At 61.7% G+C, this 57671-nt stretch carries 49 protein-coding genes and 3 pseudogenes (2 of these 52 cut by a window edge); 24 read left to right on the top strand and 28 right to left on the bottom strand.

The window, feature by feature from the left end; translation table 11 throughout:
- The 6 genes from murC to lpxC form a co-directional block, all read left to right on the top strand.
- Positions 1 to 174, top strand: partial view of a UDP-N-acetylmuramate--L-alanine ligase gene (murC, locus tag BM321_RS02365; protein ID WP_092204138.1) — the 3' portion only. 1287 nt of this gene lie to the left of the window's left edge; 174 of the gene's 1461 nt are visible here — the last part of the coding sequence; its start codon lies beyond the left edge, outside the window; the stop codon is at positions 172 to 174.
- Complete coding sequence (locus BM321_RS02360; protein ID WP_092204137.1) at positions 171 to 1136, top strand: D-alanine--D-alanine ligase; 966 nt, start codon at positions 171 to 173, stop codon at positions 1134 to 1136. The genes murC and BM321_RS02360 overlap by 4 nt, the downstream gene beginning before the upstream one ends.
- A gap of 3 nt (positions 1137 to 1139) precedes the next feature.
- Positions 1140 to 2006 (top strand): cell division protein FtsQ/DivIB, encoded by an 867-nt coding sequence (locus BM321_RS02355; RefSeq protein WP_092204136.1) that lies wholly within the window; start codon positions 1140 to 1142, stop codon positions 2004 to 2006.
- 15 nt (positions 2007 to 2021) lie between these two features.
- A complete protein-coding gene (ftsA, locus tag BM321_RS02350) occupies positions 2022 to 3281 on the top strand; it encodes a cell division protein FtsA (protein ID WP_003205342.1) in 1260 nt (419 codons plus the stop codon).
- Between the two features lie 98 nt (positions 3282 to 3379).
- Entirely contained in the window at positions 3380 to 4573 is a 1194-nt protein-coding gene (gene ftsZ / locus BM321_RS02345; protein WP_072348503.1) for a cell division protein FtsZ, read from the top strand.
- Positions 4574 to 4685: 112 nt separating this feature from the next.
- A complete protein-coding gene (lpxC, locus tag BM321_RS02340) occupies positions 4686 to 5597 on the top strand; it encodes a UDP-3-O-acyl-N-acetylglucosamine deacetylase (RefSeq protein ID WP_092331864.1) in 912 nt (303 codons plus the stop codon).
- Between the two features lie 263 nt (positions 5598 to 5860).
- On the opposite strand, the gene BM321_RS02335 is transcribed toward lpxC, so the two are convergent.
- The 5 genes from BM321_RS02335 to BM321_RS02315 form a co-directional block, all read right to left on the bottom strand.
- A complete protein-coding gene (locus tag BM321_RS02335) occupies positions 5861 to 7357 on the bottom strand; it encodes a sensor domain-containing diguanylate cyclase (RefSeq protein ID WP_092441395.1) in 1497 nt (498 codons plus the stop codon).
- 256 nt (positions 7358 to 7613) lie between these two features.
- Positions 7614 to 8981, bottom strand: a complete 1368-nt coding sequence (locus BM321_RS02330) for a heavy metal sensor histidine kinase (protein ID WP_092441394.1) — start codon at positions 8979 to 8981, stop codon at positions 7614 to 7616.
- The gene (locus BM321_RS02325; protein ID WP_092441393.1) at positions 8968 to 9651 is read right to left on the bottom strand and encodes a heavy metal response regulator transcription factor; all 684 of its coding nucleotides are present in this window, start codon (positions 9649 to 9651) and stop codon (positions 8968 to 8970) included. The genes BM321_RS02330 and BM321_RS02325 overlap by 14 nt, the downstream gene beginning before the upstream one ends.
- 9 nt (positions 9652 to 9660) lie before the next feature.
- The gene (locus BM321_RS02320) at positions 9661 to 12777 is read right to left on the bottom strand and encodes a multidrug efflux RND transporter permease subunit (protein WP_092441392.1); all 3117 of its coding nucleotides are present in this window, start codon (positions 12775 to 12777) and stop codon (positions 9661 to 9663) included.
- Complete coding sequence (locus tag BM321_RS02315) at positions 12774 to 13931, bottom strand: efflux RND transporter periplasmic adaptor subunit (RefSeq protein WP_092441391.1); 1158 nt, start codon at positions 13929 to 13931, stop codon at positions 12774 to 12776. Before BM321_RS02315 ends, BM321_RS02320 begins: the two co-directional genes overlap by 4 nt.
- Before the next feature lie 235 nt (positions 13932 to 14166).
- On the opposite strand from BM321_RS02315, the gene BM321_RS02310 reads away from it, so the two are divergent.
- Entirely contained in the window at positions 14167 to 14424 is a 258-nt protein-coding gene (locus tag BM321_RS02310) for a hypothetical protein (protein WP_092331878.1), read from the top strand.
- Positions 14425 to 14451: 27 nt separating this feature from the next.
- Here the strand turns inward: BM321_RS02310 and BM321_RS02305 are convergent, their stop codons facing one another.
- A complete protein-coding gene (locus BM321_RS02305) occupies positions 14452 to 15420 on the bottom strand; it encodes a LysR family transcriptional regulator (RefSeq protein ID WP_092331881.1) in 969 nt (322 codons plus the stop codon).
- 323 nt (positions 15421 to 15743) lie between these two features.
- Between BM321_RS02305 and BM321_RS02300 the strand changes: the two genes are divergently transcribed.
- The 4 genes from BM321_RS02300 to BM321_RS02285 are packed head-to-tail and all read left to right on the top strand — an operon-like array spanning position 15744 to position 20495.
- On the top strand, positions 15744 to 17219 hold the full coding sequence (locus BM321_RS02300; RefSeq protein ID WP_092441390.1) for an efflux transporter outer membrane subunit: 1476 nt from the start codon (positions 15744 to 15746) through the stop codon (positions 17217 to 17219).
- Between the two features lie 7 nt (positions 17220 to 17226).
- A complete protein-coding gene (locus BM321_RS02295; protein ID WP_092441517.1) occupies positions 17227 to 19431 on the top strand; it encodes an FUSC family protein in 2205 nt (734 codons plus the stop codon).
- Positions 19421 to 19621 carry a DUF1656 domain-containing protein gene (locus BM321_RS02290; RefSeq protein ID WP_003205331.1) on the top strand — a complete coding sequence of 67 codons (201 nt, stop codon included), beginning with the start codon at positions 19421 to 19423 and terminating at the stop codon, positions 19619 to 19621. Before BM321_RS02295 ends, BM321_RS02290 begins: the two co-directional genes overlap by 11 nt.
- A gap of 10 nt (positions 19622 to 19631) precedes the next feature.
- The gene (locus BM321_RS02285; RefSeq protein WP_092441389.1) at positions 19632 to 20495 is read left to right on the top strand and encodes an efflux RND transporter periplasmic adaptor subunit; all 864 of its coding nucleotides are present in this window, start codon (positions 19632 to 19634) and stop codon (positions 20493 to 20495) included.
- Between the two features lie 326 nt (positions 20496 to 20821).
- Here the strand turns inward: BM321_RS02285 and BM321_RS02280 are convergent, their stop codons facing one another.
- The 14 genes from BM321_RS02280 to BM321_RS02210 form a co-directional block, all read right to left on the bottom strand.
- Positions 20822 to 21646, bottom strand: a complete 825-nt coding sequence (locus BM321_RS02280; RefSeq protein WP_092331887.1) for an SDR family oxidoreductase — start codon at positions 21644 to 21646, stop codon at positions 20822 to 20824.
- A gap of 36 nt (positions 21647 to 21682) precedes the next feature.
- Positions 21683 to 22147 (bottom strand): multidrug transporter, encoded by a 465-nt coding sequence (locus BM321_RS02275; protein ID WP_092204125.1) that lies wholly within the window; start codon positions 22145 to 22147, stop codon positions 21683 to 21685.
- Between the two features lie 161 nt (positions 22148 to 22308).
- Positions 22309 to 23760, bottom strand: a complete 1452-nt coding sequence (locus BM321_RS02270) for a mannose-1-phosphate guanylyltransferase/mannose-6-phosphate isomerase (protein ID WP_092441388.1) — start codon at positions 23758 to 23760, stop codon at positions 22309 to 22311.
- Between the two features lie 216 nt (positions 23761 to 23976).
- Entirely contained in the window at positions 23977 to 24642 is a 666-nt protein-coding gene (locus BM321_RS02265; RefSeq protein WP_092331894.1) for an alginate O-acetyltransferase AlgF, read from the bottom strand.
- A gap of 14 nt (positions 24643 to 24656) precedes the next feature.
- The gene (locus BM321_RS02260; RefSeq protein ID WP_092441387.1) at positions 24657 to 25832 is read right to left on the bottom strand and encodes an alginate O-acetyltransferase; all 1176 of its coding nucleotides are present in this window, start codon (positions 25830 to 25832) and stop codon (positions 24657 to 24659) included.
- 11 nt (positions 25833 to 25843) lie between these two features.
- Positions 25844 to 27409, bottom strand: coding sequence for an MBOAT family O-acyltransferase (locus tag BM321_RS02255; RefSeq protein ID WP_092204121.1), 1566 nt, complete (start codon positions 27407 to 27409; stop codon positions 25844 to 25846).
- 222 nt (positions 27410 to 27631) lie between these two features.
- Positions 27632 to 28768, bottom strand: a complete 1137-nt coding sequence (locus BM321_RS02250; protein ID WP_092441386.1) for a mannuronate-specific alginate lyase — start codon at positions 28766 to 28768, stop codon at positions 27632 to 27634.
- A gap of 11 nt (positions 28769 to 28779) precedes the next feature.
- Entirely contained in the window at positions 28780 to 30228 is a 1449-nt protein-coding gene (locus tag BM321_RS02245; RefSeq protein ID WP_092331899.1) for an alginate O-acetyltransferase, read from the bottom strand.
- 11 nt (positions 30229 to 30239) lie between these two features.
- The gene (gene algG, locus BM321_RS02240; protein WP_092441385.1) at positions 30240 to 31829 is read right to left on the bottom strand and encodes a mannuronan 5-epimerase AlgG; all 1590 of its coding nucleotides are present in this window, start codon (positions 31827 to 31829) and stop codon (positions 30240 to 30242) included.
- A gap of 26 nt (positions 31830 to 31855) precedes the next feature.
- Positions 31856 to 33346 (bottom strand): alginate export family protein, encoded by a 1491-nt coding sequence (locus tag BM321_RS02235; RefSeq protein WP_092331991.1) that lies wholly within the window; start codon positions 33344 to 33346, stop codon positions 31856 to 31858.
- Between the two features lie 5 nt (positions 33347 to 33351).
- Complete coding sequence (gene algK, locus BM321_RS02230) at positions 33352 to 34863, bottom strand: alginate biosynthesis TPR repeat lipoprotein AlgK (RefSeq protein ID WP_092441384.1); 1512 nt, start codon at positions 34861 to 34863, stop codon at positions 33352 to 33354.
- A 9-nt stretch (positions 34864 to 34872) separates the two neighbouring features.
- Positions 34873 to 36042 (bottom strand): alginate biosynthesis protein Alg44, encoded by a 1170-nt coding sequence (locus tag BM321_RS02225; RefSeq protein WP_092441383.1) that lies wholly within the window; start codon positions 36040 to 36042, stop codon positions 34873 to 34875.
- Between the two features lie 35 nt (positions 36043 to 36077).
- Positions 36078 to 37559, bottom strand: a complete 1482-nt coding sequence (gene alg8 / locus BM321_RS02215; protein ID WP_371856603.1) for a mannuronan synthase — start codon at positions 37557 to 37559, stop codon at positions 36078 to 36080.
- Positions 37560 to 37659: 100 nt separating this feature from the next.
- Positions 37660 to 38976 carry a nucleotide sugar dehydrogenase gene (locus tag BM321_RS02210; RefSeq protein ID WP_092441382.1) on the bottom strand — a complete coding sequence of 439 codons (1317 nt, stop codon included), beginning with the start codon at positions 38974 to 38976 and terminating at the stop codon, positions 37660 to 37662.
- Positions 38977 to 39450: 474 nt separating this feature from the next.
- Between BM321_RS02210 and BM321_RS29360 the strand changes: the two genes are divergently transcribed.
- Entirely contained in the window at positions 39451 to 39684 is a 234-nt protein-coding gene (locus BM321_RS29360; RefSeq protein WP_139230439.1) for a hypothetical protein, read from the top strand.
- Positions 39685 to 39787: 103 nt separating this feature from the next.
- On the opposite strand, the gene yaaA is transcribed toward BM321_RS29360, so the two are convergent.
- A complete protein-coding gene (gene yaaA / locus BM321_RS02205; RefSeq protein ID WP_092441381.1) occupies positions 39788 to 40567 on the bottom strand; it encodes a peroxide stress protein YaaA in 780 nt (259 codons plus the stop codon).
- 304 nt (positions 40568 to 40871) lie between these two features.
- Here yaaA and BM321_RS02200 point away from each other — a divergent pair, with 304 nt between their 5' ends.
- The 5 genes from BM321_RS02200 to moaE all read left to right on the top strand — a co-directional run bounded on the left by BM321_RS02200 (position 40872) and on the right by moaE (position 45152).
- Positions 40872 to 41996, top strand: a complete 1125-nt coding sequence (locus tag BM321_RS02200) for a polysaccharide deacetylase family protein (RefSeq protein ID WP_092441380.1) — start codon at positions 40872 to 40874, stop codon at positions 41994 to 41996.
- A 336-nt stretch (positions 41997 to 42332) separates the two neighbouring features.
- Entirely contained in the window at positions 42333 to 43727 is a 1395-nt protein-coding gene (locus BM321_RS02195; RefSeq protein ID WP_092204112.1) for a PhoH family protein, read from the top strand.
- Positions 43728 to 43983: 256 nt separating this feature from the next.
- Positions 43984 to 44457, top strand: a complete 474-nt coding sequence (moaC, locus tag BM321_RS02190; RefSeq protein ID WP_092441379.1) for a cyclic pyranopterin monophosphate synthase MoaC — start codon at positions 43984 to 43986, stop codon at positions 44455 to 44457.
- Complete coding sequence (locus BM321_RS02185; RefSeq protein WP_072408929.1) at positions 44454 to 44696, top strand: MoaD/ThiS family protein; 243 nt, start codon at positions 44454 to 44456, stop codon at positions 44694 to 44696. The genes moaC and BM321_RS02185 overlap by 4 nt, the downstream gene beginning before the upstream one ends.
- A 3-nt stretch (positions 44697 to 44699) precedes the next feature.
- The gene (gene moaE / locus BM321_RS02180; RefSeq protein WP_092331920.1) at positions 44700 to 45152 is read left to right on the top strand and encodes a molybdopterin synthase catalytic subunit MoaE; all 453 of its coding nucleotides are present in this window, start codon (positions 44700 to 44702) and stop codon (positions 45150 to 45152) included.
- Between the two features lie 138 nt (positions 45153 to 45290).
- On the opposite strand, the pseudogene BM321_RS02175 reads toward moaE, so the two are convergent.
- The 5 genes and pseudogenes from BM321_RS02175 to BM321_RS02155 form a co-directional block, all read right to left on the bottom strand.
- Positions 45291 to 45657: pseudogene (locus BM321_RS02175) on the bottom strand (PAS domain-containing protein).
- 9 nt (positions 45658 to 45666) lie between these two features.
- A pseudogene (locus BM321_RS02170) lies at positions 45667 to 46578 on the bottom strand (NAD(P)/FAD-dependent oxidoreductase); the annotation flags it as partial.
- A 147-nt stretch (positions 46579 to 46725) separates the two neighbouring features.
- A pseudogene (locus tag BM321_RS02165) lies at positions 46726 to 47160 on the bottom strand (ornithine cyclodeaminase family protein); the annotation flags it as partial.
- Positions 47161 to 47275: 115 nt separating this feature from the next.
- On the bottom strand, positions 47276 to 48739 hold the full coding sequence (rhlB, locus tag BM321_RS02160) for an ATP-dependent RNA helicase RhlB (protein WP_092331925.1): 1464 nt from the start codon (positions 48737 to 48739) through the stop codon (positions 47276 to 47278).
- A gap of 98 nt (positions 48740 to 48837) precedes the next feature.
- Complete coding sequence (locus BM321_RS02155) at positions 48838 to 49494, bottom strand: alpha/beta hydrolase (protein ID WP_092331928.1); 657 nt, start codon at positions 49492 to 49494, stop codon at positions 48838 to 48840.
- A gap of 473 nt (positions 49495 to 49967) precedes the next feature.
- Between BM321_RS02155 and BM321_RS02150 the strand changes: the two genes are divergently transcribed.
- From BM321_RS02150 to BM321_RS02135, 4 genes are all read left to right on the top strand, one after another.
- Positions 49968 to 50999: an amino acid ABC transporter substrate-binding protein gene (locus tag BM321_RS02150; RefSeq protein WP_092441378.1), complete on the top strand. Its 1032-nt coding sequence runs from the start codon at positions 49968 to 49970 to the stop codon at positions 50997 to 50999.
- 65 nt (positions 51000 to 51064) lie between these two features.
- A complete protein-coding gene (locus BM321_RS02145; RefSeq protein ID WP_092331933.1) occupies positions 51065 to 52246 on the top strand; it encodes an amino acid ABC transporter permease in 1182 nt (393 codons plus the stop codon).
- 10 nt (positions 52247 to 52256) lie between these two features.
- Positions 52257 to 53354 carry an amino acid ABC transporter permease gene (locus tag BM321_RS02140; protein WP_092441377.1) on the top strand — a complete coding sequence of 366 codons (1098 nt, stop codon included), beginning with the start codon at positions 52257 to 52259 and terminating at the stop codon, positions 53352 to 53354.
- Positions 53355 to 53365: 11 nt separating this feature from the next.
- A complete protein-coding gene (locus BM321_RS02135) occupies positions 53366 to 54130 on the top strand; it encodes an amino acid ABC transporter ATP-binding protein (protein ID WP_003178331.1) in 765 nt (254 codons plus the stop codon).
- A 60-nt stretch (positions 54131 to 54190) separates the two neighbouring features.
- On the opposite strand, the gene BM321_RS02130 is transcribed toward BM321_RS02135, so the two are convergent.
- Both BM321_RS02130 and BM321_RS02125 read right to left on the bottom strand, forming a co-directional pair.
- Entirely contained in the window at positions 54191 to 54673 is a 483-nt protein-coding gene (locus BM321_RS02130) for a type II toxin-antitoxin system MqsA family antitoxin (protein WP_092441376.1), read from the bottom strand.
- A complete protein-coding gene (locus tag BM321_RS02125; RefSeq protein ID WP_053213349.1) occupies positions 54670 to 54981 on the bottom strand; it encodes a type II toxin-antitoxin system MqsR family toxin in 312 nt (103 codons plus the stop codon). The genes BM321_RS02130 and BM321_RS02125 overlap by 4 nt, the downstream gene beginning before the upstream one ends.
- A 162-nt stretch (positions 54982 to 55143) precedes the next feature.
- Here BM321_RS02125 and BM321_RS02120 point away from each other — a divergent pair, with 162 nt between their 5' ends.
- The 3 genes from BM321_RS02120 to BM321_RS02110 all read left to right on the top strand — a co-directional run.
- A complete protein-coding gene (locus BM321_RS02120) occupies positions 55144 to 55803 on the top strand; it encodes a FadR/GntR family transcriptional regulator (protein WP_092441375.1) in 660 nt (219 codons plus the stop codon).
- Complete coding sequence (locus tag BM321_RS02115) at positions 55793 to 57121, top strand: CynX/NimT family MFS transporter (RefSeq protein WP_092441374.1); 1329 nt, start codon at positions 55793 to 55795, stop codon at positions 57119 to 57121. Before BM321_RS02120 ends, BM321_RS02115 begins: the two co-directional genes overlap by 11 nt.
- A gap of 87 nt (positions 57122 to 57208) precedes the next feature.
- Positions 57209 to 57671: the 5' portion of a nuclear transport factor 2 family protein gene (locus BM321_RS02110; RefSeq protein WP_092204097.1), read on the top strand. It continues 8 nt past the right edge of the window; the window shows 463 of its 471 coding nt (coding positions 1–463); it begins with the start codon at positions 57209 to 57211; its stop codon lies beyond the right edge, outside the window.

Here is a 57671-nt window from a genome sequence, read left to right as displayed (position 1 = left end):
ATCTACATCGAGCGTGGCGTAGACCTCGCGCCGCTGGTCAAGCCGTTGCTGCGCGCCGGCGACATCCTGCTGTGCCAGGGTGCCGGTGACATCGGTGGCCTGGCCCCGAAACTGTTGAAAAGTCCGTTATTCGCCGGAGCAATCGTGGCCTCCAGCGAGGGGAAACTGAAATGACTGCTGCCTACGCCAACCTGGTCTCGACCCTTGATCCGAAAGCCTTCGGCCGCGTGGCCGTGCTGTTCGGTGGCAAGAGCGCCGAGCGCGAGGTGTCCCTCAAGTCCGGCAACGCCGTGCTGCAAGCCTTGCAAAGCGCCGGCGTCGACGCCTTCGGCATCGACGTGGGCGATGATTTCCTGCAGCGCCTGCTGAACGAAAAGATCGATCGCGCGTTCATCATCCTCCATGGTCGCGGCGGCGAAGACGGCAGCATGCAAGGCCTGCTCGAATGCCTGGGGATCCCCTACACCGGCAGCGGCATCCTGGCATCCGCCCTGGCGATGGACAAACTGCGCACCAAGCAGGTCTGGCACAGCCTCGGCATTCCGACGCCGCGTCACGCCGTGCTGGCGTCCGAGGCCGATTGTATTTCGGCGGCCACGGAACTGGGTTTCCCTTTGATCGTCAAACCGGCCCATGAAGGTTCAAGTATTGGCATGGCGAAAGTGAATTCGCTGCCTGAGTTGACCGCGGCATGGAAAGACGCCAGTTCCTACGATTCGCAAGTGTTGGTCGAACAATGGATCACCGGTCCCGAGTTCACCATCGCCACCCTGCGTGACCAGGTGTTGCCCCCGATTGCGCTGGGCACGCCCCACACGTTCTACGACTACGACGCCAAGTACATCGCCAACGATACCCAGTACCGCATTCCCTGCGGGCTGGACGCTGCCAAGGAAAAAGAACTGATGGACCTCACGGCCAAGGCCTGTGAGGCGCTGGGTATCGCCGGTTGGGGCCGGGCGGACGTGATGCAGGATGCCGATGGGCAGTTCTGGTTCCTGGAAGTCAACACCGCGCCAGGCATGACCGATCACAGCCTGGTACCGATGGCGGCCCGCGCCGCCGGTCTGGATTTCCAGCAACTGGTGCTGTCGATCCTGGCGGCCAGTGTCGGCACTCAAGAGCCAAGAGGTTAAGCCATGCAAGGCGCATCGCTTCGTCATCAGCCATCCGCACCCGGTCGCAAGCCGGTGCCGCGGGGTGCCAGCCGAATGGTGGCCAAGGAGCCGATGTCGGCGCGCTTGCCGAAAGCCAATTTTGGTTTTCTCAAGAGCCTGTTCTGGCCGGTGCTGCTGGTGGCGTTGGGGTTCGGTACCTATGAAGGCGCGCAACGGTTGCTGCCGTATGCCGACCGGCCGATCGCCCGGATCAACGTCCAGGGCGACCTGAGCTACATCAGCCAGCAGGCGGTGCAGCAGCGGATCGCCCCGTTCGTCGCGTCGAGTTTCTTCACCATCGACCTGGCGGGCATGCGCACGGAGCTGGAGCAGATGCCCTGGATCGCTCACGCCGAAGTCCGGCGGGTGTGGCCCGACCAGGTGTCGATTCGCCTGGAAGAGCAACTGCCGGTGGCCCGTTGGGGCGACGAGTCGCTGTTGAACAACCAGGGCCAGGCGTTTACGCCGCGAGAACTGGCCAACTATGAACATTTGCCACAACTGTTCGGTCCACAGCGGGCCCAGCAGCAAGTGATGCAGCAATACCAGGTGCTGAGCCAGATGTTGCGGCCGTTGGGCTTCTCCATCGCGCGCCTGGAATTGCGTGAGCGCGGCAGTTGGTTCCTGACCACTGGCGCGGGCAGCTCGGGGCCGGGCATCGAGCTGTTGCTCGGGCGCGGCAACCTGGTGGAAAAGATGCGCCGCTTCATCGCCATCTATGACAAGACGCTTAAAGAAAAGATTACGAACATTGCGCGCATCGATCTGCGCTACGCCAACGGCCTGGCCGTTGGCTGGCGGGAACCTGTAGCGCCGACGACGGCCGAACCCGCCGTCGCGAAGAATTAAGAAGAGGCAGGACCCATGGCAAACGTGCAAAGCGGGAAAATGATCGTCGGTCTCGATATCGGCACTTCCAAGGTGGTGGCGCTGGTAGGCGAAGTCGCGGACGACGGCACGCTGGTCATCGTCGGGATCGGTACACATCCGTCCCGCGGCTTGAAAAAAGGCGTGGTGGTGAACATCGAGTCCACCGTGCAATCGATCCAGCGCGCCATCGAAGAGGCGCAGCTGATGGCCGGTTGCCGGATCCACTCGGCGTTCGTCGGCGTGGCGGGCAATCACATCCGCAGCCTGAACTCCCACGGCATCGTGGCGATTCGTGATCGCGAAGTCAGCTCCGCGGACCTCGAGCGCGTACTCGACGCGGCCCAGGCCGTGGCGATCCCGGCCGACCAGCGTGTGCTGCACACCCTGCCGCAGGATTACGTGATCGATAACCAGGAAGGCGTGCGTGAGCCCCTGGGCATGTCCGGCGTGCGCCTGGAAGCCAAGGTCCACGTGGTGACCTGTGCGGTGAACGCCGCGCAGAACATCGAGAAATGCGTGCGTCGCTGCGGCTTGGAAATCGACGACATCATCCTCGAGCAACTGGCCTCGGCCTACTCGGTGCTGACCGACGACGAGAAAGAGCTGGGCGTGTGCCTGGTGGACATCGGCGGCGGCACCACCGACATCGCGATCTTCACCGAAGGCGCGATCCGCCACACGGCTGTGATCCCGATTGCCGGCGACCAGGTGACCAACGACATCGCCATGGCGTTGCGCACCCCGACCCAGTACGCCGAGGAAATCAAGATCCGTTACGCCTGCGCCCTGGCGAAGCTGGCCGGTGCCGGTGAAACCATCAAGGTGCCGAGCGTCGGCGACCGTCCACCGCGCGAACTGTCGCGCCAGGCCCTGGCCGAAGTGGTCGAGCCGCGCTACGACGAGCTGTTCACGCTGATCCAGGCCGAACTGCGTCGCAGCGGCTACGAAGACCTGATCCCGGCCGGCATCGTGCTGACCGGCGGTACGTCGAAGATGGAAGGCGCGGTCGAGCTGGCCGAAGAGATTTTCCACATGCCGGTGCGCCTGGGCGTGCCCCATGGCGTCAAGGGCCTGGATGATGTGGTCCGCAACCCGATCTATTCCACCGGCGTGGGCCTGTTGATGTACGGCCTGCAGAAACAGTCCGACGGAATCTCGTTTTCAGGGATCGGCAGCCGCGACAGCTACAGCAGCGACGAGCCGAAGGCTCCGCTGTTCGAGCGGCTCCAGGCTTGGGTCAAAGGCAACTTTTAAACAGTTTCAAAGCTTCACGCGGCAGGTTTCAGGCTTGGCGCTGGAAGACGCAGCAAACGCAGTAGGCGAAAAAACTAGAGAATGAAAGGAGAGGGAAAATGTTCGAACTCGTAGACAACATCCCCGCTAGCCCGGTTATCAAAGTAATCGGTGTCGGCGGTGGCGGCGGCAACGCTGTCAACCACATGGTCAAGAGCAACATTGAAGGCGTTGAGTTCATCTGCGCCAACACTGATGCCCAGGCGCTGAAATCCATCGGCGCGCGGACCATCTTGCAACTGGGCACTGGCGTGACCAAAGGCCTGGGTGCGGGCGCCAACCCTGAAGTCGGTCGTCAGGCCGCCCTCGAAGACCGTGAGCGCATCGCAGAAGTCCTGCAAGGCACCAACATGGTGTTCATCACCACCGGCATGGGCGGCGGCACCGGTACGGGTGCGGCGCCAATCATCGCCGAAGTGGCCAAGGAAATGGGGATCCTCACCGTTGCGGTGGTGACCCGTCCGTTCCCTTTCGAAGGCCGCAAGCGTATGCAGATCGCCGACGAAGGTATCCGTCTGCTGTCTGAAAGCGTCGACTCGTTGATCACCATTCCCAACGAGAAGCTGCTGACCATCCTGGGTAAAGACGCAAGCCTGCTGTCGGCTTTCGCCAAGGCTGACGACGTACTGGCCGGTGCCGTTCGCGGTATCTCCGACATCATCAAGCGTCCAGGCATGATCAACGTCGACTTTGCCGACGTACGGACGGTCATGAGCGAAATGGGCATGGCAATGATGGGCACCGGCTGCGCCAGCGGTCCGAACCGTGCTCGCGAGGCCACCGAAGCGGCCATCCGCAACCCGTTGCTCGAAGACGTGAACCTGCAAGGTGCACGCGGCATCCTGGTGAACATCACCGCCGGTCCTGACCTGTCCCTGGGTGAGTACTCCGACGTGGGTAGCATCATCGAAGCCTTCGCTTCCGAGCACGCGATGGTCAAGGTCGGTACCGTTATCGATCCGGACATGCGCGACGAGCTGCACGTGACCGTGGTTGCCACCGGTCTGGGCGCGAAAATCGAGAAGCCTGTGAAGGTCATCGACAACACCGTTCACACCTCCATGGCTTCGCAACCGCAACAACAAGTGGCTGCGCGTCAGGAAGCGCCTGCGGTGAACTACCGTGACCTGGACCGTCCGACCGTCATGCGCAACCAGGCCCAGGCCGGTACCGCGACTGCCGCGAAGATGAATCCGCAAGACGATCTGGATTACCTGGACATCCCGGCTTTCCTGCGTCGTCAGGCCGATTGATGAAATGTATCAGGGGGATACGGGTGATTGGTGTTCAGCAAAGGTCTGGTCTGCTATCATCGCCAGCCTTTGTTGATACCAGTTCGCAATTTGCGCTGAAGCGGCCCATGCCATGATTAAACAACGCACCCTGAAGAATATTATCCGTGCCACAGGTGTCGGCTTGCACTCCGGCGAGAAGGTCTACCTGACCCTCAAGCCCGCGCCTATCGATACCGGCATTGTGTTTTGTCGTGCCGACCTCGACCCTGTGGTGCAGATTCCTGCTCGCGCGGAAAACGTTGGTGAAACCACTATGTCGACCACACTGGTCAACGGTGACACCAAAGTGGATACGGTGGAGCATTTGCTCTCGGCCATGGCTGGCCTGGGCATCGATAACGCCTACGTCGAGCTCTCCGCGTCCGAAGTCCCGATCATGGATGGCAGTGCCGGACCCTTCGTATTCCTGATTCAATCGGCTGGCCTGGAAGAGCAGGACGCAGCCAAGAAGTTCATCCGCATCCTGCGGGAAGTGACAGTGGAAGACGGCGACAAGCGCGCCACTTTCGTCCCTTTCGAAGGTTTCAAGGTGAGCTTCGAGATCGATTTCGATCATCCGGTTTTCCGTGACCGCACCCAGAGTGCAAGCGTGGATTTTTCCAGCACTTCGTTCGTAAAAGAAGTCAGCCGCGCCCGTACCTTTGGTTTCATGAGTGATATCGAGTACCTGCGCAAGCACAACCTCGCACTCGGCGGCAGTGTTGAAAACGCGATCGTGGTCGATTCCGATGGTGTGTTGAACGAAGACGGCCTTCGTTATGAAGACGAATTCGTCAAGCACAAGATCCTCGATGCAATCGGCGACCTCTACCTGCTGGGCAATAGCCTGATTGGTGAGTTCAAGGGCTTCAAGTCCGGCCACGCACTGAACAACCAGCTGCTGCGCAAGTTGATTGCCCAGAAAGATGCTTGGGAAGTCGTGACGTTCGAAGACGCCAGCACCGCACCAATCTCTTACATGCGCCCTGTCGCGGCGGTGTAAGCAAAAAACCTCTCTAGTTTTTTAAGGGCTGCCTTCGGGTGGCCTTTTTTTATGGCCGGGTTTTCGTCGGGAGCCGGGAGCGATGAGGGAAACCTGTGGCGAGGGAGCTTGCTCCCGCTGGGGCGCGCAGCGGCCCTGAAATCTGGCGCTGCGGTGTATCAAACTCATTAGCCAGGGCCGTTTGGGGCTGCTTCGCAGCCCAGCGGGAGCAAGCTCCCTCGCCACAGAGAGCGCCGTGTCCATAGCCTTTGGGGGCTGCGGTGTTACATCGCGCAGACCACACGATTGCGTCCGCTGGCCTTGGCCTGGTACAGCGCCTTGTCCGCGGCAAACAAGAGTTGTTCGAGTTCGTTGTACGGTCCCTGGGTCCAAGTGGCGATGCCGATACTGACCGTCATGGGCGCTCCCCCCTCGGACACCGGCGGCAGTTGTTCGACCGCATCGCGAATATTCTGGGCCATGGTGAAGGCGCCAGCGGTGGTGGTTTCCGGCAGCACCACCGAGAACTCCTCACCGCCATAGCGCGCCGCCAGGTCGGCGGGGCGTCGGACATGCTGGCCGATCAATTGCGCCAAGGTGCGCAGGGCCTCGTCACCCTGTTGATGACCATGGCGATCGTTGAACGCCTTGAAATGATCGGCATCGATCATCAGCACAGACAACGGTTGGCCCGAACGTTGGGCGCGCAGCCATTCCTGTTGCAACGTATCGTCCAGTGTTCGTCGGTTGGCCAGGCCCGTGAGGGCGTCGACGGACGCCAGTTGGGCCAATTCCCGTTCAGCTCTGTAACGGCGGCGCAATTCGCGGCGCAGCAGCCAGGTGAGCCAGAGCAAACCGATGCACAGCGCGCCGGTGGCGCCGCTGACCAACAATGCCGTGCGTTGCCATGAGGCGAAGACCTCTTGGGTGGAGAGCGCTACCACGACGATCAATGGCAGGTTGCCCACTTGGGAAAAAGTGTACAGGCGCGGCTTCTGGTCCTGACCGGACACGCTGGTGAAGCTGCCGTTGCCTTCGCGCAGGATGCGCACGAAGTTCGGCCGCTTACTGAAGTCCTTGCCCGTCAGGTCTTCTGCCAAGGGCGGCTCTTGCGCCAATAGAATGCCGTCTCGGCTGACCAGGTTGACTGTGCCGCCATGACCGATGTTCAGGCTCTTGAACAATTGGTTGAAGTAATTCAAACGCATCGCGGCCTCGGCCACGCCCATGAACTCACCCCGGTCGTCGCTCAGTCGATAGCTGAAGCTGATGCGCCAATCTTGCGCGTGACTCCTGGAACGGAACGGGCGACTGATCATCATGCCCAGGCTCGGGTCCTGGACATGGGACTGGAAATATTCCCGGTCGGCGTAATTGCCTTTGCGCGGTTCGACCGAGGCGGAGTCGGCGATGACATCGCCATGCTTGTCGAGCAGCAGGATGTCGCCTTTGTAGGGGGCGGCGGTGGCACGGTCGAACAACGCCAGATGGCGAATCGCGGGCGAAACGTCTTTCAGGTCGTCGCGTTTGGCGGCGGCGACCAGACCTTGCAGCGACAGATCGTAGAGTTCCACGTTACGCAGCACATCGGCGTCGATCAATTGCACGATATTGGTCGCCGCACGTGTCGCCGCCCGTTGTGCGGCGGCATGTTCGCGGATCAACAGAAACGTCACGATGCTCAGGATGGCAGTGACAACCAGCGAGCTGGCCAGTACGAGTACCCGTTCCGAACGTCTCGAAAGCGGGGTGTTGCCGGGTGTCGCACTGCGCGCGCTCATGGTTCCGATGTCTGCATTGTCATGTGGCTGGGATCCGTCCCAAAGGATTGCAAACCGGCAATAAACCAGATGCTGGCCTTTTGCTGATTGTGCTTGGATCAATGAGAGCGGGCAATCAGTGTTTGCGCAATTACCCGGTAATTAATGAAAGCTGGGGGCGCGTTCGGACGGTATTCCGATTTTGCTACAGTTGGCTTTCGCCCAGCATTCATTGGCCTGGAAAGACGTGATGACGCGTACGAACCTATGGGGGGGGTCAGGCTGGCAAGCGGATCCCGAACGTGTTGGCACCCTGGTCGCTGCGCACGAACACATCGCCACCGTGCATCAGCGCAATGGCCTTGACGATGGCCAGCCCCAGCCCATGGTTGGCGCCACTGTTGCTGCGCGAGGCATCGACGCGATAGAAACGTTCGAACAGGCGTGGCAGATGCTCGCCGGCGATCGGTTCGCCGGGGTTGGTGACGGCGAGGGTGATCTGGTCGCCAAGGGCTTCGATGCGCACGTCGATCACTTGCCCGGGCGCGGTGTGCTGCACGGCGTTGCTCAGCAGGTTGATCAGCGCCCGCCGCAGGTGAGCGATCTCGATGTTGGCCTGGGCGTCGCCGCTGACCCGGACCCGGACTTGGGCATCTTCCAGAATGAAGTCCAGGTAATCGAGGGTGGTCGCCACTTCGCCGGCCAGGGATGCGCTGGTCAACTTGGTGGCCTTGCTGCCCTGGTCGGCGCTGGCCAGGAACAGCATGTCGTTGATGATCGAGCGCAGCCGCTCCAATTCCTCGAGATTCGATTGCAACACTTCGAAGTAATGCTCAGCCGAGCGCCCACGGGTCAGCGCCACCTGGGTCTGGCCGATCAGGTTGGTCAGGGGCGAGCGTAATTCATGGGCGACATCGGCGTTGAACGACTCCAGCCGCGAGTAAGCCTGTTCGACCCGGTCCAGGGTGGCGTTGAAGGAACTGACGAACTGGCTCAGCTCCGGCGGCAAGGGCGACAGTTGCAAGCGCCCGGACAGGCGGGGTGGGGCCAGGCGCCGGGCTTCCTCGGACAGCTTGATCAGCGGTTTGAGACCGATGCGTGCGACCCAGTAGCCCAGCAACGAAGCCAGGAGTACGCCGACAATCGCCAGGCTCACCAGTGCCACCAACAGGCGATGCTGGGTCTGGTAGAAGGTCTCGGTATCGATGCCGATCATGAAGCGCAGCGGCGGGCGTTGGTCCTTGGCCGGGAATTGGCTCACCAGCACTTTCATCGGGTAGTGCCGATGGGGCAGCGTCAGGTCGCGTTTACCCAGCGGGCCTTGGGCAAAGGCGCGGATCTGCGCATCGGGATCGCCGTATTCAAAGCGCGGCTCGTCGCTGACGACCCAGAAATGGATGCGCTTGTCTTCTTCGCCAAGCAATCGCAGCTTGTTGTTGATCTTCACCCAGTGTTCAGGCGTGCCGTAGCGGCCGACGGTGGACTCCAGGACACTGTAGCGGGCATCGAGCTCGGCTTCGGGCAACAGGCCCAGGCCCTTGCCGACCTGTTGGTACAAAGCGCCCCCGATCAACAGGAACACCAGCGCCGCCACCAGCGTGAACATGGCGCTCAAGCGCAGGGCGATGCTGTCAGGGACGCTCATCGCCGCGACTCTCCAGCACATAACCCATGCCGCGAATGGTGTGCAGCAACTTCTGTTCGAATGGCCCGTCGAGCTTGGCTCGCAAGCGTTTGATCGCCACTTCCACCACGTTGGCGTCACTGTCGAAGTTGATGTCCCAGACCATTTCGGCAATGGCGGTTTTCGAAAGAATTTCGCCCTGGCGGCGAGCCAGGACGCTGAGCAGGGAAAACTCCTTGGCGGTCAGGTCCAGGCGTTGGCCGGCACGGGTGGCCTTGCGGCTGATCAGGTCGATCCACAGGTCGGCGATGCTCACCTGCACCGGTTCATGGCCACCGCTGCGGCGGGTCAGGGCTTGCAGGCGGGCCACCAGTTCGAGGAAGGAGAAGGGCTTGCCCAGGTAGTCATCGGCCCCGTCGCGCAAGCCCTTGATGCGGTCCTCGACCCGTTCCCGGGCGGTGAGCATGATCACCGGTGTCTGCTTGCGGGCGCGCAGGGCCCGCAGTACGCCGAAGCCGTCCAGGCCCGGCAGCATCACGTCGAGCACGATCACCGCATAGTCGGTTTCCAGGGCCAGGTGCAGCCCTTCGATGCCGTCCGGCGCCACGTCCACGGTGTAGCCCTGTTCGGTCAGGCCGCGGTGCAGGTAGTCCGCGGTTTTTTCTTCGTCTTCGATGATCAGAACGCGCATGGCCCCGCCTCAGTGGTCTGTGCTCGCCAGCGCCGCCGTCGGCGCCGACCCTGGCTGTTGGGTGGGCCGATGGAACACTCGCTCGAGCCACAAGTATATGACCGGTGTCGTGAACAGCGTCAGCGCCTGGCTCACCAACAGGCCGCCCACCACCGCGATGCCCAGGGGCTGGCGCAGTTCCGCGCCGGGGCCATAGCCGAGCATCAGCGGCAGGGCACCGAGCAGGGCCGCCAGGGTGGTCATCATGATCGGGCGGAAGCGGGTCAGGCACGCCTGGAAAATCGCCTCCTGGGGCGCCAGCCCTTTGTTGCGCTGGGCGTCGAGGGCGAAGTCGATCATCAGGATGCCGTTCTTCTTGACGATCCCGATCAGCAGCACCAGCCCGATCAGCGCCATGATCGAAAAGTCCTGGCCCAGCAGCCAGAGCATGATCAGCGCGCCGAGGCCGGCCGAGGGCAGGGTGGAGATGATCGTCAACGGGTGCACGAAACTCTCGTAGAGCACGCCGAGAATGATGTACACGGCCACCAGCGCGGCGAGGATCAGCCACGGCTGGCTCGCCAGCGAGCTTTGGAAGGCCTGGGCCGCGCCTTGGAAACTACCGATGATGGCGGCCGGCATGCCGATTTCGTTCTTCGCCTGGTCGAGCAGGCGCACCGCGTCTCCCAGGGCCACGCCAGGCGCCAGGTTGAACGACAGGTTGGCGGCCGGGAACATGCCGTCGTGGGCAATCGACAGCGGGCCGTTGCTCGGCGCATCGAAGCGGGCCAGGGCCGAGAGCGGCACCATTTCCCCACTCAGGGGCGAACGCAGGTAGAAATACGCCAGGCTTTCGGCCTTGCCCCGCTGCGCGGTATCGAGCTCCAGGATCACGTTGTACTGGTTGGTCTCGGTCTGGAATTCATTGATCTGCCGCTGGCCGAAGGCGTCGTACAGGGCCTGGTCGACATCGGTGGCGGTGAGGCCGAAGCGCGCCGCCGCGCTGCGGTCGATGTTGATGTGGGTGATGCTGCCGCCCAGTTGCAGGTCGTTGGAAATGTCACGGAACGCCGGGTTGCCGCGCAGCTTTTCGGTGAGTTTTTGCGCCCAGGCGTTGAGGCTCGGCCCGTCGTTGCTCTTGAGCACGTATTGATACTGGGCGCGGCTGGGGCCGGAGCTGAGGTTGATGTCCTGCCCGGCCCTGAGGTACAGCACCACGCCGGGGATTTTCAGCAGTTGCGGGCGGATCCGGTCGATGAAGCCGCTGGCCGACACGTCACGCTCGCCCCGGGGTTTGAGGGCGATCCAGAAACGGCCGTTGGCGATGGTCTGGTTGTTGCCCGAGACGCCGACGGAGTGGGAGAAGGTCTGCACCGCCGGGTCGGCGGCGACGATGTCGGCCAGGGCCTTGTGCTTGGCCACCATGTCCGGGAAGGACACATCGGCGGCGGCTTCGCTGGTGCCCAGCACCAGGCCGGTGTCCTGCACCGGGAAGAAGCCCTTGGGAATGAACACATAGCCCACCACCGCCAGTGCCAGGGTCAGGCCGAACACGCCGATCATCAGCTTCTGATGGGCCAGGGCCTTGCGCAGGCCCCGCTCATATCCGCCCAGCAGACGTTCGCCAAACCCCGCCTTGCCATGGGCGTGATGCACCGGGGCGCGCATGAACAACGCAGCCAGGGTCGGCGCCAACGTGAGGGACACCACCACCGAGATCAGGATGGTCGAGGTGGCGGTCAGGGCAAACTCCTTGAACAGGCGCCCGACCACGCCGCCCATGAACAGCAGCGGAATGAACGCGGCGATCAGCGAGAAGCTGATGGAGACCACGGTAAAGCCAATTTCGCCGGCCCCCTTCATCGCCGCCTCGCGCATGCCGTCGCCGGCCTCCAGGTGCCGGTGGATGTTCTCCACCACCACAATCGCATCGTCCACCACGAACCCTACCGAGATGACGATCGCCACCAGGGTCAGGTTGTTCAGGCTGAAACCCATCACGTACATCAGGGCGAAACTGGCGGTCAGCGAAACCCCCAGCACCGCCGAGACGATCAGGGTCGCCGAGAGCTGGCGCAGGAACAACGCCATCACCGCCACCACCAGCAGCACCGCGATCAGCAAGGTGATTTCCACTTCGTGCAGCGAGGCGCGGATGGTCTGGGTGCGGTCGATCAGCACCTTGACCTGCACCGCGGCGGGCAACATGGCTTGCAGGGTGGGCAGGGCCGCCTGGATGCGGTCGACGGTCTCGACGATATTGGCCCCCGGTTGCCGGAAGATCACCAGGTTGACCCCGGGCTCGTTGTCGGCCCAGGCCTGGACGTAGGCGTTTTCCGAGCCGTTGACCACCTTGGCGATGTCCTTGAGGTGGACCGGTGCCCCGTCCCGGTAGGACACGATCAGCTCACCGTACTCCGCGGGCTTGAACAACTGGTCGTTGGTGGACAGGGTGGAAATGCTCGACTCGCCGTACAAGGCGCCCTTGGCCAGGTTGAGGCTGGCCTGTTGGAGCGCCAGGCGAATGTCCGCCAGGGTCAGGCCGATGGCGGCGAGCCGGTCGGCCGAGGCCTGGACCCGGATCGCCGGACGCTGCTGGCCGGTGATGTAGATTTGCCCTACGCCATCGATCTGGCTGATCTGACGGGAGAGCAGGGTTTCGACGTAGTCGCTCAGTTCGGTGCCGGGCATCAGCGTGGAACTGATGCTGAGGATCAGCACCGGGCTGTCGGCGGGGTTGACCTTGCGCCAGGTCGGCAGGTTCGGCATGTCGTTGGGCAGTTTGCCGGCGGCGGTGTTGATCGCCGCCTGCACTTCCTGGGCGGCGGTGTCGATGCTTTTATCGAGGCTGAATTGCAGGATCAGGTTGGTCGAGCCCAGGGCGCTGCTGGAGGTCATCTGGGTAATGCCGGGAATGGCACTGAATTGCACTTCCAGCGGCGTCGCCACCGACGACGCCATGGTTTCGGGGCTGGCCCCGGGCAACTGGGCGTTGACCTGGATGGTCGGGAATTCCGCCTCCGGCAAGGGCGCGACGGGCAGGCGAGGAAACGCGATCACCCCCAGCAGCACCAGGGCGAACGTCAGCAGTACCGTGGCGATAGGGTGGTCGATGCACCACGCCGAAACCGAGCCGCGACCCTTCATGGTTGCGGCTCCGCGGTCTTGGCCAGGGCGGGCGGATCGCTGAGCACCTGGATGTGGCTGCCCGGCTTGAGCCTTGATTGGCCGTCGCTCACCAGTTGGTCGCCGGCGTTCACCCCCTTGATGATGTGCAGGTCGCTGTCCTGGTAAACCATCTCCACCGGCACGCTCTCGACCTTGTCGCCCTTTATGCGGTACACGAAGTGTTGCTCCAGGCCGCGTTGGACCACGGTAGGCGGTACCACCAGGGCGTCCTTGTCGATGGCGGTCTGGATTTTCAGTGTCACCAGTTGCCCCGGCCACAGCCGTTGCGCGGCGTTGTTGAATTCAGCCTTGGCCCGCAGGGTGCCGGTGTTGGCGTTGATCTGGTTGTCGATGAGGCTCAGTCGCCCCTCGCCGAGCAGCTCCCCGGTGGCGCCATCGGCGCCGATATAGGCCTTGACCAAGGCTTGCTCGGGGGCGGCGATCAACCGTTGCAAGGTGGGCAGCATTTGCTGGGGCAGGGAGAACTCCACGGCGATGGGGTCGATCTGGGTCACCGTGAACAGGCCTTCGGCGTCGCTGGTACGCAGGAAGTTGCCTTCGTCCACGTTGCGAATGCCGACGCGACCGCTCACCGGGGAGCGGATCTGGGTGTAGGACAGTTGCACCTGTGCCGAGTCGATAGCCGCCTGGTTGCCCTGGGCGGTCGCCTTGAGCTGGTTGACCAGCGCCTGTTGCTGGTCGTAGGTCTGCTTCGAGACGCCGTCATCGACGCTCAGCAATTTGTAGCGCTTGAGATTGACCTGGGCCACCGCCAGTTGTGCCTGGCTTTCGCCGAGCTGGGCCCGGGCCTGGTCGAGGCTGGCGCGGATCGAGCGGTCGTCGATGGTCGCCAGCAGGTCACCCTTCTTGACCAGTTGCCCCTCCTTGACCAGCAGCCGGGTGAGGATGCCGTCGATCTGCGGGCGGATCACCACGCTGTGCAGCGACAGCACCGTGCCGATGCCGCTGGCAAAGCGCGGTACATCCTTTTGCATCACGCTGATGGCCCGTACCGGAACGGCGGCGGGAGCGCCGGGTTTGGCGGTCACGGGCTTGAGCACAAACCAGAGGGCGAGGGCCGCCAGGGCGACCAACAGCACGACAATCAGGACAGTTTTCTTCTGGATGCGCATGGATATGAAGGGCCGGTTCGAGACGCAGGAGTTGGAGCTTTCTTATATAGCGTTGCGAGCCGGTCAGGAAGGTGACGACTAACTGACGGGCTTGTCAGCTTTGCCCCGGCTTGCTGTCGGATGAATGCATATACCGGATGAAACTGCCAGCGCGCGGTGATATCGGGCAGGTATACTGCCGCCTTTCGCGGCTCGCCCTTCGGGCCCGACTTGCATGCATGACCCGGAGCCTTACATGACTTCCCCGACACCTTCGCCCGCGGACGATCTCCCCGGCGGCGAACAGGCCGATTTGCCCGTCAGCGATGCTTCCAGCAGCGAGGACATCAAAGCGGCGATCCCGGCTTTCAAATTCCCGTTCAAACCCGGTGAACTGGCGGCGGCCAAGGGCGCCGGGCAACAGCCGTGGTACAAGAACGGCGCGAAGAATGGCCATACCAAGACCCCGGGCGCGGCGCCTCCCGGCACGCGGCGTTCCATGGGCAAGCGCTGAATTGCGCCTTCAGGCACGGGGACGACTTCAGCTCGTGACCCGTGCGCCTGTCAGGCTGCCACTCAATTCGTAAGCCGTCAGTTCAGCCTGGTGCGCCGCGAGGATTTCCGGCAGCGAGCCGCGCAGGTACTCGACCCAGGTCTTGATCTTCGCATCCAGGTATTGGCGCGACGGGTAGATGGCATAGAGGTTCAGTTCCTGGGAGCGGTAGTTGGGCATGACCCGCACCAGCGTGCCGTTGCGCAAGCCTTCGATGGCCGCGTACACCGGCAATACCCCTACGCCCATGCCGCTGGTGATCGCGGTTTTCATCGCATCGGCGGAGTTCACCAGGAACGGTGAACTGTTGATGGTGACCATCTCTTGGCCTTCCGGGCCGTCGAACACCCATTTTTCCAGCGGGATGACCGGGCTGACCAGGCGCAGGCAGGCGTGGTTGAGCAGGTCGCTGGGTTTTTGCGGGCAGCCGCTGGCTTTCACGTAGGCGGGCGAGGCGCAAACAATGCTGTAGGTGATCCCCAGGCGCTGGGAGACGAAGCCCGAATCCGGCAGTTCGCTGGCGAGCACGATGGAGACGTCGTAGCCCTCGTCGAGGATGTCCGGCACCCGGTTGGCCAGGGTCAGGTCGAAGGTCACGTCCGGATGCGTCTTGCGGTAGCGGGCGATGGCGTCGATCACGAAATGCTGGCCGATGCCGGTCATGGTGTGGACCTTCAACTGTCCGGCCGGTCGCGCGTGGGCGTCGCTGGCTTCGGCTTCCGCTTCTTCGACGTAAGCCAGGATCTGTTCGCAACGCAGCAAGTAGCGTTTACCCGCCTCGGTCAGGGCAATACGCCGCGTGGTGCGGTTGAGCAGGCGGGTTTGCAGATGGGCTTCCAGGTTGGAAACCGCACGCGAGACGTTGGCCGTAGTGGTATCCAGTTGCACGGCGGCGGCGGTGAAGCTGCCGGCTTCGGCCACACAGCTGAACGCGCGCATGTTTTGCAAGGTGTCCATGGAGGGCTCTCTTGGGAGGTGGCAAATTGTGACATGAAGTTACAGAGCTGCGGGACCCGACTAATGGATTATCGCGTTAACGGTAACAAAGATTCGCAAAAAGGTCGGCTTATCGCCGTTCGGCGGGGTGCCTAGAATTGCCGGCACTGTGGCGCTGGTCTGGCCCTGCTGTCTGGCGCAGTACCTGTGGGAGCGGGCTTGCTCGCGAAAGCGGTGAGTCAGTTGGCGGTGATGTTGCTAGGGGAACCGCCTTCGCGGGCAAGCCCGCTCCCACAGGGTGCTCCTACAGGTTCTCGACTCTCTCTCCTAGGAATCTTGCGCAAGTGCCGCGTTGCATCAGCAGAGAGCTGAAGACTCTCAGTGTTTGGGTTCTGACATTAACCATCAGCGGTTGCATCGGCACGGGGGGTATTGCGCCGCAAGGCCAGGTGTTGCCGGCCAATCAACTGGCCACCGATGCCGCGATCCGCGAGGCCGCCCGCGACGCCCACTGGCCCACCCGCCAGTGGTGGCAAGCCTATGGCGATCGGCAACTGGACCACTGGATCGACCTGGCCGTGCAAGGCAGCCCGAGCCTGGCCATGGCCGCGGCGCGAGTACGCCAGGCCAAGGCCATGGCCGGCATTGCCGAGGCCGCCGAGTCGTTGCAGATCAATGGCGAATCGACCCTCAAGCGGCATAACTGGCCCACCGATCAGTTCTACGGCCCGGGCGAGTTGGCCGACACCACGACCTGGGACAACAATGCTTCCCTGGGCTTGAGTTATGCCCTGGACCTGTGGGGCCGTGAGCGCAATGCCAGCGAACGGGCGGTTGACCTGGCCCACCTCAGCGTCGCCGAGGCACGGCAGGCGCAACTGGAATTGCAGAACAACATCGTGCGCGCCTACATCCAGTTTTCGTTGCACTACGCCCAGCGCGATATCGTCGCCGCGACCCTGCGCCAACAAGAGCAGATTCTCGACCTGGCGCAGAAGCGCCTGGACGGTGGCATCGGCACCCATTTCGAAGTCAGCCAGGCCCAGGCGCCGCTGCCCGAGACCCATCGCCAACTCGACGCCCTGGACGAGGCCATCGCCTTGAGCCGCAATCAATTGGCGGCATTGGCGGGCCAGGGGCCGGGAGCGGGTGCGCAGTTGCAACGTCCGACCCTGGCCCTCGGCGCGCCCTTGAAGCTGCCGTCGGCCTTGCCCGCCGAACTGCTTGGCCAGCGTCCGGATGTGGTGGCCGGGCGTTGGCAAGTGGCGGCCCAGGCCCGGGGCATCGATGTGGCCCGGGCTGGCTTCTATCCCAACGTCGACCTGGTGGGGAGCCTCGGCTACATGGCCACCGGTGGCGGGGCGCTGGAGTTTTTGACCGGCAAGAAACTCACCTACAACGTCGGGCCGGCGATCACGTTGCCGATCTTCGACGGCGGGCGCCTGCGTTCGCAGTTGGGCGAGGCGGCCGCCGGGTATGACATCGCCGTGGCGCACTACAACCAGACACTGGTAAACGCGCTCAAGAGCATTTCCGATCAGTTGATCCGTCGCGAATCCATGGACAAGCAACGGGCCTTCGCCGCCGAGTCGGTGGCCGCGGCCCAGCGCACCTACGACATCGCCAAGGTGGCGTTCCAACGTGGCCTGACGGACTACCTCAACGTGCTCAACGCCCAAAGCCTGTTGTTCAAGCAGCAACAGGTGCAACAGCGGGTGGAGGCCGCCCGGTTGAGTGCCCATGCCGATCTGGTGACGGCGTTGGGCGGTGGGCTGGAGGCCGGCAGCGACAGCCCTGACCTGAACCACGATGCTGAGTAGGCCTGTCGTGATGTCCTTACTTGCCCCCGCACGCCGGCTGTATCGCCTCGAATGGCGCCGTGGTTTCTTCGACTGGGCCCGCAGCGACGGGGTGACCTGGGTCTATATCTTCAAGGTCCTGTTTGCCGCGTTCCTGACCTTGTGGCTGGCGATGCGCTTGGAATTGCCACAACCGCGCACGGCCATGATCACCGTGTTCATCGTCATGCAGCCCCAGAGCGGGCAGGTGTTCGCCAAGAGTCTCTATCGCTTGCTCGGCACCTTGGCCGGCTCGGCGGTGATGGTGGCGCTGATCGCGATGTTTGCCCAGAACACCGAGCCGTTTCTCGCTTGCCTGGCGATCTGGGTCGGCCTCTGTTCGGCGGGGGCGGCGCGTTATCGCAACTTCCGCGCCTATGGTTTCGTGCTGGCCGGCTACACCGCGGCGATGATCGGCCTGCCAGCTTTGGCCCACCCCGAAGGGGCGTTCATGGCGGCGGTCTGGCGGGTACTGGAGATCTCCCTGGGGATCCTCTGCGCCACCCTGGTCAGCGCCGCGATCTTGCCGCAAACCGCCAGTGCCGCCATGCGCAATGCCTTGTACCAGCGCTTCGGGGTGTTTGCCCTGTTCGTCACCGATGGCCTGCGTGGGCGCAGCCAGCGGGAAGCCTTCGAAGCGCGCAACGTGGGTTTCATTGCCGAAGCGGTGGGCCTGGAAAGCCTGCGTAGCGTGACCGTGTTCGAAGACCCGCACATGCGTCGGCGCAACGGCCGGCTCAGTCGCTTGAACAGCGAATTCATGGGCATCACGACCCGTTTCAATGCCTTGCATCAGTTGCTCGAGCGCCTGCGCGGCAGCGCGGCGGATCATGTGGTCAACGCCATCAAGCCTGGCCTGCAAACCCTGGCCGAACTGTTGGACGGGTTCAGTGGCCGCGCCCTGACCGACGCCGATGCGGCCCGCCTGGCGGCCGCGCTGGCCGAGTACAAGGCCGATTTGCCGGCCCAGGTGCGCCGGTTGCGGGCGTTATTCCAGGAAACGGCGCCCAGTGACGGGCAGCAGCTGGATTTCCATACCGCCTACGAGTTGCTTTATCGCTTCGTCGAAGACCTGCATGGCTACGCCCTGACCCACGCCTCCCTGGCCGAACATCGCCACGAACGCGAGCGCTGGGACGAACCGTTCGTGCCCCAGACCAACTGGCTGGCCGCCACGGCAGCGGGGGTTCGCGCCGCGTTCATCCTGCTGGTGCTGGGCAGCTACTGGGTCGCCACGGCCTGGCCGAGCGGCGCGACCATGACGATGATCGCCGCCGCCACCGTAGGCTTGTCGGCCGCGACGCCGAACCCCAAGCGCATGGCCTTCCAGATGGCTTGCGGTACGTTGTTCGGGGCGCTGATCGGCTTCGTCGAGATGTTCTTCATCTTCCCGTTGATCGACGGTTTCCCGCTGCTGTGCGTGATGCTCGCGCCGGTGATCATGCTGGGTTCATTCCTCAGTTCGCGACCCCGCTACGCCGGGGTCGGGCTGGGGCTGCTGATCTTTTTCTGCACCGGCTCGGTGCCGGACAACCTGACGCTCTACAACCCCTACGCATTCATCAACGACTACATCGCGATGATCCTCGGCATGCTGGTGTGCGCCGCGGCCGGGGCGATCATCTTGCCGCCCAATAGCCGCTGGCTATGGCGCCGGCTGGAGCAGGACCTGCGCGAGCAGGTGGTGTTTGCCATCAGTGGCCGGCTCAAGGGGCTGGCCTCGGGGTTCGAAAGCCGTACCCGTGACTTGCTGCATCAGGCCTACGGGCTGGCGGCCGGGCAGCCGCAGGTGCAGCGGGACTTGCTGCGCTGGATGTTCGTGGTGCTGGAAGTCGGTCACGCGATTATTGAGTTGCGCAAGGAGCAGGCCATCTTGCCGGTGCACCCGGCGTATGCCGAAAGCCAGCCATGGCGCCAGGCGATTCGGGTGATGGGGCGGGCGCTGGTGCGGCTGTTCCGCCAGCCGGGCCAGAGCAACCTGGAGCGTGCGTTGGTGGCGGTGGACCAAGCCATCGGCCGCGTGCAGGCCACCGACGAACCCTTCGCCCCGCATTTCGACACCTCGGCCCTGCGCCGGGTGAAGAGCTACCTGCATTTCATCCGCACTTCGCTGCTGGACCCGCAATCGCCATTGGCCGGCTATGCCATGGCGCATGCCACATCGCTTCCCCAGGAACCTGAACATGCCCCGTGAGATCGCCTTCCATGGCGTGTACATGCCCACCATGACCCTGATGTTTTTCATCGCCGCCGGCCTGGCCTGGGCCTTGGACCGCTTCCTGTCGGGGTTGGACCTGTACCGTTTCTTCTGGCACCCGGCGTTGTTGCGCCTGAGTCTGTTTACTTGTCTGTTCGGCGCGCTGGCGCTGACGGTCTACCGTTGAGATCGATGCGATGAAAAAGTTTTTCAGCCTGCTGGCGACGCTGTTGGTACTGGCCCTGGCGTTGTGGATCGGCCGTACGCTGTGGGTCCATTACATGAACACGCCCTGGACCCGCGATGGCCGGGTGCGGGCCGACATCATCAATGTGGCCGCCGATGTCAGCGGCGAGGTGGTCGAGGTGCCGGTGCGCGACAACCAGTTGGTGAAAAAGGGCGACTTGTTGATGCGCATCGACCCCGAGCATTACCGCATCGCCGTGAAGCAGGCGCGCTCCCTGGTGGCCTCGCGCAAGGCCACCTGGGAGATGCGCAAGGTCAACGCCCATCGACGTGCCGATTTGGACAGCCTGGTGATCTCCCGGGAAAACCGCGACGACGCCAGCAACATCGCCGACTCGGCCCTGGCCGACTACCAGCAGGCCCAGGCCCAATTGGAAGCCGCGGAGCTGAACCTGTCGCGCACCGACGTTCGCGCGGCGGTGGATGGCTACGTCACCAACCTCAACGTGCACCGCGGCGACTATGCGCGCATCGGCGAGGCGAAAATGGCCGTGGTGGACATGCATTCGTTCTGGGTCTATGGCTTCTTCGAAGAGACCAAGTTGCCCAAGGTGCGGGTCGGCGATTCGGCGCAGTTGCAGTTGATGAGCGGTGAGACGCTCAAGGGCCATGTGGAAAGTATTTCCCGAGGCATCTACGACCGCGACAACCCCGAAAGCCGCGAACTGATCGCCGATGTGAACCCCACCTTCAACTGGGTTCGCCTGGCCCAGCGAGTGCCGGTGCGCATCCATCTGGACGAAGTGCCGGACGGCGTGCTGCTGGCGGCGGGAATGACTTGCACGGTGGTGATCGAGCCTCATGCCAAGGGCTGAGGCATTGCATCATCTTTGGAGTGATGGCGAGATTTGATGCGCACCACAAATCCCTGTGGGAGCGAGCTTGCTCGCGATAGCGGTGGTTCAGTTGCATCTAAGGTGACAGACACTCCGCCATCGCGAGCAAGCTTGCTCCCACATTTTTCCGGGGGTGATGGTGAGATTTGGTGTACACCGCAAATCCCCTGTGGGAGCGAGCTTGCTCGCGATAGCGGTGGTTCAGCTGCATCGAAGGTGACAGACACTCCACCATCGCGAGCAAGCTCGCTCCCACAGGAGTTGGCGTTCAGCCTTGCCACAACGGCAAAAAAAGCCAGCGTGGATTACAGCGATTTCCCCAACCCGAACCGCTTCATCAACCCCTTTTCCAGCAACCCTTTGGGCAACAACCCCGCCATCAACGGCAGCGCCCGGCTGCCGTTGCCCAGACGCAGCAAGCGGGGTGGCTTGGGTTGTTGAACCGCCTTGAGCAGCGCCGCGGCGAATTCGTGGGCGGGTGTCGGGTTGTCCTGGGAAGCCTTGGCCCGGGCGCGGATGCCATCGCGCAGTGGCCACCAGGGCGATTGTTCGCTGATCAATTGTTCGGCTTCATGGCCGGCATTCTTGGCGAAGCTGGAGGCAATCGCGCCAGGCTGGACCTCCATCACGCGGATACCGAACGGTGCCAGTTCCATGCGCAAGGCATCGCTCAAGGCATGCACCGCCGCCTTCGAAGCGCAATAGGCGCCAGCGAACGGCGTGACCAGCACCCCGGAAACGCTGCCGATGTTCACCACCAGCCCCCTGGCCCGGCGCAGCACCGGGAACAGCGCCCGGGTGACCCCGACGATGGCGAACACGTTGGTTTCGAACTGGCGCTGCATGGCCGGCACGCCGCCGTCCAGCAGCGGGCCCATGGCGCCGTAGCCGGCATTGTTGACCAGCACATCCAGGCCGCCACATTGCTGGTTGATCCGCTCACCCAGTTGTTCCAGGGCCTGGCCATCGTTGACGTCCAGTGGCACGGCGGTGAACCCGGCCGCGGCGAGTGTCGCCACGTCTTCAGCCCTGCGCGCCGTGGTCCAGACCTGATAACCCGCGGCCTTGAAGGCGTCGGCGAGGGCGCGGCCAATGCCGCTGGAACATCCGGTAATCAACGCAACAGGCATGGCGCGGTCCTCGTGCAAAAAGTTGGGGAAGGGCAATCAGTTGGAAAAGCTACCGTGCAATCGCTCGGCGCGAAACTCCAGGGTCTGCGGGCGATAACCCGGGCGCAGGGGCGGCAGCGGCAGGCAGTCTTGCCAGTCGGCGCCGGCTTGCAATTCGCCGGGGCCACGGTAGCGCGGAGCGTCGTAGGGGCTGTCGGCCAGGTTGATGGTGTCCCCGGGCGCATAGGCGGCGACCCGCCAGCGCAGCTCGATCAGCGGCACGTCGTTGTTGTTTTTCAGGGTCAGCGACAGCGGCCGGTCAGCGGGGCATTGTTCGGGGGCATAGCGGATGCGCAGTTCCAGGCGCTCCAGTTGCCGGGTCTCGCGGTTTTCCTGCCAGAGCACCCACGCGGCGACCAGTCCCAGCCCGATGAAGGCCGCCAGGGAGACCGGCAAGGCCTTGGCCGGGTAGCGCAACAGCAGGATGAGCCAGGTGATGACCAGCAAGACGCCGATAAGCATGGTGGAAGCCTCCGTTACCGTAGGCACATCCTACCGAAGGGCGCGGGCAATGTTGAAGCAATGATGTCAGGCCATCACTCGACTCAAAAAAAAGCCCCCACCCAACCCACTGCGGATAGGGGACGCAGTGGGCTGGACGGGGGCTTCTCTTTTGCCAAGGGTTACTGGGCGATGGTTTTCACCGAGACGCCGCGTTCGATCGGAGTGGAACGACCGTAGATGTCTTCGAAACGCTCGATGTCATCTTCGCCCAGGTAGCTGCCGGACTGCACTTCGATGATTTCCAGCGGGATCTTGCCCGGGTTGCGCAGGCGGTGGACCGACGCGATCGGGATGTAGGTCGACTGGTTTTCGCAGAGCAGGAACACGTTCTCGTCGCAGGTCACTTCGGCGGTGCCGCTGACCACGATCCAGTGTTCGGCGCGGTGGTGGTGCATCTGCAGCGACAGGCACGCGCCCGGCTTGACCGAGATGTGCTTGACCTGGAAGCGACCGCCCATGTCCACCGAGTCATAGGAACCCCACGGACGATAGACCTCGCAGTGGTTCTGGGTCTCGGTGCGGCCCTGTGCGTTGAGGGTGTTGACCATCTGCTTGACGCCTTGGACCTTGTCCTTGTGGGCGATCATCATGGCGTCCTTGGTTTCGACCACCACGATGTTTTCCAGGCCGATCACCGACACCAGCTTGCCGTTGCCGTGGATCATGCAGTTGCGGCTGTCCTGGACCACCACGTCGCCCTTGGTGACGTTGCCGTTGGCATCTTTTTCGTTGACTTCCCACAGCGATGCCCAGCAGCCGACGTCGCTCCAACCGGCCGACAGCGGTACCACGCAGGCGCGCTGGGTTTTTTCCATCACGGCGTAGTCGATGGAGTTGTCCGGGCAGCAGGCGAACGTGGCTTCGTCGAAGGTGATGGTGTCGGCCGTCTGTTCACTGCGCTCCAGGGTCAGCAGGCAGGTGTCGTAGATGTCCGGGTCGTGCTTTTTCAGTTCTTCGAGGAAACGACTGGCGCGGAACAGGAACATGCCGCTGTTCCAGAAATAACCACCGGCATCGACGAACTCGGTGGCGCGCTTGACGTCGGGTTTTTCGACGAAGTGCGAAACGCGGCTCACGCCCTCAGGCAGCAGCGCGTCGTTGGTCGACTTGATGTAACCGTAGCCGGTTTCCGGCTTGGTGGCCGGCACGCCGAACAGCACCATCTCGCCACGTTCGGCGGCCACGGTGGCCAGGGCCAGGGCGCGTTGCAGGGCTTTCTGGTCTTCGATCACGTGGTCGGCCGGCAGCACCAGCATCAGCTCGTCGCGGCCTTCGTTGACCAGCATCATGGCCGTCAGGGCCACGGCCGGTGCGGTGTTGCGCCCGAACGGTTCCATCAGGATGCGCTGGGCTTCGAGTTTGCGGTTGGCCAACTGCTCGTTGACGATGAACCGGTGGTCTTTGTTGCAGACCACGATCGGCGTGTCCATGCCTTCGAACACCAGGCGCTCGAGGGTCTGCTGGAACAGGGTGTGTTCGCCGGTCAGGGCCAGGAACTGTTTAGGGAATTGCTTACGCGAAAGCGGCCAAAGACGTGAGCCGCTACCACCTGACAAGATCACCGGAATCATGTTTGTTACTCCTACAAATCGAAATGGTTATAGAGCTACTGCGTTCTGTCGTTTCACTCTCTTGTTATTGTTCCGTACCCGAATGACACCTGTGTCCAGTGTGGGAGCGAGCTTGCTCGCGATGGCGGCGTATCAGTCGACATTCATGTTGAATGTCAGATAGCTATCGCGAGCAAGCTCGCTCCCACAGGGCACAGCGTCAGTCAGGAAAACTCATCAGCGGGTCGACACCGGGCGTTTCACCCACACTGGCGACAGGCTGCTGCCCGAACCGGTGACGTACAGCACGGCGGCTTCGCCGCGCTCCAGGGCCACAGGCTTGAGGTCGCCGACTTTCTTGTCGCCTTCGAACAGCGCCAGGGTCACTTTCACCGGGTTGATTTCACGTTCGCCACGGCCTTTGGCCGCCACGTTCGGTACCACTTCGGTCTTGCCATCGGCGGTCTTGAGGGTCAGCGCCTTGTCGGTGAGGTTCTGTACGCGGACCAGGGATTTCTGCTTGTTCTTGAACGGCGGTTCTTCGATCAGCTGAGGCTGGCCGCTGGCGTTGTTGACCAGGGTGTAATAGTGGTCGGGGGCCAGTTTTACCGGGACGGTCTGGCTGCCGACCTTGGCGCTGTAGTCGCCACCGGGCATGAAGCTGAAATCACTGCTGGCCAGGGGCGCCACGTCGTTGAGGTTGGTGCTGCCGACAGTGGCGCTGACTTCGGCGTTGCTGGCGTTGTAGATGCGTACGAAGCTCGAGCCTTTTGGTGCGACCGGGCCGTACAGGGCCGAGTCACCGGCAAAGGCGGACAATGAGAGGGCGCTCATGCTGGCGACGAGGGCTACGGCCTTGAAGGAGCGAGCAGCGAGACGGCGAGGAGTAGTGTTGAAAGTCATGGTGGACCTCTCTTTCAGTTTTGCGCCCGTTCGGGCGTCTCGGATGGGGTGTTGGCGGCTACGTTCTGTTGGCGAGCGCCGGCTTGCTTGAGCTCTGCGACCCACTGTGGGTCGGCGTCGCCGATTTCGTTGTTTACAGGCAGATAACGTTCAGGGAACTCCCAGATCAGCACCTGTGGCGGGCTGTTCTTGAAGGCATCGCTCTTGAGGTAGCTGAGCATTGGCAGAATCGGGCCGTGGCCGTCTTCGGCGTAGTTCACGACGTCGCTGTGCAGGGCTTGCTTGAGCGCACCGACGAAGTTCCAGTTGGGGTTGGCGCTGTAGCTGGTGCCGATCAGGGCCACGGGCACCTGGGCATCGGCGAACAGCGCGTCGTCGCCGGCCGGCTGGTCGTCGACTTCGCGGGTGTTGCGCTTGACCAGCGGCTCCTGGGCTGGCATCAGGTTTTCGAACAGCGGGTCCAGCGGCAGGAACTGGCGCAGGTCACCCTTGTGGGTGATTTTTTCTGCAGGCTCGGTGACGAAGCGCTGCGGCTCGCCGTTGAGCGGCGCGCGTTCGGCAATGGCTTTGGCCAGGTTCTCGGCAGCGACCTGGGCGCCTTCCGGCGTCCAGTGGGTGTCGGTGCGCAGGAACACTTGCTGGCCGCTTTGCTTGGCCTGTTGCAGCGGGCCGAGCAGGTCAGGCGCGAGGATATTGTCGGCCGCGACACGAGCATGGAAATCCTGGTAGAGGTTGGTGTGAATGCTCGATGGCTTCACTTCGCCCAGGTGCTCGGGGTACAGCCGCGCCTTGGCCGGCACGATCGCCATGACCAGGGTGATGCCTTGTTCCTTGAGCTTCTGGCGCACGCCTTCGACCAGCGCGTAGTTGCCTTGCAGGTTCAGCTCTTCATTGACGATCGGGTTGAACTCTTCGTCGCTGAACAGCCACTGGTCGCGGCCCAGGACCACGCCTTTGCGGCCTTCGTTGAACAGCTTGTAGTCCAGTGCGGCCCAGATGTTGGTGCCCAGGCGCTTGATCGGGAACTGGTCGTCGTAGTGCGTTTCCACGGCCTTGGCCCAGCGACCGTTGAGCACGGTCGCGTCGGGGTTGGTGCTGAAGCCGAAGAAACTGCGCATCGACCACAGGCCCAGTGCTGTCAGGATCAGCAGGAACAGTGCGATGTAAAAGATGCGTAATGAGCGGGTCATGTTCAGATCCCTCAGAACTGGAAGTAAAGGAACGGCGAGAAGCTTTGCGCCGAGAGTTTGAGAATCGAAGCGATGAACAGCAGCAGCACGAGGGCGCGCATCACGTAGCGCGACCAGTCCACGGTCCAGTAGGCCGGTTGCACCTGGGCTTCGACACCCACGGTGTAGCCGGGTTCGTGGATCGACGCCGGGTTGTCGCCCGGTACCGCCTTGATCAGCCCCGGTTGCGCGGTGGCCGGGCCGTTGGCCTCGGTGTTGACTTCAGGCTTGGTCTTGACCGGTGGACGGTTGGTGTAGAAGTCCCGCAGGCCGAAGAAGGCGAGGGTGACGTAAGCCACCACCAGCGTGGCGATCTGCAGGCCGGTGAGGTTGGCGCGGGTCAGTTCCGACAGCGACCAGTCGCCGAAGCTGAACATGGCGCCGTACATGCGACCGGCCACGTGCAGGTTCTCGGCCCGGAAGATCACCCAGCCCATCACCACCAGCAGGAAGGTCAGCGCCCAGCGGATCGGGTTGATGCTGCGTGGCGTGGTGTTGATGCCCACCGCTTTCTCGATGGCCAGCCACATGCCGTGCCATGCACCCCAGATCACGTAGGTGATGTTCGCGCCGTGCCACAGACCACCGAGCAGCATGGTCAGGAACAGGTTGCGATAGGTCATCAGCGTGCCTTTGCGGTTACCGCCCAGGGTGATGTAGAGGTAGTCACGCAGCCAGGTCGACAGGCTGATGTGCCAGCGGCGCCAGAACTCGGTGATCGACTGGCTGATGTAGGGCTGCTTGAAGTTTTCCATGAAACGGAAACCCATCATCAGGCCCAGGCCGATGGCCATGTCGCTGTAGCCGGAGAAGTCGAAGTACAGCTGCGCGGTGTAGGCCAGGGCGCCGAGCCAGGCATCGCCCGTGGTCGGGTTCTGCAAGGCGAAGCAATGGTCGGCCACCACCGCCAGGGTGTCGGCGATGAACACTTTCTTGATGAAGCCCTGCATGAAGCGGGTGCAGCCTTCGGAGAACTTGTCCAGCGTGTGGGTGCGGTTGTTGAACTGGTCGGCCAGGTCGCGGAAACGCAACACGGGCCCGGCGATCAGGTGCGGGAAAATCGCCACGAACGCTGCGAAGTCGATCAGGTTGCGGGTCGCCGGCGTGTCACCGCGATAGACGTCGATGATGTAGCTGATGGACTCGAAGATGTAGAACGAGATCCCGATCGGCAACAGCACGTGGGTCAGGATGAACGGGTTGAGACCGAAGCCGGTGATGATGGCGTTGAGGCTGTCCACGCCGAAGTTGGCGTACTTGAAATAGCCCAAGATGGCCAAGTCCACGCCCACGCCGAGCAACAGCCAGCGCTGGGCCGGTTTGGTGCGCACACCGGCGGCGCCGACTTTCAGGCCGATCCAGTAGTTCCACAGGGTCACGCCGGCGAACAGGGCGAGAAAGTCCACCCGCCACCAGGCATAGAACACGTAGCTGGCGATCAGCAGCAGCAGGTTGCGATAGCGTTGCCCGCTCAAGTAGTACAAGCCGAGAAAGATCGGCAGGAACAGGAACAGGAACACGTTGGATGAAAATACCATCCCGATCTCTCCATGTTGAATCAACAGTCAAGGGCCAGAGCCCCCCCAAACCCCCCCATGAAAACCGGGGGGTTGATTACATTCGAAACAAACCACATTCCCTGTGGGAGCGAGCTTGCTCGCGATGACGGTGTTTCAGTCGACATCCATGGTGAATGTCAGACCGCTATCGCGAGCAAGCTCGCTCCCACAGGTTTTCCCCGCCAGGCGGGGAGGGTGGACTCAGCTTCCTTTCTCACCCTTATCCCGCGAAGGGTCGTACACCTTGGTCAAGTCCCCGCCGAGGCGGAAGGTCTTGAACGGTTGCATTTCATGCTTGCGCTCCAGCACATCCTCGGAGCAGGTGTAGAGGCTGCAGAACGGTTCGAGCCAGGCGAATTTCGAATCGACCTTCAGATCTTTCATGTCCTGCTCTTCGCCGTTCTTCTCTTCGAAAATGTCCGGGTCTTTCACCCCTGCCAGCACCCGGTCACCCAGTCGCTTGAGGGCGCCGTTGTTTTCCTGGCGCAGGTCCACACCGTTGACCTGGGCGAAGCTGGCGATCATCGCCAACGGCGGCAGGGCATAGTTGTGGTAGGACAAGGCCCGTTGCTTGCGCTTGAGTTCGTTGGGCAGGAAACCGTCGGCATCGACCTGGTTGACGCCGACCTTGTATTCCTTGACAGCCCAGTCGAACAGGTCACGGCGGTTGGTTGCCACGGAGGTGGCCATCACCGACCAGGCGGCCCAGTAGGAATGGTTGTTGGTCTTGTCCAGCGGCAGGTTGTCCCAGTCGCTGACCACCTGATCGGCCATCCGGCTGAACCAGCCTTCGATCAGTTGCGCCTGCTCCTGGTGGTTGGCCAGTGGGCGCGACTCGGAGAACTTCAGGCGCACATAGGCCGAAGCCATGCTACCCAGCGCCCATTTGCGCATGGACTTGCCGGTGTGGTTGAAGTCCTTGGACATCAGCGCATCGGCCTGGGCCCAGGCGGTCAGCCAGTTCAGCGTGCATTCCAGCTGCTCGGGGCGGCCGTCACGCATGAACTGCATGACTTGCTTGCTGACGCCACGCTCGATCTTGGTGATGTCGGCGGTGCTGTCGCGGAAGGCTTTTTCCGACTGCACGTTCAACGTCGCGCGGGCCTTGTCCGAGCCCTCGTATTTGCTGCGAAATTGCAGGGAGCCGGTGTAGGGCGTCGGCGTGGCGTCGCAACCCTGGGCGGCATCGCCGACCTTGACCTTCTCGATCGGTGCGAAGTAACCCTGTGGCGGGCGTAGCGGGGCCGCGGCCTGGGTCGCCCCGGCGAACATCGCCAGGGTCAGCAGGGACGGTGCCAGCAGTGTTTTCAACGTTCGGGTGCGCGTGGTACTGGTCATGAGACGAGACCTCATTGTCCGATTTGAGCCGTTTGTTCGGCTTGCGGAGATGCGTTGCGTTTACAGATTTTCGCCTCGACTTGCTGTGGCGCCGCGCCGGCTTCGGGACCCTGGACTTCGACAGCCAGCAGGTTCTGCGAAGCCCAGTCCGCGTCGGTGCGCAATTGGAAGGCGAAACGTCCGTCGGTGTCGGAGGTATCCGGTTTTTCGATCTTGATATCCTCGTGGCGCCCATTCATGTACCAGAGGGTGGCTTGCAAGGTTTTCACCGAGGTATCGGCGAAGCGGATGTCGACCTGGTGGCTGCTGTTACGCAGATCCATGTTCTTGCTATTGACCATCAATTCGTTCTTGCCCGGCTTGAGCGCGGTCTTGCTGCTCATGAGTGCCGGCTTGCCTTCGCAACCGTTGTTGTCCAGCAGGGCAAACATCTGGCGGTAGATGGTTTCCTGGTCCAGGCGATACAGCGGCGAGAATTCCCAGATCAGGATTTTCGGCGGGCTTTTCTGGAATTCTTCGCTGCCCAGGTACTGGATCATCGCGCCTTCGAAACCACCGCCGGGGAACGCCACGTTGAGGATGTCGGCGCCGATGGCTTCTTCCAGGAAACCGGCAAAGTTGTAGTTCTTGCCGCTGTGACTGGTGCCCACGAGGGTGATCTGCGGGTTGCCGGAATCACTGAACAGGTCGCCGTCGCCGGCCTCGCCCTTGGGCTCGGTGGTGAACTGGTCCATGTACTGGATCGCATAGCTGGTGCCGCACAGTTGCCCGGCCATGTTGTGCAGGGTGCCGGTCTTGCCCATGCGGCCGGATTTCTTGGTCTCGAACTCACGCTTGGGAATGTCGGCGAAGGCCGGGATCTGCTTGATCTTCTCGGCGACGATCTTGGCCGTGCGCTGGGCGCCATACGGTGTCCAGTGCTGGTCGCCACGGAAATAGAAATCGTGGGCTGGCAGCGTCTCGGGCAGGTTTTCGTTGGTCAGCGGCGATAGGTCCGGCACCACATAACCCATCTGGGCGAAGCGGCCGAGCATGGATTTGTAGTTGGTCAGGGCTTTCTCGTAGTCGAAGGCGGCCTTTTCCTGTGGGTTGAGCTTGTTGCGGTTCACCAGGCCCCGGGTCGGCTGGTAGACGATCACCAGCTCGATGCCTTTTTTCTTGAACGCATCGTGCAACTGCTGCATGCGCTGGTAGCCGGCCGGCGTGGTGTTGAATTCGGTGCGCAGGTCTTCCTGGGTACGGAACAGCCAGTCGCCCTGGGCCTGCACCAGCGTGGTGAAGTTCTGCTGGTAGCGCGTGGTGTAGTTCTTCGGATCGTGAGCCGCGGGGCACAGGTTGCAGCACGGTTCGGCCGTAAAGGTCGGCGCCTTGATGTCGTCGGCGCGCGCGCCGCTTGCAGCGGCCAGGATGCCGGCAGTCAGGGCGGACAGGCCCAGGAGTTTGATCATCTGTGGGTTCATAAAGGTCATCCTCAGTCCCGCAATTCGGTCTGGCGTTCGACAGGGTCGATCAGCACGGCTTTCTGCTGGCGCACCAACAGGTCGAGAATTTCATCCTGGCGTTCGCCCAGAACTCCCGTGAAAGTGATGTCGCTGGATTTGGTCGGCGCGAGCATGGACACGCGGTACAGCTCGACGCTCAGCGGCGAGTCGATGGTCAGCGGGCCGCTGCCGTTGCCAGCCAGTTCGCCACCCACCACGATCAACGAGACCTCGGCGTCGAACGGGTCGAGCTTGATGTCCCGGTCGGTGTTGGACAGGTCCTTGATGTGGCCGTAGATACCGGTCAGGCCGTTGGCCATGGCGACGTTTTCGTAGAGGCGGATGTTCACGCTGTTACGAATACGGATGCCGTGGCGGCGGTTGCTGATCACCTTGTTGTCCCACAGCAGGTTGTCACCACTCTCATAGAGCGTGATGCCGTCGGTGTGGTTCTTGTAGATCTCGTTGTAGGCGATGATGTTGTTCACGCTGTTACGGTCGATCACCAGGCCCGAGAGTTTGTTGTCGTAGCTGCGGTTGTTGAAAATGAAGCTGTCGTTGACCTCACGGGAAATAATGATCCCGTGCTTCTTCTTGGTCCCGTAGACGGTGTTGTCGGCAATGATCAGCCGATGGGAACGGTCGTGGGGGTCGATGCCGTAGACGATGTTGTCTTTGTAGGTGTTGCTCTTGACCACGAAGTCGCGGGTCTCATAGCAGTAGAAGCCGTACCACATGTCCGAGAACTCGGAACCGATGATCCAGCCAGTCGGTTCCGGGCGCTTGAGGACCTTGGCCATGTTCGGCGTGTACTGGGAAATACTCACCCCGTACGACTTACTGTTGGCGTAGCCGAAACTGGCCATCTTGGTGTTGACGATGTAGGTCTCGGTGCCACCCCAGGCCAGCAGGAATGGACGGAACTCCTTGGGCGAGCGGAACGTGGCAGGGCCGTTGTCCTTTTCGCGCCAGCCGGTGACCTTGGTGTCGCGGATGAACATCTGGCCATCGTTGACCAGGAATGAGCCGCCCTCTTGGGACAGGCGCAGTTCCTGGGTCTGTTTGTCGATCTCCAGGATGCCTTTCTGGCCGACCACGATCGGAATCCTGGCCAGGTAGACACCTGGCGAGGTTTCGATGATGTACTTGGGCTGTTTCTTGGCCAGGTCCTTGAGGTTCATGTAGCCATCGTCAACGAAGATGGCCTGTGGGATACCGTGCTGACGCACGACCCACTCGGCCATCTTGTTGTCGCCGCCAATGAAGTCCTTCAAGGCGTTTTCCTGCATCATCCGGCGCACGCTGACCTTGCCGGGCTTGGTGCGCACGATCTTGGCCGCGGCCGCTTCGGCAGTGAAGCCCTTGAGGTCGGGCAGAGTCGGCTTGGCCAGTTCCAGCGGTGCGGTCGGCGCGCTGCTGACCGTGTAGGTCTTGGCCCGTTGCAGTTCCTTGACCACGTTGCCCGGCTTGACCGCCGGTTCAACGTTGGCGAACGCCGGCGAGCCAGCCAGCAGCATGGCTGCGACCAACAGGCTGATCGAACCTTTCATCGCCTGGCTGTTCCTGAGGTAGCGGTTCATATCGGGCACTCCCATGGCCATTCGCATCAGAAGCGCCAGATCACGTCGACAAAGGCGCGATGCATGTACGAATCGACCTCTTTGCCGTAGGCGTCGCCTGGCTTGAACACACCGCCACGAAAGCGCACCAGCGCCGACGGCTCATCGATGGACTGGCTCAGCGCGGCCGGCAGCAGGCCTTGCTTGAAGTACTTGGTGACCACCAGGTCGACTTCCTGGCCCAGGTCCTTGTCACCGTCACGCAGCGGCAGGGTCGAGGTGGACAGGATCGCGCCGGTCACGTCGTCGGTGTTGTTTTCCACGGCGTTGATGCCGTTGCTGCCCACGGGCTTGTTGCCGTCCACGCGCCAGAACTTGTGGTACACCAGGCTGGCATCGTATTCGTCACGCAGCTGCCAGGAACCGAACAGGCTGGCGCTCTGGGTGTTGGCCATTTCGCCCCGGAACGCTTCGCCGAAACGGTGGACCCGCGAGCGGGTGCCGGTGAAGTTCGAGCGGTTGCTTTGCAGGCCGTTCTGTTGGTACTCATCGCTGGCGCGGGCATAGGCCGCACCGACTTGCCATTGCGGGTCGAGACGCAAGCGGATACCCAGGTCAGTGGCCCAGCCGTCCACATCATCGCTGTGCTTGGCTTCTGTCGGGCGCGTGCCGTCGGCGTTGAGCGGGTTGACGGTGTCGCGCTCGCCGCTCATGCCGGTGATGCTGGCCCAGTAGTTGACGGTGTTGGTGTTGCGCCAGTTGTAGGCATCGCTGTTGGCTTCCAGGCCCAGCCAGGAGATGTCGCCGTTCTGGGTCTTGTCCAGGGTGTCGGTGGGCTCGCCCGGGGTCGGGTAGTCGAGGCTGCCGTTGTCATGGGAGTGGTGGGCGCGGATACCGGCCCACTGGCCTGGCATCCACTGGTAGCCCACGTCGCCATAGACGTGCAGGCGGTCCTTGTCCTTGGGGGACAGTTCCTTGAGGTCGGTGCGGTATTCGCTGAAGCGTTCGGCCACGCCGAGGTTGGCCCGCAGCAAGGTGGTGTCGAAGGTCCAGTTCAGGGCTTCGATGTTGGTGTCGCGCCATTGGCCGTCGTCGTTGCGCAGGCGTTGGCGACCGAACTTCAACTGCTCGCCCGGGTAGGGGGTCAGGCCGCGGTAGCCGATCCAGAACTCGCGCATGGCCAGGTAGCTTTTCTTGGCTTCGCGATCGCCGCTGTCGGTTTGCTGGGTGCTGCCATCGGACTGCTGCAGGGTGTCGGTCTCGATGATGTCGGAGGACGTCACGGCCTGGGCCATGGCGTAGGCGCTCCAGGCACCGCTTTCGCTTTCACCGTAGACCCAGGGACGCAGGTCCAGGCCGACACCGTTGACGTCGCCACCGCTCTGGGTGCCGAGGTCACGGTCGTCTTCGGACTGGCCGGTGATTTTCACTTCCAGGCCGAAATTCTTGCTCTCGGTCAGTGCCGCCAGGGTCGGGCAGGACCACAGCAGGGCAAACGACAGGCCAATACCAGCCTGCACAAAAGGATTGAGCTTCAAAAGCTTCATAGAGGTTCCTCGCCGTCATCTTCTTTTAGGGCTTGCAGTTCCAGCGTATCGGGGCTCATTGCGCCGCGAATGGCCTGCTCTTGTTGTAGCAGGCGTTGCGCTTGTGCAAGTTGTTCCGGCGGTAATTGTGCTTCGAGGGTTTGGGCAAGCTCGATGGCTTGCGGGGTGTTCTGCGCCTTGGCCAACTGGCTGAACACATAAGCGTTGACCGGGTTGGGCTTGGTGCCCTTGCCCTGGGAGAACAGCTGGGCAATGGCGAAGTCGGCGCTGTTCTGGCCGTTGCGGGCGGCCTTGAGCAGGTGGTCCAGGGCTTTTTGCGAGTACACCTGGCCCAGGTAACCGCGGCGATAGATCTGGCCGAGGTAGTAATCGGCGGCCACTTCGCGGCCCTCGGCTTTCTGGAAATGCGCCTCGGCGGCCTTGGCATCGGCCGGGACCCACTTGCCTTCGTAGTACAGCTTGCCCAGCAACAGCTCGGCGCGTGGCTGGTCGGCGGCGCGGCCGTTTTCCAGGTATTGCATCATCTTGTCGACGTCCCCCAGTTCCGGGAAATCGTAGAGCAGTTGCGCCAGGCTGACCCACGCTGCGGGGTAGCCAGGGGCGATGCCTTCGAGCAACGACTGGGCGGTCTTTTCGTCGGTCTTGCCCAGGCTGGCATCGGCCAGGACACGGGCGACACTGTCCACGCGCTGGGCGGATACGACGCCACGGGCGTGACCGTCCTGCATCTGCTTGAGCAATTCGGCCTGCTGTTCCGGCTGGCCGCGTTTCTGATAGACCGTGGCCAGTTCGACGTAGCAGATGTCCGTGGTCGCCAGCGCGGCCTTGCAGACCTTCTCGACTTCATCCAGATGCTGGTCGTAGGTGCCCTGGGTGCGGTAGAGCAGAATCTGCGCCAGGCCCGCTTCCGGGTAGCCGGCGCTGCGCCATTGGCTGATCTGCTGCTGGGCGTTGACGTTCGGGAAGCTGTGGGGATATTGCAGGTACAGCATCGCCAGCGGGATCAGGGTGTTACCTTCGCCGTTGGCGAAGGCTTTCTTCAACAGGCCTTCGGCTTCGTGTTTTTCCGCTTCGGTGGAACCGGGCTTGGCCACCAGCAGGCGACCCAGGCGAGCCTGGGCCCGTGGCGAGATATCGGCCGCGGCGCGGTAAGTCGCCTCGGCTTTTTTCATCTGCTCGGGGTCGCGGCTGTCCACCTGGATGTCGGCCAGGCCCACTTGGGCCTCGCTGTAGCCCAGGTCGGCCAGTTGCTGGTAGTTCTGCTGCGCCAGCGCCGTGTCGCCGCGCTTGAGCGCTTCGTTGGCCAGGCGCTGGTCGGGCAGGCCGGCACAGCCGCTGAGACTGACTGCCAGCGCCAGAGCACACAACGCATATCCTGTGTGGGAGCGAGCCTGCTCACGATGCAGGCCGCTCGCTGTACCAGACAGACCGCGTCGATCCCATCGCGAGCAAGCTCGCTCCCACAGGGAATGCGGTGCATTGTTGTTTTGTGGAGTGGTCACGGGCATATCCTCGACTTAAATACCGACGGCCATGGCTTTGTCGATCAGCCAGTTCAGGTTCGGGCCACGGTCGCTGGTGACTTCTACCGGACGGCCGGCCAGCGCGCTGTCCAGGGGTTCGTCAGGTTGGATCAGCACACGGATATCGGAGGACAGGTCGGCACTTTTCAGGCTGGTGCTGCTGACGATCTTGCCGGTACGGAGGGTGTCTTCGCCGGCGACCTGGAAGTTGACCGGGGTGCCTGGGCGCACGTCGTTGAACTGGCGATAGGAGAAGCGCGCTTCGACGTTGGCTTCGGTGCCTCGTGGGACCAGTTGGAAGATCACGTCGCCCTTGCTGGCGTACTGACCGTTGGCAACCATTTGCTGGGTCACGATGCAGTCGCACGGGGAGGTCAGGGTGCCGGTCATTTGTTTGCCAAACAGCTCCTCGACCTTGGCCGGCTGCAACTGGTTGTCGTCCAGGTGACCCTTGAGCACGTCGAGCATGCTGGTGCTGAAGGTCGCCAGCGGGGCGCCTTTGGCGGCCACACCGTCGGCCTTGACCAGGCTCTGCACGGTGCCGTCGCGCGGCATGGTGATAGCCATGCCCGGTACGTTCACCAGGCCGGCCTGGGCGTGGCTGACGAAGTACATGCCGTACACCGACTTGAAGATGAAACCGAACGCCGCCAGGCCAACGACGAAGACCCCCAGGCTGAAGGTCACGGCGCGCAGGCGACCCAAGGCACTCATGCCACCGTTTTCGTCTTTCTGTTTGCGGGCCTTGGTGAAGTTGTCGCGCTGCAGGGTCGCCAGCACGTCACCGACACCGACGATGTCGCCGGCCAGGTGCGAGGTGATGATGTGACGCAGTGTCGAGATGTCCCGCGGCTCCAGGTTCTGGAACTGGCAACCGGTGCGGCCGGTCTGGCGGTCGTAGGAGCGGATCTGCAACTCCACGTCCATGGCCAGGCCAAGGTTGTCGATCACGAACTGCAGGCGAGCCTTGTAGGTCTCGCCAACCTTGAGCGGCAGTTGGCCGGCGTTGAAGCACAGCCCACCGGCGGACAGGTCCAGGACCTTGACTTCCATGGGCGTACGGTCGGGGCCGAAGAAGCGCAGCTTGGCCGGGATTTTGACCCGGGCATGTTGGCGCTGGGCTTCGGATTCATGCACTACGTTGACATTCACGGCGGTGTTCATAGGGGCGATTTCCTAGTTAATTCATTCAAGTCCGGTCAGACCATCGTCAGCAGCACGGCGACAAAAATGCTGCCGGCGGAGAAGGTCATGGTCCGAGACGACCAAGTGTTGAACCAACGTTGAAAGCTGGCGAGATCACGGGTCAGTGAGGTGGGCTGGCGGGTCCAGGACTGCTGGTCAAGGCGGAAGAACACGTAGATCTTCACCAACGCGCCGACGATCTGGTTGTAATAGAGAATCGCCGGGTAGGCAGGGCCGATCCGGTGTCCGGAGCACGACAGCAACAGGGTCAGCAGCAACCGGGTGATGCCGATCCACAGCAGGTACACCAGGATGAACGCGGTGCCGTACTTGAAGCTGGCGATCAGTGCTACGGTCAGGCCCAGCAGCGAGGTCCACATCGACACGCGCTGGTCGAACAGCACCACCGAGGTGAACAGGCCCAGACGGCGCATGCCCAGACCCAGTGCCCGGGAGTTCTGCCGCAGGTTGTTGCCGTACCAGCGGAACATCAGCTTGCGGCTGGCCTTGATGAAGCTCTTCTCCGGCGGATGCTCGACGGTGTTGATCGCCGCATCGGGCACGTAGAACGTGTCGTAGCCCAGGCGCATCAGGCTGAACCAGCTCGACTTGTCGTCACCGGTCAGGAACTTGAAGCGGCCCAGGCGCCAGTGTTGCAGCGAGTCGCTTTCCACGTCGGCGATGAAGTCCGGGTTGGTGACCACGGTGGCGCGGAACACCGACATGCGCCCGGTCATGGTCAGCACACGCTTGGACAAGGCCATGGAGCACATGTTGATGTGCCGCTGGGCGAAGCGCAGTTTGTGCCACTCGCTCATGATGTAGCCGCCGCGCACTTCGCAGAACTCGTTGGTTGTCAGGCCGCCGACGTTGCCGAACAGCTGGAACCACGGCACGGTCTTGCGCACGACGCCTTCGGCGAGCACGGTGTCGCCATCGATCACGGCGACCACGGCGCGGTCGTCCGGCAGGTGGCGGGAGATGGCGCGGAAGCCGTAGGCCAGGCCGTCACGCTTGCCGGTGCCAGGGATACGCACGAAGTCCAGCTTGACCCGCTCAGGTGGGTTCATGCGGGTCCAGAGGCTCTTGACCAGCAATTCGTCGGACATTTCCACGATGGAGCAGACCACGGTGGTGGGCAGCCCACAGTCGATGGCCTCGCGGATCACCGAGCCATACACCTGGGCAGTGGTCAGCGCATCGATCCGGAAGCTGGTGACCATCAGGTACACGTGGGACGGATCCGCCGCCTTGCCCAGCTTGCGGACCTTGCGGCGCAGGTGTGGGTAGACGATGTACAGGAAGATCATGCCGCGCACGAAATGCGTTGCTCCCATGGAGTAACGCCAGATGCCCACGGCGCCGATCAGGAAGATGAAGTCCTTGGATTCGGAGTCGAACGTGGACGTGGGCAGCGCCATGGCGATGCCCATCAATAAACTCAAGTAAAACAGCCAACCGGCGGCCTGAAGCAGGCCGTGCTTTAGCCTGTGCATAATCTGCATCCGTCTCTATCTCGGGCGGGCCTTGTGGGCGGCCCGATGGGTTAAGGCAGGCGAAAGGCCGGCCGGGGCATGCCCCGGCCGGCAAACAGACTTACCAGCAGATGCCTTCGGTCCGGCCACTCGGGTTGGTGGCCTTGGACATGAAGCCGACCAGGTCGATGACCTGCTTGCCTTCCGGGACGTTTTCGGTCAGCGCGCGGAACTTCTCGTCGCGGTTACCCAGGATGATGATGTCGGAGCTGTCGATCACCGAGTCGAAGTCGGCGTTGAGCAAGGACGAGACGTGAGGAATCTTCGACTCGATGTAATCCTTGTTCGCACCGTGGACGCGGGCGTATTCGACGTTGCTGTCGTAGATCTTCAGGTCGAAACCCTTGCCGATCAGCATTTCCGCCAGTTCCACCAGCGGGCTTTCGCGCAGGTCGTCGGTGCCGGCCTTGAAGCTCAGGCCCAACAGGGCGACTTTGCGCTTGTCGTGGCTGGAGACGATGTCGAAAGCGTTCTGCACCTGGGACTCGTTGCTGCGCATCAGCGAGTTGAGCAGCGGCGCTTCCACATCCAGGGCGCCGGCGCGGTAGGTCAGGGCGCGAACATCCTTGGGCAGGCAGGAGCCGCCGAAGGCGAAGCCTGGGCGCATGTAGTACTGGGACAGGTTCAGGGTCTTGTCCTGGCAGACCACTTCCATCACTTCACGCCCATCGACGCCGACGGCCTTGGCAATGTTGCCGATCTCGTTGGCGAAGGTCACCTTGGTGGCGTGCCACACGTTGCAGGTGTACTTGATCATCTCGGCGACGGCGATGTCCTTGCGGATGATCGGCGCATCGAGCTCTTCGTACAGCGACTGCAGGACGTCGCCGGAGGCGGTGTCGAACTCACCGATAACGGTCATCGGCGGTTGGTCGTAGTCCTTGATCGCGGTGCTTTCACGCAGGAACTCAGGGTTGACCGCGACACCGAAATCGACGCCGGCTTTCTTGCCGGAGCAGTCTTCGAGAATCGGGATGACAACGTTTGCCACGGTGCCCGGCAATACGGTGCTGCGAACTACGATAGTGTGGCGGGTAGTCTTGTCACGCAGGACAAAACCAATCTCGCGGCACACCGCTTCGATGTAGTTCAGTTCAAGGTCGCCATTCTTTTTGCTCGGTGTACCGACGCAGATCATCGACAGGTCAGTATCGCGAATTGCCTCGGCGAAGTTGGTCGTGCCGCGCAGTCGGCCAGTTTGAATGCCTTGCGCCAATAGCTCACCAAGACCCGGTTCAACGATCGGCGATTTGCCGGCGTTGATCATGTCGATTTTGTCTTTGGCGACATCCACGCCAACTACATCATGGCCCCGTGCAGACAGGCAACCGGCACATACTGCACCGACGTAACCCAAACCAAATATGCTAATGCGCATCGCATTTACCTCTGTTTTCACGCCATTAAATGGCCGGAGTTAATAGTGTTCAGCGGTCATCGAGCACTCGGAAGTGTGGAATGCAGGCGCCACAGTGCCGTGTGCAGGCATACTTAAGTTCCGAGTGTCTAAATAAGTGCACTCAAGTTGTGCGCAAAGCGGCCTAGTTGTTATGACCTGCCCTGTTATGCAGCCAGTCCCTGTAAATCAAGAACGCTCGTGCAAAAAGTCTCTCACCTCTGATCCCTGGCAAAAGCCCACAAAATCAGAAGCTTATGTGCTCGGGTGAGCACGTTAATAGGGGCGCAGCCTTGGCCTTGTAGGGGATAGTAATGGTGCGTTATCTCCTGTCCTTTATAAGATGGATCCAAATAGGCGACCGTTTCGCTAAATTGCCATGACAACTTGGTTACTTTGGTCGACGGCCTATGTAAGTCATCTCTTACACGCTCCGTGAGAATCGTTACGGGTGGTATGAGCCGTGCAATTTCACATAGTTCCGATCCGCTCATCGCGATTTTCGAAATTTTTCGAAATATTATCCAAGATGGCACTGCCCTCAATATGATGGCACTTGCCGTTTCATCCTTTATTAATGGGGAGTTAGGAGGGATAGATGGTTTTGTGCCACTACCGATAAAAAAATTTGGTGCCACTACGCAAAAAACTGACGAGTGTCGAGTGAAAGAAAAGTTAGAGGGGGAGTAGGGCGATTAATTGACGTCATGAAACTGGCGAAACAGGCGGGAACTAAGATGACAGATCGGGGCTTGATCGAAGCCCCCGATCAGGGGCGATATAAGGTTATGCCTTATTCGGGAGCATGATCGCGCAAGAACACTAGTTTGTCCTGGCTCGACTGTAGTGCATTGAAGCGATAACCCTGAACATCGAATTGGCGGAGTGCCGCGGGGTCGTTGATACGCTCTTCAATGACGAAACGACTCATCAGGCCCCGGGCCTTTTTGGCGTAGAAGCTGATGATCTTGTACTGGCCATTTTTCAAGTCGCGGAATTCGGTATTGATGACGCGCGCTTTCAGTGCGCTGCGCTTGACCGCCGAGAAGTATTCATTGGACGCCAGGTTCAACAGGACATCATCGCCTTGTTCGGCCAGGGCTTCGTTCAGCCATTCGCTGATGCGCGTGCCCCAGAAGGCATACAGGTCCTTGCCGCGGGCGTTGGCCAGCTTCGTGCCCATCTCCAGGCGATAGGGTTGCATCAGGTCCAGTGGGCGCAGCAGGCCATAGAGCCCCGAGAGCATGCGCAAGTGCTGCTGGGCATAGTCGAAGTCGGCTTCGCCGAAGCTTTGCGCATCGAGGCCGGTGTACACGTCACCCTTGAAGGCCAGCAGCGCCTGCTTGGCGTTGGCTGGGGTGAACGCTGGCGTCCAACTGCCGAATCGCGCGGCATTGAGGCCGCCGATCTTGTCGGAGACGTGCATCAATTCGCTGATCTGTGCCGGCGAGAGTGCGCGCAGTTGTTCGATCAGCTCCTGGGAGTGATCCAGGTACTGCGGCTGGGTAAAGCGCGCGGTGGCCGGCGGTGTTTCGTAATCGAGGGTCTTGGCGGGGGAAATCACCATCAGCATGCAATCGTCTCCTTGAAGGTCCGGCGATTCTAGGGGGTTGTCCGGGTGGACTCCAGCTATCGAGGCAATAGGTGATGGATGGGCGAGCATTGATGGGCTTTTGTGGCGAGGGAGTTGTGGGAGCAAAGTCTGTGGGAGCAAAGCTTGCTCGCGATGAACGATGACGCAGTCTAAATGACCGTGTCGCCTGCATCGCGAGCAAGCTTTGCTCCCACAGGTCTGTTCCCCAAGTCCACCGATCGCAAGGGGATTACCCCAGGATCGGCTATGATGCCGCGCGGGTTTCGTTATGGAGACATCCCTTTTGCGCATCGCCCTTGTGTTATCGGCCTGGCTGTTGAGCTTCGGCGCCCTCGCGGCGCCCAACGACGTCGCCACCCTGGACCGCACGACCTGGCCGGAACAACTCACCAGCCCGACGCTGTTCGACGTGGCCTCGCGGGCCGAGATCCTGATGTTCGCCCGGGGCTTGCTGGACGTCGATGCCATGGACGAAATCGCGCTCAAGCAGTACCTGGGGCTGCGCACGGTCAATATGGCCGCGATCGACGCCCTTCGCGCCCGGCTGTGGCAACGGTTGCTGAGCAACTACAACTTCGCCCAGCGCAGTTGCGATCAGGACGCGTCCTTCTGTTACCTGGTCGAGGACATGGCGACCCTGCGTGAAGAGGCCCGCAGGTTCCATCTCGATGACGACTCCTACTACATCAAATGGGCGGCACCGAGCCAGATCTTTCATACGCAATATCGTGATGAACTGCTACGCAAAGCCGCGCTTTTTCCGCAAACCAGCAGTGAAATCGCCCGTTTTGGCGAATACGAGCGCAACGGCGAGGAGATGAACGACCGGCTGTTCCTGTTGACCTTCGACAGCGCAGCCAATGTCGTGCCGGACAACACCCCGTGGCTGACCGACTACCTGCGCAAGGCGAACATGAACGGCACCTTCTTCGTGCTGGGCAAGGACATCCAGGCGCGGTTGGAAGAGCGCTCGGTCAACAGTCTCCAGGCGTTGTATGCGGGCCAGTGCGTGGGTGTGCAGGGCTGGGAATTCCGCTCCCACAGTCATTGGCAGGATTGGCAGGATTCGGTCCGGCGCAGTGTCGAACTGGTCAAGGGCAAGCTGCCCGAGAACTACGTGCCGCTGTTCCGCCCGCCCCAAGGCCAGCGGCGTGGCGATGCCGAAGGATTTTTCCGGCAGCAGGGCCTGCAGGTGGCGCTGTGGGACATCGATCCCCAGGACAGCGGCAATCGGCTCAAGCCTGAGCAAAGCGCCCAGCGTGTGCTGACCCTGATGCTGCTGTGGCGCCACGGGGTGATCAATTTCAACGCCAAGCAGGATGGGGTGAAAACGGCGTTGCCCTGGCTCATGGCGCAGACGGCTCAGAGCGGGATCGGGTGGGCGGACTGTCAGGAGGCGTTTCGCTGAAACCGGGAAAAGCCCGGAAACATTGGGGAAGGAGGAAAATCCGGGACACATTCATGACGACCGGACTTCCGACTTTAACGGTGCGACGGCGGTACGCCAAGGGTTATTCGTCACTCTGAAAAATAAACTTCAAAAAAGCGTCAAAGTGCTTTTTCCTGTCATGGTTTTTGGAGTATCAAGAAGTCAGACCGCCGAAACCTGCAACACAGGTGGCGTCTTCCAAGACCCAGATTGTGTGCAGTTCACCTGAACCCTCGCGGGTGAATTCGGTGGCTACCTCGAGGCGCAGCACTGTCACGGTATTGCGTCGAATGGCCCCCAGATAGGTGACCGAGTATGGATGACCACGGACGTAGCCTTTCCTCCAACCAGCCAATCCTCTATGTACTCGATACCAACGTATTGATCCACGATCCAAACGCGCTCCTGAACTTCGAAGAACACCACGTCGCCATCCCGATGACCGTGCTTGAGGAGCTGGACAAGCTCAAGAGCGGGCACCACAGCGTTGCGGCCGAATGCCGGCAGGCGATCCGCCTGATCGACAAGACCCTGGGGGATGCCTCCCCGGAAGACGTTGAGCTCGGCGTGCCGATCCAGCGCGGCAAAAGTGGTCCCAAGGGCTTGCTTTCGATCCTGATGAGCAAGCGCACCGAGCCCAACCTGGTGCTGCCTGAACACCTGAACGACAACATCATCATCAACCAGTTGATCGACCTGCACGCGCGCAACAAGGACCAGTCCGTGGTGTTGGTGACCAAAGACATCAACATGCGCCTCAAGGCCCGCGCCTGCGGGATCGCGGCGGAGGACTACAGCACCGACCAACTGGTTGACGACGTCTCGCTGTTGCCCAACGGCTACCACACCATGACCGGCTCCTTCTGGGACCGTGTGAGCAAGGTCGAGACTCGCCAGGACCATGGCCGCACCTGGCACCAGGTACAACTGATCGACAACCTGCCGGCCGTGCACATCAACGAGTTCATCATCGATGAACAAGGCTTCGTCGGCTGGATCAAGGAAATCCAGGTCGACAAACTGCTGATCCTCGACCTGCACCAGGAACCGCTGCTGCACCAGGAAGCCTGGGGCCTCAAGCCTCGCGACATCTACCAGAGCCTGGCCCTGTTCGCCTTGCTCGACCCGGATATCCACCTGGTCAACCTGTCCGGCGCCGCCGGTTCCGGCAAGACCATCCTGGCCCTGGCCGCCGCCATCGAGCAGACCATGGTCAGCAAGCGCTACCGGCGCATCATCGCCACCCGCAGCGTGCAGGGCCTGGACCAGGAGATCGGTTTCCTGCCCGGCACCGAGGCGGAGAAAATGGAACCGTGGCTGGGGGCGATCACCGACAACCTCGAAGCCTTGCACATGGATGACGAAAGTACCCATGGCAGCGTCGACTACATCCTCAGCAAAGTGCCGTTGCAGTTCAAATCCCTCAACTACATTCGCGGGCGCAGCTTCCAGCAGAGCCTGATCCTGATCGACGAATGCCAGAACCTGACCCCGCACCAGATGAAAACCATCATCACCCGTGCCGGCGCCGGTTCCAAAGTGGTGTGCCTGGGTAACCTGGCGCAGATCGATACCCCTTACCTGTCCGCGACCAGCTCCGGGCTGACCTACCTGACCGAACGCTTCAAGGACTTCCCCAACGGGGTCCACATCACCCTGCAGGGCGTACCGCGCTCGATCCTGGCCGAATACGCCGAATCCCACCTGTAACCCCAGCCAAACCGGGCGGCCTTCAAGCCGCCCGGTTTGTTATGGCTGTAAAAAAAACTGTGGGGCGAGCTTGCTCGCGATGACGGTGCATCAGATAAAAAATAAGTGTCTGACCCACCGCCATCGCGAGCAAGCTCGCTCCCACAAGGTTTTGCGCTGACTTTCGAATCCGATACGCAAGTGGGGTGCGACAATCAACCCTGCCGGAATCTGACCCACAGGTTTACAATCGAGGCTCCCGATCAGGAGTAACCCTGTGCTGACCCATCTCGATTCCCAAGGTCGCGCCAACATGGTCGATGTGACCGACAAGGCCGTGACGTTCCGTGAAGCCACGGCCGAGGCCTTTGTGCGCATGCTGCCCGCCACGCTGCAGATGATCGTCAGCGGCGGTCACCCCAAGGGCGATGTGTTCGCCGTCGCGCGCATCGCCGGTATCCAGGCCGCGAAAAAAACCAGCGACCTGATTCCGCTCTGCCATCCGTTGCTGCTCACCAGCGTCAAGGTCGAACTCACGGCCGAAGGAGAGGAGCGGGTGCGCATCGTCGCCCGCTGCAAGCTGTCGGGCCAGACCGGCGTGGAGATGGAAGCCCTCACCGCCGCCAGCGTTGCGGCGCTGACCATTTACGACATGTGCAAGGCCGTGGATCGGGGCATGACGATCGAAGGCGTACGGGTGCTGGAAAAACTCGGCGGCAAGAGCGGCCACTTCCAGGCGGATGCGTCATGAAGATTACCGTGAAGTTCTTTGCCCGTTATCGTGAAGCGCTTGGTGTGGATGCGGTAAAGGTGGAAGGCGAGTTCGCCACGGTCGACGACGTGCGCGTGCTGCTTGCCCAGCGTGACGGTGCTGATGTGCTGAAGGAGCAGAACCTGATGTGCGCACGCAACGAAGACCTGTGCCAGCTCGACGAGCCCCTGGCGGACGGTGACGAAGTGGCGTTTTTTCCTACCGTGACCGGAGGCTGAGCCGTGGCGATTCGTGTGCAGGCCGAACCGTTCGACCCGGGCGTCGAAGTCAACGCGATGCACGCGGCCAATGTCGGCGTGGGGGCGGTGGTGAGCTTCGTCGGTTACGTGCGCGACTTCAATGACGGCCTCGATGTGTCCGGGATGTTTCTGGAGCACTATCCGGGCATGACTGAAAAGGCCTTGGGCAAGATCGCCAGCGAGGCCGAGCAGCGCTGGCCGTTGCTCAAGCTGGAAGTGCTGCACCGCATCGGTGCCCTGGAACCGGGCGAGCCGATAGTCTTCGTCGCGGCCGCCAGTGCCCATCGCCAGGCGGCGTTCGACGCCTGCGCCTTTGTCATGGACTACCTCAAGACCCGTGCGCCGTTCTGGAAAAAGGAAAACACCGTCGACGGCCCGCGCTGGGTTGAAGGGCGGGACAGTGATCATGCGGCGGCGGATCGCTGGAAGCAGTAAGTCCCCCCTGTAGTTTTTCGCAAGCCACGAGTCCGTGATCGCGAGCAAGCTCGCTCCCACACTGGATCTTCATGCACCAAGGATCCCTTGTGGGAGCGAGCTTGCTCGCGATGAGGCCAGACCAGGCAACTCAGAACCTCAGCTCTTCAGCTCCTTCAAATGCTTGTACACCGTCGCCCGCCCCATATTCAGCACATTGGCCACATAGTTGGACGCGCTCTTGTCCTTGAAGGCGCCCGCTGCTGAGGCTGCGAATCTTCTGTCCGTCCCAGTTCAGTTTCTCGTACGGCCCGATGTTACGTTCGCTGATGTCCTCACTGAGCATGTCTTCCAGGGACGAGTCATCGCTAATCTCGCGCTTGGACCGGTTATTGGCGATGTAATCGACTTTCTGGCTGCGCAGGTCGTGCAGCACCACTTCGGCGTGGGGGTAGAACAGCGTGGCGATGGCGTCGGCGATGGTGCGGAAGTTCTCCAGCGCCGGATCGGAGGGCGAAGCGGTCATGACAGGGAATCCGGCCCAGGTCCGGGTCGGGCGGCGGATGGTCAGGGTGGTGGCTTCTTCGATCTGGTAGATGCCCATGGCTATGTCCAGCTCTTTCGGCTGAACGTCGTGAGGCTCCACCGGGTCGGCGTTCGCCGGCGAGCCGAGGAACATGCCGGCGTCGGGCTTCATGTAGAAGGATTCGTCCAAGCTCACCAGCATCGGCCAGTCATGGATATCCACGCCTTCGGGGCCGGCGAAGATGAATGCCGCGCGCCGCTTGGGTTGCAGCCCCAGCTTCCGGGCGCCAGCCAGGTCGGCCACCTGATCGGCCCAGGCACCGGCGGCGTTGATCACGATGGCGGCGGTGAAGCGTTGGCTGGCTGTCTTCACTTGCCAAAGTCCCTGGTCGTCGCGGCTCAGGCCCAGCACTTCGCTGTCGGTGTGCACTTCACCGCCATTGCGGCGAATACCGCGCAAGTAGCCTTGGTGCAGGGCGTCGGTGTCGATGTCGCAGGCTGTCGGGTCATGGATCGCCCCGTGGACCTTGTCCCGCCGCAGGATCGGCAGCCGCACACAGGCTTCATCGGCGCTGAGCAGTTGCATCTGCGGCACCGTGGCCTTGGCGCTCAGGTACTGGTTGTTCAGCTCGGCCGGGTCGCCGGTGAAATCCACGGTCATCTCGCCCCGTGGACTCAGCAACGGGTGCTCGCAGAAGCCGGCCGGCGGGGCGTCGAAAAAATCCCGGCTGGCCTGGGTCAGCGCCCGCACCTGCGGGGTGCCGTAGGCGGCGGAGTACAGCGCCGCCGAACGTCCGGTGGAGTGATAGGCCGGATGGGACTCGCGTTCGAGCACAATCACCCGGCCATGGGGCGCCAGCCAGTAACCGGTGGAAGCACCGGCAATGCCGCCGCCGATGATGATGAAGTCTGCTGAGGTCATGAAGCTCTCCTGTAGAGCACATTGCCAGGACTCTGGAAAAACTGTGGGAGCGAGCTTGCTCGCGATGGCGGCCTGACAGTCGACATGGGTGGTGACTGACCCACCGCCATCGCGAGCAAGCTCGCTCCCACAAGGGGATGTGGTGTGTCAGGTGCGAAGTCGGTACAGCGCATTCGCCAGCGCAACATCCTCCAGCCCCAGGCCGATGGAGCGGAAGAACATGTGGCGTTGGTAGTCGGGACGCGCCACGTGTTCGCTGAGCAATTCAGGCAAGTCGCCGACGATACGCGACGCCTCCCAGCCGTGCTGTTCGCCAGCGTTCAACATTTCACCAGCCGAGTCCGGCGTGGTCTGACGATAATCGCAGAACACGTCCATATCATTGAGGCGCTGAGGCGGTATTTCATGGGCGCGCGGGGCGTTGGTGCTGATGGAGGTGATCAGCGCCGGTTTGTCCAAAGTCTGCGGGTCGAGCACAGCTTTGGCGGACGAAGTGCAGAGCATCACCACGTCGGCGTCGTGCAGCGCCGTTTCGAGGGTGTCGGCGATTTGCAGGCGCGGGTCCAGGCCGGTGAGCGAGGCACGTTCCTGTTTTTAAACTAATTTGTCTATTATGGACTTTAGTTTATTCGGGCAATCCCGGGCGAAAAAAAAGCGCAGCCTTCAGGGCTGCGCTTTTTGTTCGTTGTCGCGACGGTCAGGAGCGCTTGCGCTCAACCGGGCGAAGCAGATGTGTCGGCGGGGTTTCGCAATTGATCTTTTTTCCCAGCAGCGCCTCGATGGACGGCAACTGATAGGAGTCATCCTCACCGGCGAAGCTGATGGATACACCCGCGGCGCCTGCACGCCCGGTACGGCCGATACGGTGCACGTAGTCATCCGGCACTTCCGGCAGGGTGAAGTTGATCACATGGCTGATCCCGTCGATGTGGATGCCGCGACCGGCCACGTCGGTGGCCACCAGCACGCGGATCTTGCCCTCGCGGAAACCTTCGAGGGTCTTGATGCGCTTGTGCTGTGGCACATCGCCCGACAGTTGGGCCGCGTTGACGCCATCGCGCACCAGGCGTTCTTCGATGCGCCGCACTTCGTCCTTGCGGTTGGCGAACACCATCACGCGCTCCCAACCGTTGTCGTTGACCAGGTTGTAGAGCAGCTTGTACTTGTCGGCACCGGCGACTGCGTAGATATGTTGCTCGACGTTTTCGCTGGCGACGTTCTCGGCTTCGATCTCGACGATGGCCGGGTCGGTGGTCCACTGCTTCGCCAGGTTCATCACGTCCTCGGTGAAGGTAGCGGAGAACAGCAAGGTCTGGCGTTCGCTTTTGGGTGGGGTCTGGCGAATGATCTGGCGCACTTGCGGGATGAAGCCCATGTCGAGCATGCGGTCGGCCTCGTCCAGCACCATCACTTCGACCATGTCCAGGTGCACGTCGCCGCGCTGGTTGAAGTCCAGCAGACGGCCCGGCGTGGCGACCAGGATGTCGCAATGGCGGGCTTCGAGGTGCTTGAGCTGCTTGTCGAAATCCATGCCGCCCACGAACGTCATGACGTTCAGGCCGGTGTACTTGGTCAGGTCGGCGGCGTCCTTGGCGATCTGCACCACCAGCTCGCGAGTCGGCGCGATGATCAGCGCCCGTGGTTCGCCCATGTAGCGTTCCTTGGGCGGCGGGGTCTGGAGCAACTGGGTAATAATGGAAATCAGGAACGCGGCGGTCTTGCCGGTGCCGGTCTGGGCGCGACCGATGGCGTCTTTGCCGGCGAGGGTGAAGCCCAGCACCTGCGCCTGGATCGGCGTGCAATATGGGAAACCCAGGTCCTGGATGGCATGCATCAGTTCCGGGGCGAGCTTGAAGTCATGGAAGCGCGTCTTGCCTTCCTGGGGTGCTACGACGAAGTCCTCGAGTTTCCAGGCGACGACCGGCGGTTTCGGTGCGCGTTCGCGGCGCGGCCGGGGGGCTTCGTTGCGTGGTGTCTCGGGCTCGGGGGGCGTAACAGGCTGGGCGACGGGTTCTTTTTTCGCCTGTGCGACGGGGGCCGTCCGGCGCGGTTGTTGCGCATCGGTACGGCTCGGGCCGTGGGTCGGCGCAGTGGAGCCAGGCGCGAGTTGCTCGGCCTCGCTTTTACCGAACATCTTCTTGAGTGCTTTGAGCACGGTCATCTCATCGATTGGTTAAGGAATGTACGCCGGCCAGTGTAATGCAAGAAACGGGCGCGGCGTAGTGGGATCGTCAAAGGACCGGCGTGGCGTTTGGCCTCTTAGCGCAACCGTTCGGCCAGCCAGGTGCCGATGTCATGAATCTCCTCGGGTAACACTTCGTGGCCCATTGGGTATTCCTGCCATGTCACGGTGACACCATGCTGCTTTAAATACTCTTTTGCGGTCCGGCCCATCGGGTTGAGTACCACTTCGTCGTATTGGCCGTGCAGGGCCAGGACTGGAATGCGTTGCTGGCTGGCCGACAATTGCAGTTCATCGCTGAACGTCGGTGCATAAGTAGACAGCGCGATCACGCCGCCCAGTGGCCCCTGCCATTTCACGAAGGCGGTGTGATAGACCACCGCGCCTCCTTGGGAAAAACCGGCAAGGAAAATCCGCGAGGCGTCTACTCCGCTGGCTCGCTGGGTTTCGACCAGGTCGATGACCCGTTGTGCCGAGGCTTCGAGTTGTTGTTCATCAATGGCCCGCGCCGGGCTCAAGGCGCGGATGTCGTACCAACTGGGCATCTCATAGCCGCCGTTGATCGTGACTGGCTGGGTCGGCGCCTGGGGTAGAACGAAACGTGTGGTGAGCAGTTTTTGCTGCAGCATTTCGGCCACCGGCAGGAAATCATAACGATCGGCGCCCAGGCCGTGGAGCCAGATAACGCACGCGTCAACAGTGCCGCTGGGCTCGAGAATCAAGGGGTCGGTCATGGTCGTGCTCCAAATCTGTGCGGGTGCGCCCAATCAGTGCGTGATTACAGTGCGCTCCCGGTGCCTCAGTTAATTAGATGTCGCAAAGCTGAAAGTTTTTGTCTTGACGTGTTCTAGATGGCCCAAGCGTAGCGGTCTGGTACGGGCTTTGCTATGGGTGTAGCTGAGTGATGATTCTTACGCTGCGCGGTAACACTATCAGTTAGACGCGTCGCATGGGATATCAGAAATCCGGTGATGAATGTTCGCCAGCAGCCGCTACGGGCTTCGCGAACGTGAAGGGCTACAGCCCGTTCGGCCGATTGGTGAGAGATGGGGATGACCACTGTTTACGGACATTCTCATTATTAGACTCATAGCGAAGGTCCAGACGTCGGTTGACCCTAAAAAAAGCCAACAAGGGTCGGCAATGCCTCAAAAGGGTGCGACAGGACTCGAGCTCCGACACAACAAGAGCAAAACTGGAGGTTTGAATGAAGTTACTGAAATCCACCCTGGCAGTCGTGACTGCAGCAGCAGTACTCGGTGTCAGCGGGTTCGCTCAGGCGGGTGCAACCCTGGATGCCGTGAAGAAGAAAGGTTTTGTGCAATGCGGTGTGAGTGATGGCCTGCCGGGTTTCTCGGTACCTGATTCGACCGGCAAGATCGTCGGTATCGACGCTGACTTCTGCCGCGCCGTTGCCGCTGCGGTATTTGGCGATGCGAACAAGGTCAAGTTCAGCCAGTTGAACGCCAAGGAGCGCTTCACCGCCCTGCAATCGGGCGAAATCGACATGCTCTCGCGCAATACCACCATGACCAGCTCCCGTGACGCGGGCATGGGCCTGAAATTCCCAGGCTTCATCACTTATTACGACGGTATTGGCTTCCTGGTTAACAACAAGCTGGGCGTCAAGAGCGCCAAGGAACTGGATGGTGCAACCATTTGCATCCAGGCCGGTACCACCACCGAACTGAACGTTTCCGACTACTTCCGTGGCAACGGCCTGAAGTACACCCCGATCACTTTCGACACCTCCGATGAAAGCGCCAAGTCGCTGGAGTCCGGTCGTTGCGACGTGCTGACGTCCGATAAGTCCCAACTGTTCGCCCAACGTAGCAAGCTGGCTGCGCCGAAGGACTACGTGGTCCTGCCGGAAACCATTTCCAAGGAGCCACTGGGCCCAGTCGTGCGTAATGGCGACGACGAGTGGCTGGCCATCGTCCGCTGGACCGGCTACGCCCTGCTCAACGCTGAAGAAGCTGGCGTGACTTCGAAGAACGTCGAAGCCGAAGCCAAGTCCACCAAGAACCCGGACGTCGCCCGTATGCTGGGTGCCGACGGTGAATACGGCAAGGACCTGAAACTGCCGAAGGACTGGGTCGTGCAAATCGTCAAGCAAGTCGGTAACTACGGCGAAATGTTCGAGCGCAACCTCGGCAAGAGCACTCCGCTGGAAATCGACCGCGGCCTGAACGCTTTGTGGAACGCTGGCGGCATTCAATACGCACCACCAGTGCGCTGATGGTTCTATCACCCGGTGGGCCAACCACCGGGTGATGTTCTGTTCCATTCCTTGCGGGGCACTTCATGCAAAATTCAATCGGCGCACCTAAGCAGAGGCTCAGCCTCAGCGATCCACGAGTGCGTGCGTGGGTATTTCAGATCGTCACCATCGTGGCGGTCATTTCGCTGGGCTGGTTTCTGTTCGACAACACGCAGACCAACCTCCAGCACCGGGGCATCACCTCCGGTTTCGGCTTCCTGGAGCGCAGTGCCGGGTTCGGCATTGCCCAACACCTGATCGACTACACCGAAGCGGACAGCTATGCCCGCGTCTTTGTCATCGGGTTGCTCAACACGCTGCTGGTGACGTTCATCGGCGTGATCCTGGCAACAATCCTTGGTTTCATTGTCGGCGTGGCCCGACTGTCGAAAAACTGGATCATTGCCAAAGTGGCGACCGTGTATGTCGAGGTTTTCCGCAACATCCCACCGCTGCTACAGATCCTGTTCTGGTATTTCGCGGTGTTCCTGACCATGCCGGGGCCGCGCAACAGCCATAACTTCGGCGACACCTTCTTTGTCAGCAGCCGCGGCTTGAACATGCCGGCAGCGCTGGTGGCAGACGGATTCTGGCCGTTCGTGGCCAGTGTCGTGCTGGCGATTGTCGCCATCGTGCTGATGACCCGCTGGGCCAACAAGCGTTTCGAAGCGACCGGCGAGCCATTCCATAAATTCTGGGTGGGTCTGGCGCTGTTCCTGGTGATTCCGGCGTTGTGCGCGTTGATCTTCGGCGCTCCCGTGCATTGGGAGATGCCGCAGCTCAAGGGCTTCAACTTCGTCGGTGGTTGGGTACTGATTCCCGAGCTGCTGGCCTTGACCCTGGCCTTGACCGTATACACCGCGGCGTTCATCGCCGAGATCGTGCGCTCGGGCATCAAGTCGGTCAGCCATGGCCAGACCGAGGCGGCTCACTCGCTGGGCCTGCGCAACGGTCCGACCTTGCGCAAGGTGATCATCCCGCAAGCCCTGCGCGTGATCATCCCGCCGTTGACCAGCCAATACCTGAACCTGGCGAAAAACTCTTCGCTGGCGGCCGGTATCGGTTACCCGGAAATGGTTTCGCTGTTTGCCGGTACGGTGTTGAACCAGACCGGCCAGGCCATCGAGGTGATCGCGATCACCATGAGTGTGTACCTGGCGATCAGTATCAGCATTTCCTTGCTGATGAACTGGTACAACAAGCGCATTGCGCTGATCGAGCGGTGAGGAAACGCGCATGACATCCCATACTTTCAAACCTGACATGCCCCCTCCGAGCAACAGCATCGGCGTGGTGGCGTGGATGCGCGCGAACATGTTCTCCAGCTGGCTCAATACCTTGCTGACGTTGTTTGCGTTCTACTTGATCTACCTGGTGATTCCACCGATTCTGAATTGGGCGATCCTCGACGCCAACTGGGTCGGTACCACCCGCGCCGACTGCACGAAGGAGGGCGCCTGCTGGGTGTTCATCCAGCAGCGCTTCGGCCAGTTCATGTACGGCTATTACCCAACGGACCTGCGCTGGCGCGTAGACCTGACCGTGTGGCTGGCGGTACTCGGTGTAGCGCCGCTGTTCATCTCGCGCTTCCCGCGCAAGGCGATCTACGGCCTGAGCTTCCTGGTGCTGTACCCGATCATTGCCTGGTGCCTGCTGCACGGTGGCGTTTTCGGTCTGGATGCCGTGGCGACCAGCCAGTGGGGCGGCCTGATGCTGACGTTGGTGATCGCCACCGTCGGTATCGCCGGCGCACTGCCGCTGGGCATCGTCCTGGCCCTGGGCCGGCGTTCGAACATGCCGGCGATCCGGGTGGTCTGCGTGACCTTCATCGAGTTCTGGCGCGGTGTGCCGTTGATCACGGTGCTGTTCATGTCGTCGGTGATGCTGCCGCTGTTCCTGCCCGAAGGCATGAACTTCGACAAGCTGCTGCGAGCACTGATCGGGGTGATCCTGTTCCAGTCGGCCTACGTGGCCGAAGTGGTGCGTGGCGGTCTGCAAGCCATTCCCAAGGGCCAGTACGAAGCGGCCGCGGCGATGGGCCTGGGGTACTGGCGCAGCATGGGCCTGGTGATTCTGCCGCAAGCCCTGAAGCTGGTGATCCCGGGTATCGTCAACACGTTCATTGCGTTGTTCAAGGACACGAGCCTGGTGATCATCATCGGCCTGTTCGACCTGCTCAACAGCGTGAAACAAGCTGCCGCCGACCCGAAATGGCTGGGCATGGCCACCGAAGGCTATGTGTTCGCTGCCCTGGTGTTCTGGATTTTCTGTTTTGGTATGTCCCGCTATTCCATGCATTTGGAACGCAAGCTGGACACTGGCCACAAGCGTTAGGAGCGTAGTTTATGAGTGAAGCGATCAAACAGCCTGTGAGCCCTGAAGGCATTATTCAGATGCAGGGCGTCAACAAGTGGTATGGCCAGTTCCATGTGTTGAAAGACATCAACCTGAACGTCAAGCAGGGCGAGCGCATCGTGCTGTGCGGCCCGTCGGGCTCCGGCAAGTCCACCACCATCCGCTGCCTCAACCGCCTGGAAGAGCACCAGCAGGGTCGCATCGTGGTCGACGGCGTGGAACTGACCAACGACCTCAAGCAGATCGAAGCGATCCGCCGTGAAGTCGGCATGGTGTTCCAGCATTTCAACCTGTTCCCGCACCTGACCATCCTGCAGAACTGCACCCTGGCGCCGATGTGGGTACGCAAGATGCCCAAGCGCAAGGCCGAGGAAATCGCCATGCATTACCTGGAGCGCGTGCGCATTCCAGAGCAGGCGCACAAGTACCCGGGCCAGCTCTCCGGCGGTCAGCAACAGCGTGTGGCCATCGCCCGTGCCCTGTGCATGAAACCGAAAATCATGCTGTTCGACGAGCCGACCTCGGCCCTTGACCCGGAAATGGTGAAAGAGGTGCTGGACACCATGATTGGCCTGGCCGAAGACGGCATGACCATGCTCTGCGTGACCCACGAAATGGGCTTCGCCCGCACCGTGGCCAACCGCGTGATCTTCATGGACAAAGGTGAAATCGTCGAACAGGCCGCGCCGAACGACTTCTTCGACAACCCGCAGAACGACCGCACCAAGCTGTTCCTGAGCCAGATTCTGCATTGATCCAGTCTTAGGCAGTGAAATAAACCCGGACGTGTTCCGGGTTTGTTTTTAATGGGCCGCTCAGCAAGCCGTGAGGGTCTCGTGTTCCTTGTGCACCGTCGTTTTGAATTGTCGCAAGTCTGCGTCTTCAGCGAAGGCATGGACATCGGCAAGCAAATGCGGATAGCGATCAAGCAGGCGCATCAGCAAGATCAACGCCTTGGGTGGCACTACCTCGCCGCGCTCGTAGCGGGAAAACGCATTGTGTCCACCGCCCGATAGCAGCAGTACCGCTTCCTTTTGCGATAGATGCAGTTTGCGCCGGACATGTTTGATCTCTTCGCCGATCATTCGCCTGGCCGCGTTGACCAGCTCATCACCTGCGTGGTCGTAGCGATCCGAGCAGCTTGAATCGAGCTCGACTTCGCCGCACATCTGACATTCCCAGCCAGACAAGTCATCGACCCGGCGTTCCAGTCCCTTGACGCTCATGGTTTCGCCGCGACCTTCGAAATGCAACATGCCTTCCGGGGCACCACAGCTGAAGCATTGCTGGTGTTTCATGAGTTTTTCTCCTTGAAGGAAATGACCGGTGGGCCTCCGCTGGGGCGGTACGTCACCTTCAGGTAAATCTGCAGGCCGTGTGAATTGGCGTGGTAGACGTCATGCCAGACTCGATGATCGTCATAGGTGGTCATCGATTTGTAGAACTGTTTTCGCTCAAGCCCATGGATGACCTGCTGCATGTCCGAGACGTTTAAACCGAGCGTCCGAGCAGTGTTCTTTGCAGTGCTGGTGAAAGCTTTCCCTTTAAGCCGCCTGACATCTGCCTGTATCGCCGCCAAGGCGTAGTGGGGTGTGTTCTTTTCCATAGAACGGCGTGCCTTGTCCTTGAAATTACCCTCAAAGGGTAATTTTGACTAATCGAAAATCTCGTTTCTTTACCTCCCGTTGACCTAGGCGGTTGCCGTCCTACGCGAAGCTGACTAACATGTCAGAAAATTCATCCTATGATTGGATGAAAGGGTGGGTTAGTGTCAGATATTTCTCCATTAATTAAGCGATCCTTGGTCGACCAAGCTCTGGACCAACTGCGCCAGCGCATCAGTGATGGCGTGTGGATCGTGGGCCAGCGTTTGCCCACCGAGCCCGAGTTGGTGGCCGAGCTGGGTATCAGCCGCAATACCGTGCGCGAAGCCATGCGTGTGCTGGCGTTTTCCGGGCTGATCGAGATCCGCCAGGGCGACGGCAGTTATGTACGGGCGACGGTGGACCCGCTCGATACCCTCAAGGTGCTGTCGCGCTGTTCATTGGATCAGGCCCGGGAAACCCGGCATATCCTCGAGGTCGAGGCCATCGGCCTGGCCGCGCTGCGGCGCACCGAAGAAGACTTGCTGGCCTTGCGCAAGGCGCTCCAGGCCAGTGGCGAGCATTACCACGGCGACCTGGAGCACTACATCGCCTGCGACCTGGTGTTCCACCGCCTGCTGGTGGATGCCGCGCACAATCCAACGCTCAGCGAGCTTTATCGTTACTTTTCCAGCGTGATCGGCGCGCAGTTGCGCCAGAGCCTCAATATTGTCCCTCGCCATCAGCATGTGTTCGACCTGCACGTCGACATGCTCGAAGCGGTCGAACGCCAAGACCCGGAGCAGGCCAAGGCCCTGTGCCGGCAGTTGATCAATGAACCCTGAACCCGAGTTTTCCATGTCCCGCGATTCGCTTGACCCTGCCACCACGACGGCGTGCAAACGCGCCGCCGAACTTGAAGAATTGTTGATCGACGCCGAAGCCGACGACGCCCAGGTCCAGCAGAGTCAGCCGTTGATGCGCCGGCCCTGGCTGTTGCTGCTCGGGCTGATCCTGGTGGCGCTGAACCTGCGTCCGGCGTTGTCGAGCATGGCGCCGTTGCTCAGCGAAGTGTCAAGAAGCCTTGGCCTGTCGGCTGCCCAGGCCGGTTTGCTGACCACGTTGCCAGTGCTTTGCCTGGGCCTGTTCGCGCCGCTGGCGCCAGTGCTGGCGCGGCGCTTCGGGGCCGAGCGCGTGGTGCTGGGGATCTTGCTGACACTGGCGGGCGGGATTGTCCTGCGCAGTGCGTTCGGTCAGGTTGGGCTGTTCGCCGGCAGTATCCTGGCCGGTGCGAGCATCGGCGTGATCGGCGTGCTGCTGCCGGGCATCGTCAAACGCGACTTCGCCAAACAGGCCGGCGCCATGACCGGTGTCTACACCATGGCGCTGTGCCTGGGCGCGGCGATGGCGGCCGGGGCGACAGTGCCGTTGAGCGAACACCTTGGCCACAGCTGGGCATTGGGTCTGGGGTTCTGGGTGGTCCCGGCGCTGCTGGCCGCGGTGTTCTGGTTGCCGCAAGTGGGCCAGAAACACGGCGCCCATCAGGTGGCGTACCGGGTCCGCGGCTTGCTGCGTGATCCCCTGGCCTGGCAGGTGACCTTGTACATGGGGCTGCAATCGTCACTGGCCTATATCGTCTTTGGCTGGCTGCCCTCGATCCTGATTGGACGTGGCCTGACCCCGACTCAGGCCGGGCTCGTGCTGTCCGGCTCGGTCATCGTGCAATTGATCAGCTCCCTCGCGGCGCCCTGGCTGGCCACGCGTGGCAAGGACCAGCGCCTGGCCATCGTGATCGTCATGGTCATGACCCTGGGCGGGCTGTTCGGTTGCCTCTATGCCCCCATCGATGGCTTGTGGGGCTGGGCGATATTGCTGGGCTTGGGGCAGGGCGCGACATTCAGCCTGGCGCTCACGCTGATCGTGTTGCGTTCGCGGGATGCCCATGTGGCCGCCAACCTGTCCAGCATGGCCCAGGGCTTCGGTTATACGCTGGCGTCGCTGGGGCCCTTCGCGGTGGGGGTGGTCCACGACTTGACCGGGGGCTGGAACGCCCTCGGCTGGATCTTCGGCCTGGTTGGCCTGGGGGCGATCGTCGCGGGCATCGGCGCAGGCCGGGCGCTGTACGTCGGGGTCGAAAGCGAAAGAGTCACCGACCTTCGTTGATATCATTTTCATGGCGAATGACGATAGTTTTCCATGCGTTGGCAGATTATCGTGCAGGCCTACTGAAACGTTTTTCGGAGCCGGTCCATGAGTGATGCCCACAACGCCTTGATCACCCGTTTTTATCAGGCCTTCCAGCGCCTGGACGCCGACGCCATGAGCGCCTGCTACACCGACGACGTGCTGTTCAGCGATCCGGCGTTTGGCGAGCTGCGCGGACGCGATGCCGGCGACATGTGGCGCATGTTGACGACCCGGGCCAAGGACTTTTCCCTGACCTTCGATAACGTGCGCAGCGACGAGCGTACCGGCGGTGCTCACTGGGTGGCGACGTACCTGTTCAGCCAGACCGGCAACATCGTGATCAACGACATCCAGGCGCGCTTCGTGTTTCGCGATGGCAAGATCTGCGAGCACCATGACAGCTTCGATCTATGGCGCTGGTCCCGCCAGGCGCTGGGCGCCAAGGGCCTGCTGCTGGGGTGGACGCCGCTGGTGCGCAACGCCGTCAGAGCCCAGGCGCTGAAGGGGTTGCGGGCGTTCCAGGCCA

This window comes from Pseudomonas sp. NFIX10, assembly GCF_900111955.1.
GTDB classification, from domain to species: domain Bacteria; phylum Pseudomonadota; class Gammaproteobacteria; order Pseudomonadales; family Pseudomonadaceae; genus Aquipseudomonas; species Aquipseudomonas fluorescens_AA.
This window is presented reverse-complemented; position numbering and strand designations above follow the sequence as displayed.

What these genes read in the sequence shown, in the direction of transcription:
- BM321_RS02310 (WP_092331878.1), top strand. Translation starts at nt 14,167, where the DNA reads ATGACTTCCCCGACACCTTCGCCCGCGGACGATCTCCCCGGCGGCGAA.
- ftsZ (WP_072348503.1), top strand. Translation starts at nt 3,380, where the DNA reads ATGTTCGAACTCGTAGACAACATCCCCGCTAGCCCGGTTATCAAAGTA.
- BM321_RS02225 (WP_092441383.1), bottom strand. Translation starts at nt 36,042, where the DNA reads ATGAACACCGCCGTGAATGTCAACGTAGTGCATGAATCCGAAGCCCAG.
- BM321_RS02130 (WP_092441376.1), bottom strand. Translation starts at nt 54,673, where the DNA reads ATGAAACACCAGCAATGCTTCAGCTGTGGTGCCCCGGAAGGCATGTTG.
- BM321_RS02325 (WP_092441393.1), bottom strand. Translation starts at nt 9,651, where the DNA reads ATGCGCGTTCTGATCATCGAAGACGAAGAAAAAACCGCGGACTACCTG.
- BM321_RS02335 (WP_092441395.1), bottom strand. Translation starts at nt 7,357, where the DNA reads ATGAGCGCGCGCAGTGCGACACCCGGCAACACCCCGCTTTCGAGACGT.
- BM321_RS02140 (WP_092441377.1), top strand. Translation starts at nt 52,257, where the DNA reads ATGACATCCCATACTTTCAAACCTGACATGCCCCCTCCGAGCAACAGC.
- BM321_RS02330 (WP_092441394.1), bottom strand. Translation starts at nt 8,981, where the DNA reads ATGAGCGTCCCTGACAGCATCGCCCTGCGCTTGAGCGCCATGTTCACG.
- BM321_RS29360 (WP_139230439.1), top strand. Translation starts at nt 39,451, where the DNA reads ATGAGCCGTGCAATTTCACATAGTTCCGATCCGCTCATCGCGATTTTC.
- BM321_RS02290 (WP_003205331.1), top strand. Translation starts at nt 19,421, where the DNA reads ATGCCCCGTGAGATCGCCTTCCATGGCGTGTACATGCCCACCATGACC.
- BM321_RS02265 (WP_092331894.1), bottom strand. Translation starts at nt 24,642, where the DNA reads ATGACTTTCAACACTACTCCTCGCCGTCTCGCTGCTCGCTCCTTCAAG.
- BM321_RS02320 (WP_092441392.1), bottom strand. Translation starts at nt 12,777, where the DNA reads ATGAAGGGTCGCGGCTCGGTTTCGGCGTGGTGCATCGACCACCCTATC.
- ftsA (WP_003205342.1), top strand. Translation starts at nt 2,022, where the DNA reads ATGGCAAACGTGCAAAGCGGGAAAATGATCGTCGGTCTCGATATCGGC.
- BM321_RS02360 (WP_092204137.1), top strand. Translation starts at nt 171, where the DNA reads ATGACTGCTGCCTACGCCAACCTGGTCTCGACCCTTGATCCGAAAGCC.
- BM321_RS02305 (WP_092331881.1), bottom strand. Translation starts at nt 15,420, where the DNA reads ATGGACACCTTGCAAAACATGCGCGCGTTCAGCTGTGTGGCCGAAGCC.
- BM321_RS02155 (WP_092331928.1), bottom strand. Translation starts at nt 49,494, where the DNA reads ATGACCGACCCCTTGATTCTCGAGCCCAGCGGCACTGTTGACGCGTGC.
- algK (WP_092441384.1), bottom strand. Translation starts at nt 34,863, where the DNA reads ATGCCCGTGACCACTCCACAAAACAACAATGCACCGCATTCCCTGTGG.
- BM321_RS02125 (WP_053213349.1), bottom strand. Translation starts at nt 54,981, where the DNA reads ATGGAAAAGAACACACCCCACTACGCCTTGGCGGCGATACAGGCAGAT.
- BM321_RS02270 (WP_092441388.1), bottom strand. Translation starts at nt 23,760, where the DNA reads ATGATTCCGGTGATCTTGTCAGGTGGTAGCGGCTCACGTCTTTGGCCG.
- BM321_RS02315 (WP_092441391.1), bottom strand. Translation starts at nt 13,931, where the DNA reads ATGCGCATCCAGAAGAAAACTGTCCTGATTGTCGTGCTGTTGGTCGCC.
- BM321_RS02355 (WP_092204136.1), top strand. Translation starts at nt 1,140, where the DNA reads ATGCAAGGCGCATCGCTTCGTCATCAGCCATCCGCACCCGGTCGCAAG.
- BM321_RS02275 (WP_092204125.1), bottom strand. Translation starts at nt 22,147, where the DNA reads ATGCTTATCGGCGTCTTGCTGGTCATCACCTGGCTCATCCTGCTGTTG.
- algG (WP_092441385.1), bottom strand. Translation starts at nt 31,829, where the DNA reads ATGAACCGCTACCTCAGGAACAGCCAGGCGATGAAAGGTTCGATCAGC.
- BM321_RS02245 (WP_092331899.1), bottom strand. Translation starts at nt 30,228, where the DNA reads ATGAACCCACAGATGATCAAACTCCTGGGCCTGTCCGCCCTGACTGCC.
- alg8 (WP_371856603.1), bottom strand. Translation starts at nt 37,559, where the DNA reads ATGCACAGGCTAAAGCACGGCCTGCTTCAGGCCGCCGGTTGGCTGTTT.
- lpxC (WP_092331864.1), top strand. Translation starts at nt 4,686, where the DNA reads ATGATTAAACAACGCACCCTGAAGAATATTATCCGTGCCACAGGTGTC.
- BM321_RS02280 (WP_092331887.1), bottom strand. Translation starts at nt 21,646, where the DNA reads ATGCCTGTTGCGTTGATTACCGGATGTTCCAGCGGCATTGGCCGCGCC.
- BM321_RS02255 (WP_092204121.1), bottom strand. Translation starts at nt 27,409, where the DNA reads ATGGTATTTTCATCCAACGTGTTCCTGTTCCTGTTCCTGCCGATCTTT.
- BM321_RS02150 (WP_092441378.1), top strand. Translation starts at nt 49,968, where the DNA reads ATGAAGTTACTGAAATCCACCCTGGCAGTCGTGACTGCAGCAGCAGTA.
- BM321_RS02210 (WP_092441382.1), bottom strand. Translation starts at nt 38,976, where the DNA reads ATGCGCATTAGCATATTTGGTTTGGGTTACGTCGGTGCAGTATGTGCC.
- yaaA (WP_092441381.1), bottom strand. Translation starts at nt 40,567, where the DNA reads ATGCTGATGGTGATTTCCCCCGCCAAGACCCTCGATTACGAAACACCG.
- BM321_RS02115 (WP_092441374.1), top strand. Translation starts at nt 55,793, where the DNA reads ATGAACCCTGAACCCGAGTTTTCCATGTCCCGCGATTCGCTTGACCCT.
- BM321_RS02195 (WP_092204112.1), top strand. Translation starts at nt 42,333, where the DNA reads ATGGATGACCACGGACGTAGCCTTTCCTCCAACCAGCCAATCCTCTAT.
- BM321_RS02135 (WP_003178331.1), top strand. Translation starts at nt 53,366, where the DNA reads ATGAGTGAAGCGATCAAACAGCCTGTGAGCCCTGAAGGCATTATTCAG.
- BM321_RS02250 (WP_092441386.1), bottom strand. Translation starts at nt 28,768, where the DNA reads ATGACCAGTACCACGCGCACCCGAACGTTGAAAACACTGCTGGCACCG.
- BM321_RS02285 (WP_092441389.1), top strand. Translation starts at nt 19,632, where the DNA reads ATGAAAAAGTTTTTCAGCCTGCTGGCGACGCTGTTGGTACTGGCCCTG.
- rhlB (WP_092331925.1), bottom strand. Translation starts at nt 48,739, where the DNA reads ATGACCGTGCTCAAAGCACTCAAGAAGATGTTCGGTAAAAGCGAGGCC.
- BM321_RS02260 (WP_092441387.1), bottom strand. Translation starts at nt 25,832, where the DNA reads ATGACCCGCTCATTACGCATCTTTTACATCGCACTGTTCCTGCTGATC.
- BM321_RS02185 (WP_072408929.1), top strand. Translation starts at nt 44,454, where the DNA reads ATGAAGATTACCGTGAAGTTCTTTGCCCGTTATCGTGAAGCGCTTGGT.
- BM321_RS02145 (WP_092331933.1), top strand. Translation starts at nt 51,065, where the DNA reads ATGCAAAATTCAATCGGCGCACCTAAGCAGAGGCTCAGCCTCAGCGAT.